Here is a 57,671-nt window from a genome sequence, read left to right on the forward strand (position 1 = left end):
TGGATACCGTGTCTCCTTTCCCGGGGAATGGCTATGGCACAGCGAAGGTGTAGCACTATTGGGATCAGTTATTTAGTGAAATGAAGTAAATAAGGTATTGCTCTTTCCTTTGCATAATTTTCAATTGTTTGTTGTTTCATGAGTTATCCCTCACTCTTGTTTTCGCTGATTTTATAATGTACCTCCTAATGTTTTTAGGCAAGAGTAATGATTATTTTGATCGTGATTGAGTAGATTTAAAGTGTATTTGGTTTGTGACTTTAATGAGTTCGTTTCTGATTTTATTCACATTGATGTGTTTCTTATTTATCTTAAATTTTTGGCAGGATTTATGAAACTCAATGTTTATTGATACTCTGCCAATTTATCTTGAAAAATCGGGCCATAGGGCGTATAACCACGCGCTTGTCAGTGTATTGAGTGAGCCCATCTTCATGCAGCAAAGAGCGCAGCAAAACGTGCAGCAGACAGACGAAGTGCAGACCGCCCCCTTTTGGCAGGCGAAGAGCCTGCAGCAGATGACCACAGCCGAGTGGGAGTCCCTGTGCGACGGCTGCGGCAAGTGCTGCCTGAACAAGCTGATCGACGAGGACACCGAGGAGCTGGTGTTCACCAACGTGGCCTGCAACCTGCTCAATACCAAGACCTGCCAGTGCTCCGACTATGGCAACCGCTTTAAGAAAGAGCCGGACTGCCTGCAGATCACCCACGACAAGATTGCCGAGTTCAACTGGCTGCCCTCTACCTGTGCCTACCGCCTGCTGGCGGAGGGGCAGAGCCTGCCAGAGTGGCATCCCCTTATCACCGGCAGCCGCAGCGCCATGCACCAGGCCGGTCAGTCGGTGCGCGGCAAGGTGATCCATGAGGTACATGCCGGCGACTGGGCCGACCATATCATTACCTGGGCGAGCTAAGCCTTAAACCACCGTTTATTGCTTACTATAGGGGCAGGGGAGTGAGACTCCGCTGCCCTTGTAGTTTTTGGCATATAAGTGATCAGTTTTTTGCGATAAAGGCAGTTTGAAACTTCATGGTGAGATGAAAGCATCGTGAAGTCGTGAGAGGTCGCCTCTGACGCAGCCAGCACCCGTTAAACCGCATCCATGACACAAGGGCTGCAGAGTTCACACTCTGCAGCCCTTGTTGCTTTCTGGCGCTTGCTAGCGATGTAGAGTGGTTTCCCCTCACCCTGACCCTCTCCCAAGGGGAGAGGGAATAGATCGAGGTTGCTATGCAAAACTCGTGGTGGTCGAGCATGGTTCTGCTCTGCTTTTCTGAGTACCTGAGTACCTGAGTACCTGAGTACCTGAGTACCTGAGTACCTGAGTACCTGAGTACCTGAGTACCTGAGTACCTGAGTACCTGAGTACCTGAGTACCTGAGTACCTGAGTACCTGAGTACCTGAGTACCTGAGTACCTGAGTACCTGAGTGCCGATGAGCGCATCCGTGCATCAAGTGCGGGAGGGCAGTGGAGAGGCGTGATGGGGGCCAATGTCTGGCGGAGGGGGCGGCTCAGAGCCCACGAGCCAGCGGGCCTGGGAGGTGGGAAGCGGCTTGCACACTGCCAAACAGCCATAAAAAAACCGGCGCCTGGGCGCCGGTTTTTGTTCTCCGAGACTCTATTACAGAGAAGCGGTGAAGGTACGGGTGATGACGTCTTGCTGTTGCTCCTTGGTCAAGGAGTTGAAGCGAACGGCATAACCGGATACGCGGATGGTCAACTGCGGATATTTCTCCGGGTTTTCCATGGCGTCCAGCAGCATTTCACGGTTCATCACGTTGACGTTCAGGTGCTGACCACCTTCCAGGTTGGCTTCGTGGTGGAAGTAACCATCCATCAGGCCGGCCAGGTTGGCTTTCTGGGCTTCCATGTCTTTGCCCAGGGCATTCGGCACGATGGAGAAGGTATAGGAGATACCATCTTTGGCGTAGGCGAACGGCAGCTTGGCGACGGACGTCAGGGAAGCAACGGCACCCTTCTGATCACGACCGTGCATCGGGTTGGCACCCGGGCCGAACGGCGCACCGGCGCGACGACCATCCGGGGTGTTACCGGTCTTCTTGCCGTACACCACGTTGGAGGTGATGGTCAGCACGGACTGGGTAGCCACGGCACCGCGGTAGGTGTTGAGCTTCTGAATCTTCTTCATGAAGCGCTCGACCAGGTCGCAGGCGATGTCATCGACGCGAGCGTCGTTGTTGCCGAACTGCGGGTACTCGCCTTCGATTTCGAAGTCGATGGAGACGCCATCGGCATCACGTACCGGCTTGACCTTGGCGTACTTGATGGCAGACAGGGAATCAGCGGCTACGGACAGACCCGCGATGCCGCAAGCCATGGTGCGATAGACGTCACGGTCGTGCAGCGCCATCAGGGAGGCTTCGTAGCTGTACTTGTCGTGCATGTAGTGGATGATATTCAGGGCGGCGACATACTGCTTGGCCAGCCAGTCCATGAAGTGATCCAGTCTGTCCATCACGTCGTTGTAATCGAGGTACTCGGAGGTGACCATTTCGGTCTTCGGACCGACCTGGATCTTGAGCTTCTCGTCCATACCGCCGTTGATTGCATACAACATGGTCTTGGCCAGGTTGGCACGGGCACCGAAGAACTGCATCTGTTTGCCGACGATCATCGGGGACACACAGCAAGCGATGGCGTAGTCATCGTTGTTGAAGTCCGGACGCATCAGGTCGTCGTTCTCGTACTGAACGGAAGAGGTCTCGATGGATACCTTGGCGCAGTACTTCTTGAAACCGACCGGCAGCTTCTCGGACCACAGGATGGTCAGGTTCGGCTCAGGGGACGGGCCCATGGTGTACAGGGTGTTCAGCATACGGAAGCTGTTCTTGGTGACCAGGGTACGGCCGTCAACGCCCATACCGGCCAGGGTCTCGGTCGCCCACATCGGGTCGCCGGAGAACAGTGAATCGTATTCCGGGGTACGCAGGAAGCGAACCATACGCAGCTTCATGACCATGTGGTCCATCAGCTCCTGGGCTTCTTGCTCGGTGATCAGGCCTTTTTGCAGGTCACGCTCGATGTAGATATCCAGGAAGCTGGAGGTACGACCGAAGGACATGGCGGCGCCGTTCTGGGACTTGACCGCCGCCAGGTAGGCGAAGTAGGTCCACTGTACGGCTTCTTTGGCGGTCTTGGCCGGTACGGAGATGTCGCAGCCATATTTGGCAGCCATCACTTTCATCTGGGCCAGGGCACGGTGCTGCTCGGAGATCTCTTCGCGCAGACGGATGGTGGCTTCCAGGTTGACACCGTTTTCCAGGTCAGCCTGCAGGGACTTGAACTGAGCCAGTTTGTCGGCCATCAGGAAGTCGATACCGTACAGGGCAACACGACGGTAGTCACCGATGATACGGCCACGGCCGTAGGCATCCGGCAGACCGGTGATGACGCCGGACTTGCGGCAGTTCAGGATGTCTTTGGTGTAGACGTCGAACACGCCCTGGTTGTGAGTCTTGCGGTACTCGGTGAAGATCTTCTCGACCATGGGGTCAAGCTGGCGACCGTACACTTCGCAAGAGGTCTTGACCATCTTGATACCGCCGTTGGCGATGATGGCGCGCTTGAGCGGTTTGTCGGTCTGCAGACCAACGATTTGCTCCAGGCTCTGGTCGATATAGCCGGCATCGTGAGCGGTAATGGTGGAGGGCAGGTCGGTATCAAAATCGACCGGCGCGTGAGTGCGGTTCTCGATCTTGATGCCTTCCATGACCTTGTCCCACAGCTTGGTGGTAGCTTCGGTCGCGCCAGCCAGGAAGGACTCGTCACCTTCATACGGGGTGTAGTTCTTCTGGATGAAGTCACGGGTGTTGACAGAGGTCTGCCATTCACCGGCTGCGAAGCCTTCCCATGCTTTTTGGAACTGTTCGTTAAGTTCTGCCATTTTCATTACCTCTCAAGGTATTTATGTGTCTGCCGCCATCCTTAATGATGGCGACGGAAGATAAACCAGTAAGTCAGCCCAACCATGACGCCACCACCAATGATATTACCTATGGTGACAGGGATGAGGTTGTGCAGGACGAAGTTGGACACGGTCAGGTCGGCAAAGGTTGCCGGATCCTGGCCGATGGCCTGCCAGAATTCCGGGCTCGCGACGCTGTGGATGGCGATACCGACCGGGATCATAAACATGTTTGCGATGCTGTGCTCAAAACCGGAGGCCACGAACATGGCGACGGGAAGCAGCATCACCATCACCTTGTCGGTGGCGCTGCGGGCGCCGAAGGCCATCCACACGGCGAGACACACCATGAGGTTGCAGAGGATGCCAAGGGCCACGGCCTCGAAGAAGGTGTGATGGATCTTGTGCTGGGCCACTTTCATGGCGTTCAGCCCCCACTGACCATCCGCTGCCGTGTATTCCGCCGACATGATGATGAGGCCGACGATGATGAGACCGCCGATGAGGTTGCCGAAGTAGACCAGTCCCCAGTTCTTGAGCAGCTGGGCCCAGCTGATGCGATTGGCCGCCTTGGCTACCAGGGTGAGGGTAGTGGAGGTGAACAGTTCGGCGCCGAGCAGCACGCAGAGGATGAGACCGAGGGAGAAGCAGATGCCGCCCACCAGCTTGGACATGCCCCAGGCCATGCCGCTTGAGCCCGTGGTGACGGTGATATAGAAGACGAAGGCGATGGAGATGAAGGCGCCAGCGGTGATGGCCAGGGGAATGACCTTGTATGCGGGCTTGGTGGCCTTGGCATAGGTAATGTCTTCGGCCAGGGCGGCGATGGCTTCGGGCTTCAGACAATCAAAGGGAGATTCTGCTTTCAATTCTCAGTACCTGCATATTTTGCCTGTGGAAATCATAACAAAGGGGCTGATCCCCAAAATTGACTCCGATCAAGAATTACAGATTGTGAATGTAATTTTACTACAGGATTTTTCACCATCCGGAAGCGTTTCTTTACACCAGGTTTCAGGTGAAACAGAAATGGGTCTGTTATTAATTTTATGATTTTTAAGAACTTATAAAGGACACCCTTAAAAAAGTACCGGCCAGGCACCTTTGCGGCCGCACTGCACCATGAGTGCCAAATTAACAACCCCCTAAGAGGTATTTTTTGTCTTTTATTTCATCTTTGTGGCACGGCCAGCCAAAGCGTAGACCATAAAACAGAAGGGGCCCTCAGGGCCCCTTCGTCATATCAGCATATCAGTTCCAGGTGTGGATTCGTTTGGCTTTTTGCAATTTCTCGTAAGCGGCCAGCAGTTTCTGGTGCAGCGGGAACTGGGAGAGGGATAGATCGGCGGCTTCCAGACCGTGGAAGCGCGCCTCGCCGCGGGCGTTGGCCCACGCCTGCGCCAGGGTCTCTTCCCCGAACATGCGGGCGAATACCGGGCGGTACTGCTCGGGGTCGCGTTCCTCGTCGAGGAAAAGCTCGACGCAGGCACGCAGGGCGCGGTAGTAAACGGCGCGATCCGCCGGGAACACCGACTGGTTGAACTCCATGGTCCAGTCGATGAGGTCGAGGGCGCTCTCCAGGTCACCAGCGGCCAGCGCCAGCATGGCTTTGAGCTCACCGACGCGCAGGGTGTGCAGGGCAGTGCCCTTGGCGGCGGCGATGCCGAGCAGCTCGCGCACCCGGGTGCGCTCGTCGTGACCCTCTTCATCCAACTGGTCGAACAGCGCCATGTACTGCTCCGCGTCCCACTCGAGCGCCGGCAGCGCCAGGATGGTCTCCCGCAGGTGGGCCCCCATGGTGTTGTTGGCCAGCAGCAGATCTTCCACCGGATAGATGTCGGACATGCCGGGCACCAGGATACGGCAGGCGTAGACACCCAGGTGCTCGTAGTCGGCGATGTAGACCGGCTGCTCCAGCTCGTGGAAGATGCCGATCAGGTGGTCGAACTCCTCTTGCGAGGTGCCACGGAAGTCCCAGTCGGCAAACTCGAAGTCGGACTCTTCCTTGAACAGATCCCAGCTGATGAGGCCGGAGGAGTCGATGAAGTGGGTCTCCAGGTTGTGGTGATCCGCCACCTGCTCGTTGTCGAACGACGGCGGCACGAAGGCGTCCAGATCCTTGAGGCTGCGCCCTTGCAGCAGTTCGGTGACGGTACGCTCGAAGGCGACCTCGAAGCGCGGGTGGGCGCCGAAGGAGGCAAAGCAGGTGCCATTGCTCGGGTTGAGCAGCACCACGCAGATGACCGGATAACGGCCGCCGAGGGAGGCATCGAAGCTGTAGATGGGGAAGCCTTCGGCCTCCAGTGCATCGATGGACGCCTTGATGCCCGGGTAACGGGCGATGACCTCGCCCGGGATCTGGGGCAGGCTGATGGCCTCGGCGATGATCTTGTTCTTCACGTGGCGCTCGAACACCTCCGACAACCCCTGGGTGCGGGCCTCGGTGCGGGTGTTGCCGGCACTCATGCCGTTGGAAACATACAGGTTGCCGACGATGTTCATCGGGATATAGACGGTCTGGTGGTCGGACTGGCGCTCGAAGGGCAGGGCGACGATGCCGCGCTCCTCGTTGCCGGATTGCAGGTCCACCAGCATGTCGGCGGTCACTTCACCGTCCGGGTTGTAGAACTTGCGGGTGAAGGAGTCGAGCAGACCGGCGGGCAGCTGATCCCCCTCGATGGGGAACCACTTCTCGTTCGGGTAGTGGACGAAGTCGCCATTGGCGACCTGCTCGCCCAGGTAGAAGTCGGCGAAGAAGTAGTTGGTGGAGAGACGCTCGAAATACTCGCCAAGGGCGGAGGCGAGCGCCGCCTTCTTGCTGGCACCCTTGCCGTTGGTGAAGCAGAGAGCGCACTCCTTGTCCCGGATGTGCACGGACCAGACGTTGGGCACGGGGTTGAGCCAGGAGGCCTCTTCGATATCAAACCCCAGGGCTTGCAGCTTGGTCTGGAAGCGTTCGATGGAATCTTCCAGCGCTGCGTCCTTGCCGGGAATAAAAGTGTGGTCGGTCATCACAATGTCCTGATTTTATGGGCTCATGTTTGGACGCAGATAATAGCATGAGTGACGGGGAAAGCGGCCAGGGCAATGGTGTGGGCTTGCCCAGGTCTGCATTGGATGGGCGGGGTGTGGTAGTGGGGCCGGACGGTGCGCTGCGGGGCGGCGATTTTTCATGGGAAAGAGGGTTGGGTCATCAGTTTTACTTAACATAATTAAGATAAAGTAAATTTTATTATGACCCTGTGCCCTTCATCATGGCGTCAACCGTTGGCGGGGGAAGGAAAAGAGGGGAACGCCCGTGCCCGTTCCGCCACCCCGTCTTGATGAGCCTTGACCAGGAGTGCTGAATGTTCCCGATGATCCCCCGTATCGACCCCGAGATAGCCAGGTTGGCGCCGGGTTTTTGTGCCCTCAGCATCGTGGTGGAAGCCGCCCCCGTGATTGACACTCTGGTGGGGGAGCGGGCCCTGGCCCGGGCATGTGCGGCCCTTGGCACCGACGAGGCCCCCTGGGCCCTTGAACATCTGGCCGCCTGGGATCAGGTGTTCAAGGGGTTTGGCGCCAAGCCTGCCCGCACGCCCTGCTCGGCCCAGGCACTGCGCAAGCGGGTGCTGCGCGATGGCGTCTTGCCCGCCATCGATCCTGTGGTCGATCTCTACAACGTCATCAGCATCGAGTATGCCATTCCCGTGGGCGGGGAGGATCTGGCGGCCTATGTGGGAGCGCCGCGTCTGGTGATTGCCGATGGCAGCGAATGCTTTGACACCCTCAAAGAAGGGCTGCCAACCCAGGAGGCACCGGCTCCCGGAGAGGTGGTGTGGCGGGACGATCTCGGCGTCACCTGTCGCCGCTGGAACTGGCGCCAGGGGATCCGCACTCGCCTGAGCCTCTCTTCCCCCCGGATGTGGTTCATTCTGGAGTGTCTGCCGCCGATGCCGCGCACGGCCTTGTGGGAGGCCGGCGACAGGCTGATTGCCGGTCTTACGCAGATGATGCCTGGGGCCCGCATCGAGCAGACGCTGGTGGAGTGATTGAAGGAGCAGACGAAAAGATAAAAGGAGGCGCCCCATGCTCGCCCGGGCGGTCATGGGGCGGATCTTGCTCGCCATCACGCGCCATGCCACGTCTGTGCCACCCGCCTTTCCCCACCGCCTGCGAACACATCAGCAAGCAGAGGAACACCGCAACACGCTGGGCTGACATCGCCCCCTGGAGCTTGCCACGTCGGGGCCGGTGTACCCGGCCCTCACAGCGCGCCTAACCGATGAACTTCAATCCCAGAATGCCGACGATGATGAGCAGCAGGCAGAGCACCCGGGCCAGGGTGGCCGGTTCGTTGAACAGCCAGATCCCCATCAGCACGGTGCCGACCGCGCCGATGCCGGTCCAGACCGCGTAGGCGGTACCAAGGGGCAACTGTTTGACCGCCATGGCGAGCAGCAGCACGCTCACCCCCATGGCGATCAGGGTCAGCAGGGTGGGGAGGGGACGGCTGAAACCGTCGGTGTATTTGAGGCCGATGGCCCAGGCGACCTCGAACAGGCCGGCCAACAGCAATAGCAACCACGACATAAAGCAGATTCCGCAGGAAGCAGGGTCGTCCCTGCGTATCAGGAGGCCTCGGGGCCGTCCCCGAGGGGCAGCGGGGCTGCCGGTCGGTCTCAATGATGCCCCAACTGGAGGCAGGATGCCAACCGGCTGCCCGCAGGTCGGCCAGGCCGACGGATATTGCAGCGAATGGCACAGAATATTGCGCAATTCGACTTGCGCCCGCCGTCACAATCCGTAATGTGGACAGACGCATTTTTTGCAACTCATATATTGTGAATCCCTTGTAAACGGCTGGCGCCAAGGCAGGGGTCACGGGTACCACACACGATTTCTATAAGCAGCTATCCAGGGTAGGACATTATGAAAAAAGTAGGTTTGGTCGGTTGGCGTGGCATGGTGGGTTCGGTCTTGATGAGCCGGATGCAGGAAGAGAAGGATTTTGCCCGCATTCAACCCACCTTCTTCACCACCTCCCAGGCCGGTGAGGCCGCCCCCAATTTTGGTGTCGATGCCGGCACCTTGCAGGACGCCTTCGATCTCGAGGCGCTGGCCGCACAGGACGTCATCATCACCGCCCAGGGCGGCGACTACACCAAGGATGTCTATCCGCGCCTGAAAGCCGCCGGCTGGCAGGGCTACTGGATTGACGCCGCCTCCTCCCTGCGCATGGAGAAGGACGCGGTTATCATCCTGGATCCGGTCAACGGCGACGTCATCGAGGATGCCCTGAACAACGGCATCAAGACCTTCGTTGGCGGCAACTGCACCGTCAGCCTGATGCTGCTGGCCCTGGGTGGCCTGTTCAAGGCCGATCTGGTGGAGTGGGTGAGCGTGGCCACCTATCAGGCGGCCTCCGGTGGTGGTGCCCGCCACATGCGCGAGCTGGTCACCCAGATGGGCATGCTGCGGGATGAAGTGGCGGTGGAGCTGGCGGATCCCGCCTCCGCCATCCTCGACATCGAGCGCAAGATCACCGAGAAGACCCGCTCCGGCACCCTGCCGGTGGACAACTTCGGTGTGCCGCTGGCCGGTGGCCTCATCCCCTGGATCGACACCAAGCTCGACAACGGCCAGAGCCGTGAAGAGTGGAAAGGCCAGGCCGAGACCAACAAGATCCTGGGTATCGAAAACGCCGCCATTCCGGTGGATGGTCTGTGCGTGCGCATCGGCGCCCTGCGCTGCCACAGCCAGGCCTTCACCATCAAGCTGAAAAAAGACGTGCCGCTGGCCGAAATCGAATCCCTGCTGGCCGCCCACAACGACTGGGTCAAGGTGATCCCCAACGATCGCGACATCACCGCCCGCGAGCTGACCCCGGCCGCCGTCACCGGCACCCTCAGCATCCCGGTGGGTCGTCTGCGCAAGCTCAACATGGGCCCGGAGTACCTGGCCGCCTTCACCGTGGGTGACCAGCTGCTGTGGGGCGCCGCCGAGCCGCTGCGCCGTATGCTCAACATCCTGCTGGCCCGCTGAGGTAGCGGCAGCAGGGAACAGGGAAGGCCTGGCCTTTCTTGTTCCCCTCTTCGTGCCTGTCCATAAAAAAGCGGCATCCCTTGGGATGCCGCTTTTTAATTTATCCAGTTTGACTCTTAGATGTTCTGTGCTTCGTTTGGCACGATGACAGAGGCATGATTTCCTTTCGGCCCCTGCTGCAGTTCAAAGTTGACTGCCTGACCTGCTTTCAAGGTCTTGTAACCTTCCATTTGAATCGTGGAGTAGTGAGCGAAGATGTCTTCACCACCGCCTTCCGGACAGATAAACCCAAATCCTTTTGCGTTGTTGAACCACTTGACTGTTCCGGTTGCCATACATCTACATCCTTTTATTGATTACCCTGAAGTCGTTGAGTAACCTGCGCCAGCCTTATATAACTAGGGCATGACCCCGTAGCAGACGGGCGCCGATTAGCAAGTAACCAATCTAGTCCAACTTTTAAGCGAGTCAAGAAGTTGTTAACAACCGATGTGATCTGGTTAACAAGTCTATTGACAATCTTGAGCGACACGGTAGTAATCTAGAGGTACCAAAGCGCAACTATGAGCAAGCAGAAAGAACTCTTTGCTAATGAAGAGATTGCAGAAGCAGAGAAAACGAAGCTGCAACCGCCACCCATGTACAAGGTCGTCCTGAACAACGACGACTACACACCGATGGAGTTCGTGGTGGAGGTGCTGCAAAGGTTCTTTGGTATGGATCTGGAGAAGGCCACTCAGGTGATGCTGAGCGTGCATTATAGTGGTAAGGGAGTCTGCGGCACATTTACCGCCGAGATTGCCGAGACCAAAGTGGTTCAGGTCAACACCTATTCACGTAACAACGAACATCCACTGCTATGTACCATGGAAAAGGCTTGAATCTGATGACTTGATGGCGATAACGACACCGCATTGTTGCTGTACTGAGGGGAGGTGCCTATGTTGAACAAAGATCTAGAAAAGACGCTGAACGAGGCTTTCAAGCTGGCCCGTGACGAGCGCCACGAATTCATGACCGTCGAGCACCTGTTGTTGGCCCTGCTGGATAACAGCTCAGCCCATGAGGCGCTGAGTTCATGTGGTGCGGATGTGGAACAGATGCGCAAAGAGATCCGCGCCTTCATCAATCAAACGACCCCGCTCATCCCCCGTGACGACGAAGACAGGGAAACCCAGCCGACGCTGGGCTTCCAGCGCGTGCTGCAACGTGCCGTCTTCCATGTCCAGTCGTCCGGCAATACCGAGGTGAGCGGTGCCAATGTCCTGGTCGCCATCTTCAGCGAACAAGAGTCCCAGGCCGCCTACTTCCTGAAAAAAGCCGAAATAAGCCGCCTGGATGTGGTGAACTTCCTGTCCCACGGGGTGCGCAAGGACAACAAGCCCGAGAGTGGTGGCAACAATGCGGAATCTGATGACGAGGTATCCTCTGCCCAGATAGAAAGCTTTGCCACCAACCTCAACCAGCTGGTGCTGGAGGGGCGTATCGATCCGCTCATCGGCCGTGATCAGGAGCTCAATCGCACCATTCAGGTATTGTGCCGCCGCCGCAAGAACAACCCCTTGCTGGTCGGGGAAGCCGGGGTGGGCAAGACCGCCATCGCCGAAGGGCTTGCCTACCGTATCGTCAAGGGGGATGTGCCCGAGGTGATTGCGGGTAGCACCATCTACTCCCTGGACATGGGCTCCCTGCTGGCGGGCACCAAGTATCGTGGTGACTTCGAGAAGCGCCTCAAGGTGCTGCTCAAGCAGATCGAACGTCAGGAGGGGGCCATCCTCTTCATCGACGAGATCCACACCATCATTGGCGCTGGTGCGGCTTCCGGTGGCCAGCTGGATGCGGCCAACCTCATCAAGCCGCTGCTCTCCAATGGTTTGCTGCGCTGCGTGGGCTCCACCACCTACCAAGAATATGCCCAGATCTTCGAGAAGGACAGGGCTCTGGCTCGTCGCTTCCAGAAGATCGACATCGTCGAACCCACAGTAGACGACACCACTCGCATTCTGATGGGACTCAAGAGCCGTTATGAGTCTCACCATGGCGTGCGTTACACCGTCAAGGCGATCCGGGCGGCGGTGGAGCTTTCCGCCAAGTACATCAATGATCGTCATCTGCCTGACAAGGCCATCGACGTCATCGACGAGGCGGGGGCAGGGCAACGCCTCTTGCCCGTCAGCAAGCGCAAGAAGGTGATCAATGTGCCGGAAATCGAGGCCATTGTTGCCAAGATTGCCCGTATTCCCGAGAAATCTGTCTCCTCCTCCGACAAGGAGGTGCTGAAGAATCTGGAGCGCAATCTCAAGATGGTGGTGTTCGGGCAGGACAAGGCCATCGAGGTGCTGACCGATGCCATTCGGTTGTCACGTTCAGGGCTTGGCAACGAACGCCGACCTGTGGGGTGCTTCCTGTTTGCCGGCCCGACCGGGGTGGGCAAGACCGAAGTGACCCAGCAACTGGGCAAGGCGCTCGGGGTCGAGGTATTGCGATTTGACATGTCGGAATACATGGAACGCCATACCGTGTCCCGGTTGATCGGGGCTCCTCCCGGTTACGTGGGATTCGAGCAGGGAGGGCTGTTGACCGACTCTGTCCTCAAGCATCCGCACTCCGTCGTGCTGCTTGACGAGATCGAGAAGGCGCACCCGGATGTCTTCAACCTGCTGCTGCAGGTGATGGACAACGGTACCCTGACGGACAACAACGGGCGCAAGGCAGATTTTCGCAATGTGATCCTGGTGATGACCACCAACGCAGGGGTTCAGGAGACCCAGCGCAAGTCCATCGGCTTCCAGCAGCAGGACATGAGCCACGATGCCATGGCGGTGATCAACAAGACGTTCAGTCCGGAGTTCCGCAACCGGCTCGATCACACCATCTGGTTCAACCATCTCGACATGGGAGTGATCCATCAGGTGGTCGACAAGTTCATCGTCGAGCTGCAGGTTCAGCTGGATGCCAAGGGCGTTTCACTGGAGGTGTCTGAAGAGGCGCGCCACTGGTTGGCAGAGAAAGGGTATGACAGGGCAATGGGAGCAAGACCCATGGGCCGGGTCATTCAGGAGCACCTCAAGAAGCCCCTGGCCAACGAGATCCTGTTTGGTTCCCTGGTCGATGGCGGTATTGTGAAGGTTGAGCTGGTGAACAACAGCCTCAGCTTTGATTTTCAGGTCAACGTTGAAGCTGTCTCTCACTGACTGTGAGCAAGGCCGGAAATGACAAAAAACCCCAACCGAGAGGCTGGGGTTTTTTGCTGAATTCCTGGCTTAGCGAGAGCGGAAAACAATACGTCCCTTGGAGAGATCGTACGGAGTCAGAGCCACCGTTACTTTGTCCCCAGTCAGGATACGGATGTAGTTTTTGCGCATCTTGCCGGAAATATGAGCGATAACCACGTGACCATTTTCCAGTTCCACACGGAACATGGTATTGGGCAAGGTTTCGAGAATGGTACCCTGCATCTCAATACTGTCTTCTTTAGCCATTGAATCCTCTTGATAAGCCACAACAAAAAACCGCTGGATCATGCCGGATTTAAGGCTATGTGTAAAGTTTACTCGGGCTTGGTGTCGATTTTTTTCCATTCGCCCTGTACCAGCAGCTCATGGGGCAGGTATTGGCGCTTGTAATTCATCTTGCGGCACTCCTCCACCAAATACCCCAGATAGAGCCACTGACGACCGGTACGTCTGGCCAGTTCCAACTGGCTCAGGATGGCGAAGGCGCCGAGCGACCGGTCGGCATAGTCGGGGTCGAAGAAGGTGTACATGGCGCTCAGAGAGTGGGGAAGCAGGTCCGTGGTGGCCACGCCGATGAGGCGTCCCTCCTTGCGCATCTCCAGATAGAGGGGGGGCATCCAGTCGCAGTGCAGGAACCCCTTGTATTGGGTCCGGCTCGGTGGATACATGCTGCCATCCCGATGACGCTCACGGATATAGCGTTCATAGAGCTGGTAATACTCGGGCTTGTCGTCATAGCTCAGCACGAGTTCGAGATCCCGGTTCAACTGGCGGATGCGTTTCTGCCCACGACTCGGGGTGAAGCGTTCACTGTGTATGCGCAAGGATTGACAGGCGCTGCAGGCGGGGCAGTGAGGACGATAGATGTCGTTGCCACTGCGCCGGAATCCTGCCGTCAGCAGCCGTTCGTACCCGGCGGCGTTGAGCAGTTCATGGTCCATCAGGACCAGCAACTGCTCCTGCTCGTGACCGAGGTAGCTGCACGGGTGCCTGGGGGTCAGCCCGACCTTGAGGATCACTTCTTCACTCATAGGCTGATTCTCCTCGGTTGCCAGCATCCCTCTTGCAACGGTTGCCGGGTCAGGGTGGCCAGGGTGGTCAGAAAGCGCTGCCTTGGCCACTCCTGAACGCCCAGCGTGGCCAGAAAGTCGTTTTGCATCTGGCAATCGATGAGGGCACCGCCGTGCCCTGCAAAGTGGCGACAGAGGGCCACCATGGCCAGTTTGGCGCCATTGTCGATGCGGCTGAACATGGATTCACCACAAAAGAGTCGGCCCAGGGAGAGGCCATAGAGGCCTGCCTGCAACTGATCATCCTGCCAGATCTCGATGGAGTGGGCATGACCGAGGCGATGAAGGCGCCGATAGGCGTCGATCATGGGGGCACTTATCCAGGTGCCGCTGGCGGTGCGACGGGGGGCGGCGCAGGCTGCAATGACGTCATCAAAGGCGCGATTGATGTAAATCTCGAAGGGGGTGCGGCGCAAACACTTCTGCAGGCTGCGGCCGATGTGGAGTTCCTCGGGCACGATGACTCCCCTGGGGTCCGGTGACCACCACAGCAGTGGCTGATGGGGTTCATTCCACGGAAAGATCCCGCTGTGGTAAGCTGCCAGCAATCGAGCGGGAGAGAGATCTCCCCCAATCGCGAGCAGCCCGTTGGGCTCTTCCAGCGCATGGCTGGGGGAGGGAAACCAGCACAGCTCATCATCCAGTTCGGTAAGATAGCGAGACATAAGGCAGAGGTTCATAGATGAAGGCCATTATCCTGATAGTATCCAGCTTGCTTGGCTTTGTCACGGCGCCGGCCTGGAGTGCGGTGTATGAACGCAACACGGCGCGTCCGGTGGAGCAGGTGGTCTTCGGCCAGGTGGATGCGGTGCGCAACATCACCCAGCGCCAGATGGTGGAATCGGAGCATTCCGGCTGGAAAACTCTGGGAGGGGCCGTGCTTGGCGGGCTGCTCGGCAACCAGTTTGGCGGTGGGCACGGGCGGGAAATTGCCACTGCGGTCGGAGCGCTGGCGGGAGCGGCGGCGGTGCAGCAGTTTCAGTCAGGGGGCAGCGTGGTGGAGAACAAGTTGGTGGAGCTGCTGATCCGCAACGAGCAGAACGGGCTCATCAACGTGATCCAGGATTACGATCCGGCCATGGTCTTTGCGCAGGGCGACAAGGTGCGCATCCTCTATTTCAGCGATGGGGTGCGGGTCGACAAGACCTATTGAACGGTGAAGAAGGGATTGACCCGGCGGCCGCCACACAAGGGGCGCCGGGCGGTACTACACGGAGTGCCTCTGCTGATGCTTGTTCAGACGTCCTGACAGACTATCTTGTCTCGCCCGGTATTCTTTGCCTGATACAACTGGCGATCTGCCTCGCTCAGCGCCTCGTCCATGGAGAGCCGCCCGACATTGATGACGCCGAAACTGGCGCGTACAAAGAGCGATATCTCCCGGGACAGCGGTTGCTGGCGCATTTGCAGACGAAGCCCTTCCAGCCGCTTGAGCAGCACGGGAACGGGGCAGTGGGGCACCATCAGGGCAAATTCTTCACCACCGAATCGGGCTATCATGGCATCCGGGAAGAACTGGGTGAGCAGCCTGGCCAGGTGACAGAGCAGCTGATCGCCGATGGCGTGCCCCCAGTGATCATTGACCTGCTTGAAGTGATCCACATCGAGCACGCACAGGGAGAGCTGCGCCTGATGGCGCTGATGCTCCTCGAACCACTTTTGACCCTCGTTGAACCAGTAGCGTCTGTTGTAAAGCCCGGTCAGGTAGTCTCGGTTGGCCGATTCCTGGATGTTGTTGAACTGCTCAAGGGCCTCCAGGTTGTGGCTGACCCGGCACTGCAGCTCCTCGGGTTCAAAGGGCTGATTGAGAAAATCATTCGCCCCTTGCTTGAGGTAGCGTGCCGAGAGGCCGTGCTTGTCCGACACCGAGATGCCGATGATGGCGAGCTGCTGCTTGCTGTAGCGCTCGCGCAGCATTCGCACCAGGCTGATGCCGTCGATCTCCGGCATGTAGTAGTCCACCAGCATCAGGCGAATGGCGGGGTGCTGCTCAAGCTGCGCCAGCGCATCGCGGGCAGAATTGGCCTCGTGCACCTGCAACAACTGCTTGCGCAACTGGGCCGCGGTACGGTGACGGGAGGTGCGTGAATCGTCGACCACCAAGACTTCGATGGCTTGGTTGAGGTAGAGGCGGTGCACCAGACCGACGGCATATTGCAGGGAGTGACGTGAATCCTTCATCACGTAGTCCAGCACCCCGGCCTCCAGCCAGGCTTCCCGCTTCTCTTCGCTGATGTCGGCCGTCAGGATCACCACCGGCAGCCCACGCTCCCTCAGCACGTTGACAGCCTCTCCGCCGGGGGCGTCCGGCAGGGTGAGATCCACCAGGGCGACCACATAATCTTCCCCATGGCAATCGCGAGCCCCTTCAAGGGTATCGAACGCGTCGATTTCCAGCCCGGTCTGCTGCGCAATGGCCTGGGTCAGCATGCGGCGTACCGTCAGGCTGTCTTCCACTATCATTATTTTTCGTTTCATCCTGCTCCTTGCAATAAAAAAGGGCATGCCAACTGGCATGCCCTTTATATCCTTCCGATTATTGTGCGTCCAGATATCGCTCAGCATCGAGGGCTGCCATGCAGCCGGTCCCTGCGGAGGTGATCGCCTGGCGGTAGACGTGGTCTGCCACGTCGCCAGCGGCGAACACGCCCGGGATGCTGGTCTGGGTTGCGAACCCTTCCAGTCCGCCACGCACCTTCAGATAGCCGTTTTCCATCGCCAACTGCCCTTCGAAGATCTGGGTGTTGGGCTGGTGACCGATGGCGATGAAGACCCCCATCAGCGGCAGCTCGGAGGTGGTGTCATCCCGGGTGCTGCGCAGGCGCACGCCGGTGACGCCCATGTCGTCACCCAGTACTTCGTCCAGGGTCTGATGGGTGTGCAGGACGATATTGCCGCTCTCGACCTTGTCGTTGAGGCGCTTGATCAGGATCTTCTCGGCGCGGAACTCGTCGCGGCGATGGATGAGGTGCACCTTCTTGGCGATGTTGGCCAGATAGAGTGCCTCTTCCACGGCGGTGTTGCCGCCGCCGACCACGGCCACTTCCTGGTTGCGGTAGAAGAAGCCGTCACAGGTGGCGCAGGCGGAGACGCCGCGGCCCTTGAAGGCCTCTTCGGAGGGCAGACCCAGGTATTTGGCGGAGGCGCCGGTGGCGAGGATCAGCGCATCGCAGGTGTATTCACCGTTGTCGCCCTTGAGGCGGAAGGGGCGCTCGGTCAGCGTCACTTCATTGATGTGATCAAAGAGGATGCGGGTATCGAACTTCTCTGCATGCTCTTTCATGCGCTCCATCAGGGCCGGGCCGGTCAGCCCTTCCGCGTCCCCTGGCCAGTTTTCCACTTCGGTGGTGGTGGTCAGCTGACCACCTTGCTGCATGCCGGTGATGAGCAGGGGATTGAGGTTGGCGCGAGCGGCATAGACGGCCGCAGTGTAACCTGCCGGGCCGGATCCCAGGATCAGCAGTTTGCTGTGAGTGACTTGGCTCATGATGTGATTTCCGAGACGTGATGAGTTTGCGCGATTGTAGGTAATTCGTGATCCGGGGTCAAAGGCCAGCGCATCGATTGGGGCAATCGCCAACAAGAGGGGTGAGCCGGGGATGGCAGGCATAAAAAAACCGCCCATCGCGGGCGGATTTTCACTCATCTACCTCCCTTTGCAGGGACGCGATCAGTTCAGCAGGGTCAGGGGGTCCGTGTAAGCCAGGTTGTGGGCCACGGCAACTTCCTTGCAGGTGATTTTGCCCGCCATCACGTTCAGGCCGTGCAACAGGTGGGGATCGGCGAGCAGTGCGTTGCGATAGCCCTGTTCGGCCAGCTTGATGATGAAGGGGAGGGTGGCGTTGTTCAGGGCCACGGTGGAGGTCCGCGCCACGGCACCCGGCATGTTGGCCACGCAGTAGTGCACCACCTCGTCGACGATGAAGGTGGGATCTTCATGGGTGGTGGCATGGGAGGTCTCGACACAGCCGCCCTGATCGATGGCCACGTCCACGATGGCTGCACCGGGTTTCATGCGAGCAATGTGGTCACGGCTGACAAGTTTTGGCGCAGTGGCGCCAGGCACCAGCACGCCGCCGATGACCAGGTCCGCCGCCAGCAGATGGCGCTCCAGGGTCTCGCGGTTGGAGTAGACCACCTTGGCAGCCCCCTGGAACTCGCTGTCGAGACGGCGCAGGGTATCGACGTTGTTGTCGAGGATGGTGACGTCGGCACGCAGGCCGACGGCCATGCGGGCTGCGTTGGAGCCCACCACACCACCACCGATGATCACCACCTTGGCCGGTTCCACACCGGGCACACCACCGAGCAGCACGCCGCTGCCGCCACGGGATTTCTCCAGTGCCTGGGCACCGGCCTGAATAGACATGCGTCCGGCCACTTCCGACATGGGGGCCAGCAGGGGCAGACCGCCACGACCGTCTGTGACGGTTTCATAGGCGATGCAGACGGCACCACTGTCGATGAGATCCTGGGTCTGGGCCAGGTCCGGCGCCAGATGCAGATAGGTAAAGAGGGTCTGGCCAGGACGCAGCATGGCCCGTTCCACTGCCTGGGGTTCCTTGACCTTGACGATCATCTCCGCCTTGGCGAAAACTTCGGCAGCGGAGGCCAGGATCTCGGCTCCGGCAGCCAGATAATCTGCGTCACTGAACCCAATGCCATTTCCTGCGCCGCTTTGGACGAAAACAGTATGGTTTCGTGCTGTCAGTTCACGTACACTGGCCGGAACCATGCCTACGCGATATTCATGGTTTTTTATTTCCTTAGGTACACCGATAATCATGCTATCCCTCGTCTATCGATTGGTGGTTTATGTTGCCTAGATGTTAAGCGATATTTGCGCCTAGTATATTCAGGTATTGACAGGATTTGTGACCATTATTATAAAGTGACTGGTGATTCTTACCAAAAAATAGCCAAAGGATGGAATTAAATGATGGAAGCTAAGAGTCGGCTAAAGGATTTGGACAGGATTGACCGCAACATTCTGAATGAACTGCAAAAGGATGGCAGGATTTCGAACGTTGAGTTGTCCAAACGAGTTGGCCTGAGTCCCACACCGTGTCTGGAACGGGTTCGTCGCCTGGAGCGACAAGGGTATATCGAAGGATATGCCGCCATTCTGAACCCTCATTATCTGGACGCGTCTCTGCTGGTGTTCGTGGAAATTACCCTCAATCGTGGCGCCCCCGATGTGTTCGAGCAGTTCAACAAGGCTGTTCAGGTGCTCGAAGAGATCCAGGAGTGCCATCTGGTGTCCGGTGATTTCGACTATCTGCTCAAGACCCGCGTCAGCGACATGTCCGCTTACCGCCGCCTGCTGGGTGAAACCCTGCTGCGTCTGCCGGGCGTCAACGACACCCGCACCTACGTGGTGATGGAAGAGGTCAAACAGAGCAGTCGTCTGGTGATCAGCACCCGATAAGCGGGGTTGTGCTGTGACTTGCAAGTTCCATGACGAGTCACGATAGTCAGAAACGAGCGGCCGGTCCGCTCGTTTCTTCTTATAGAGAGTTTCAGGCCCGCCCTCAGGCACTGGCTGACAATCGGTGGGCTTTTCAGGGATACTAGGCCCCCTATCCCCGCATTCATGTTTTCACAAAGGAGCCGGAGTTTGGCCGATAAAAAGCTGTTTACTCCTTTATCAGGTACACAACGGATCTTCGAGGCCGTCTTGATCGCCATCACCCTGATGGCTGCCTATCTTTTGCTTGCCCTGCTGACCTACCATCCCGCCGATCCCGGCTGGTCGCAAACCTCCTGGCAAGGGGAGGTGAAAAACCTCGCGGGCAGCGCCGGTGCCTGGCTCGCCGACATCACCATGTTTACCTTCGGGGCCTTCTCCTATCTGGTGCCCCCTCTGGTGGTGCTGCTTGGCTGGAGCCTGTTCTGGCGCCCGAGCAAGCTGCTGGAAGTGGATTACCTCACCCTGTCGGTACGGATCATCGGCTTCGTGCTGACGGTGCTTGGCATGTCCGCCATCGCCAGCATGAACTTCAACGACTTGCAGAACTTTTCCGCCGGCGGCCTGGTGGGGGATGTGATCGCCTCCGCCGTGGTGCCGCTGTTTGGCGGCGTGGGGGCCAACCTGATGCTGCTCTGCTTCGTGGCGACCGGCATCACCCTCTTTACCGGCTGGTCCTGGCTCACCATTGTCGAGCGCATCGGTGCCGCCTGCACCGGCTCAGTCAGCGCCATCTACCATTTCCCCACCACCCTGGGCCGCTGGCTCACCGGTGGCTGGCGCCAGCCCCGCTATGAGGGGCCGGATCCCCTGCTGGAAGGGGGCGTGGGCAGCTTCGATCAGGAAGAGGATGACGAAGACCCCCACGGCAGCTGGACACGCAACCCCAAGGCGAAGAATCGCGCTCAAAAGACAAAAGCTGACGAATGGCTGCCGGAGCTTGACGAAGACACCTTCCAGTTCGATCCGCAGTTTGACGACGAAGAGGACGAGGCTCCGGCGCCTGCCGCCAAGGGCAAGCGCGTGGCCAATGGCCGTCCGCGTCCCGCCGTGCGCCAGGAAGAAGATGACCTCGACTTGCCCTGGGCGGAGGGGGATGACGAACCCGATGCTCCCGTTGCCGCTGCGCCGGTGAAAGCCAAGCGCCGTCCCCAGCCCGGTCTGGCCCCTTTACCGAGCATCGATCTGTTGGACAGGCCGCCCGCCAAGACCCAGATAATGAGCAAGGACGAGCTGGAGCGCATGGGCCGGCTGGTGGAGGCGAAGCTCGCCGATTACAACGTGCAGGCCAAGGTGGTGGGCGTCTATCCCGGTCCCGTCATTACCCGCTTCGAACTGGACCTGGCGCCGGGCATGAAGGCGAGCAAGATCACCAATCTTTCCCGGGATCTCGCCCGTTCTCTCTCTGCCAGCAGCGTGCGGGTGGTGGAGGTGATCCCGGGCAAGACGTTCGTCGGGATCGAGCTGCCCAACCGGGTACGCCAGACCGTCTACCTGCGGGAAACCCTCGACTGCGAGGCGTTCGCGGCCAGCCGCAATCCGCTCACCATGGGGCTGGGTCAGGACATCGCGGGGGAACCCGTGGTGGTGAACCTCGCCAAGATGCCTCACCTGCTGGTGGCCGGTACCACGGGCTCGGGCAAGTCGGTGGGGGTGAACACCATGATCATCTCCATGCTCTACAAATCCTCCCCCGAGGATCTGCGCTTCATCATGATCGACCCCAAGATGCTGGAGCTCTCGGTCTATGAAGGCATTCCGCATCTGCTGACCGAGGTGGTCACCGACATGAAGGATGCCGCCAACGCCCTGCGCTGGTGCGTAGGCGAGATGGAGCGTCGTTACAAGCTGATGTCCGCGGTCGGGGTGCGCAACCTCAAGGGGTACAACGACAAGGTGTTGGCCGCCATCGAGGCGGGGGATCCCCTGGTCGACCCCCTGTGGCGTCCGGGCGACTCCATGGATCAGATGCCGCCGGAGCTGGAAAAACTGCCCCACATCGTGGTGGTGGTGGACGAGTTCGCCGACATGATGATGATCGTCGGCAAGAAGGTTGAGGAGCTTATCGCCCGTATCGCCCAGAAGGCGCGGGCGGCCGGTATTCACCTTATCCTCGCGACCCAGCGTCCGTCGGTGGATGTCATTACCGGTCTCATCAAGGCCAACATCCCGACCCGTATCTCCTTCCAGGTGTCGAGCAAGATCGATTCGCGCACCATCCTGGACCAGGGGGGCGCCGAATCCCTGCTCGGCATGGGTGACATGCTCTACATGCCTGCCGGCACCTCCAACCCCACCCGTGTCCACGGTGCCTTCGTCGATGACCACGAGGTACACAAGGTGGTGGCGGACTGGAAACTGCGTGGCGAGCCGGATTACATCGACGAGATCCTCTCCGGCGAGTCGGACGGCGAGGGCGGCGGTGGCGACTTCGGCGGGGGCGGCGATGAAGAGCTCGATCCCCTGTTCGACGAGGCGGTGGCCTTCGTGGTGGAATCCCGCCGTGGCTCCACCTCCAGCGTCCAGCGCAAGTTCAAGATCGGTTACAACCGGGCGGCCCGTCTCATCGAGCAGATGGAAAACCAGGGCATCGTCAGCGCCCCGGGCGGCAACGGCCAGCGCGACGTGCTGGCACCGCCGCCGGTTCGTGACTAAGCCTAACTCCTGTATCATTCTGGCCATGCCCTCTGCGGGCGTGGCCTTTTATCGAGAACCTCCCTATGAAGAGCCTGATGAAAAAACAACTGTTGATGGGTTCCATTCTGCTGGTCGCCAGCAGCCAGGTATGGGCCGATGCGGCCAGTGATCTCAAGGAGAAGCTCTCCTCCGTCAATCTCTTCTCCGCGACATTTGCCCAGACCGTTTATGACAGCAAGGGCAAGGAGCTGCAAAAGGCGAGCGGCTCCCTGCTGGTGCAGCGACCCAACCGCTTCAACTGGCACACTACCTCCCCGGACGAGAGCCTGATCGTGGCCGATGGCAAGGATGTGTGGGTGTACGACCCCTTCGTCGAGCAGGTCACCGCCCTCAAGATGAAGGATGCGGTGCTCAACACCCCCTTCGTGCTCATCGCGGGCAACGACAACAGCCTCTGGAAGAACTATGACGTGACCCAGGAAGGGGATGTCTATACCGTCACCAGCCGCAACAAGGACGAGCTGATCGCCTCCTTTCGCATCACCTTCGACCGTCAGAACAACATCAGTCGCTTCGACGTGAAAGAGGCCCAGGGCCAGTGGAGCGAGTTCACCCTGAGCAGCTTCAACCGCAAACCGGTGCTCAAGGGCAACGAATTTGTCTTCAAGATCCCGAAGGGGGTCGAGCTGGACGACCAGCGCTGATGAGCCAGCCGTTACCGGCGTTATCGTCTGACCGGGCGTCATGGACGACCGGTCAGATGCAAGGTCAATGCAGATGAGCAATTTATCCCTGGATTTCTCCTCGGACTTTCGTCCGCTGGCGGCCCGGATGAGGCCGCAAACCCTCGAGCAGTACATCGGCCAGCAGCATATCCTGGGGCCGGACAAGCCCCTGCGAAAAGCGATCCTGGCGGGGCACTGCCACTCCATGATCCTCTGGGGCCCCCCCGGCACCGGCAAGACCACGCTGGCAGAACTGGTTGCCCACTACTGCCAGGCGGAGGTGGAGCGGCTCTCGGCGGTCACCTCCGGCATCAAGGAGATCCGCGCCGCCCTCGACAAGGCGAAGGAGAACGGCTGGCGCGGGGTGCGCACCATCCTGTTCGTGGATGAAGTCCACCGCTTCAACAAGAGCCAGCAGGATGTCTTCCTGCCCCACATCGAAGACGGCACCATCACCTTCATCGGCGCCACCACCGAGAACCCCTCGTTCGAGCTCAACAATGCGCTGCTCTCCCGGGCCCGGGTCTATCTGCTCAAGAGGCTGGAGGAGCAGGACATCCTCGCCATGATCGATCAGGCGATGCAGGACCCGCGCGGCCTCAATGACCCTAGCCTGCGCTTTGCCCCCGGGGCCAAGGAGGCGCTGGCGAAAGCCGTGGACGGGGACGGGCGCAAGTCTCTGAACTATCTGGAGCTCCTTGCCGACATGGCCGAGGCCGACAGCTCAGGGGCGCGGGTGATCGACAGTACCCTGCTCGCCGCCGTGGTGGGGGAGCACGTGGCCCGTTTCGACAAGGGCGGCGATCACTTCTACGACCTCATCTCGGCGGTGCACAAGTCCATTCGCGGCTCGGCGCCGGATGCGGCCCTCTACTGGTATGCCCGCATGGTGAGCGCCGGCTGCGATCCCCTCTACATCGCCCGCCGCTTGCTGGCCATTGCCTCGGAAGATGTGGGCAACGCCGATCCCCGTGCCATGCAGGTGGCGCTCTCGGCCTGGGACTGCTTCCATCGCATCGGTCCGGCGGAAGGGGAGCGGGCCATCGCCCAGGCCATCGTCTACCTCGCCTGCGCCCCCAAGAGCAATGCGGTCTACACCGCCTGGAAGGCGGCGCTTCACGACGCCAAGAACCTGCCGGACTTCGAGGTGCCGCCGCACCTTCGCAATGCCCCTACCAAGCTCATGAGCGAGCTGGGCTACGGCGCCGAGTATCGCTACGCCCACGACGAGCCGGGGGCCTATGCCGCCGGCGAGCAGTACTTCCCCCCGGAGCTTGCCGGCAAGCAGTACTATCAGCCCACCGAGCGGGGGCTTGAGAAGCAGATAGCCCAGAAGCTCGACTATCTGCATGAGCTGGACAAGCAGAGCCCGCGCAAGCGATAGGAAAGACCTTCAGGTTCCTTGCCCGGAAAAGGGCACGGCCAGGGCATCAGGGGAGGGGGTTCCCGGCAAAAACGGGCGCAATAGTCCCTGTTCGGGCGGGGGGGCGGTCTGCTACACTGCCCGTCTGACCCCGGTTGTCTTGGCCTTGCACCATCTTCTTGATTTCGAAGGCCCGATTCCGAAGGCAAAGGGGTGCGCCAACCGATGTTAACTTCCGGATCTGTTTCCCAACCCGGTCACGATGACCCGGGCCCAGATCCCATTAAAAAAGTAGGTAAACCATGCTGGATCCCAAATATCTGCGCAGCGACATCACCGAAGCTGCCGCTCGTCTGGCGACACGTGGCTACGTTCTGGACGTAGCGGCGGTCAATGTTCTGGAAGAGAAACGCAAGGATCTGCAGTCCCGCACCCAGGAGCTGCAGGCCGAGCGCAACGCCCGCTCCAAGTCCATCGGTGAGGCTGCCCGTCGTGGTGAAGATGTTGCCCCCCTCAAGGCCGAGGTGACCAAGATCAACGACGAGCTCGAGACCAGCAAGGTCGAGCTGGAGGCCCTGCTGGCCCAGCTCAAGGGGATCGCCGACGCCATCCCCAACCTGCCGAGCGAGACCACCCCGGTGGGCCGTGACGAGAACGACAACGTGGAGGTCCGCCGCTGGGGTACACCGCGTGAGTTCGATTTCCCGGTACGCGACCACATCGATCTGGGTGAGGCGGCCAAGGGGGTCGACTTCAAGAACGGCGTCAAGCTTTCCGGTGCCCGTTTCGTGGTGATGAAGGGCCAGATTGCCCGTCTGCACCGCGCCCTGGCCCAGTTCATGCTGGACCTGCACACCCTGCAGCACGGCTACACCGAGTGCTACGTGCCCTATCTGGTCAACCCGGACAGCCTGTACGGCACCGGCCAACTGCCCAAGTTCTCCCAGGATCTCTTCAATACCGGCATCGAAGGGGAAGGGGAAGACGAAGGCAAGGTGCGCAAGTTCTCCCTCATCCCGACCTCCGAAGTGCCGCTCACCAACATGGCCCGTGACGAGATCTTCGACGAGCAGGAGCTGCCCATCAAGATGACCGCCCACAGCCCCTGCTTCCGCTCCGAAGCGGGCTCCTACGGTCGTGATACCCGTGGCCTCATCCGTATGCACCAGTTCGACAAGGTCGAGATGGTGCAACTGGTGCACCCGGAAAAATCCTGGGATGCCCTGGAAGAGATGGTGGGTCACGCCGAGAAGGTGCTGCAACTGCTGGAGCTGCCGTATCGCGTGATGGCGCTTTCCACCGGTGACATGGGCTTCTGCGCCGCCAAGACCTACGATCTGGAAGTGTGGCTGCCGGCCCAGAACACCTATCGCGAGATCTCCTCTGTCTCCAACTGCACCGACTTCCAGGCGCGCCGTATGCAGGCTCGCGTGCGTATCGACGGCAAGCCGCAGCTCATTCACACCCTGAATGGTTCCGGTCTGGCGGTGGGTCGTACCCTGGTGGCCGTGCTCGAGAACTACCAGCAGGCAGATGGCCGCATCGCCATCCCGGCTGCGCTGCAATCCTACATGGGCGGCCTGACCCACATCGGGTAAGCGCTCGTTGCAGACGACAACGCCATGGCATGCCATGGCGTTGTGCATTCTGGGCCCGGGAAACCCGCCGCAAGGGGAAGGGATAGCTCCCTTCGGGCCTGTAACACAATTTTATCAAGCATTGCGCAATCGTTTTTGTTAGACTGCGCCGCAATTTCGCAGGACATCTTTTTCTATGGTCTGGATTGATTACGCCATCATCGGCATCGTCGGTTTCTCCGCCCTCATCAGCCTGGTGCGCGGCTTTCTCAAGGAGGCCATGTCTCTGGTCACCTGGTTCGTCGCCTTTTTCATTGCCAGCCATTTCTATCCCGATCTCGCCGTCTATTTCACCTCTTTTTCCGATGCCATGGTTCGCAACGGTCTGGCCATCGCCGCCCTGTTCGTGGCGACCCTGATCCTGGGGAGCGTGGTGAACTACGTGGTGGGCCTGCTGGTGGAAAAGACCGGGCTTTCTGGCACCGACAGGGTGCTCGGGGTCTGTTTTGGCGCCATTCGAGGGGTGCTGATCGTCAGCGCCCTGCTGTTTTTCATGGATACCTTCACCAGCCTCTCCCAGAGCGACTGGTGGGTGGCGTCCAGGCTGGTGCCGGAGTTCAAGCCGGTGATCCAGTGGTTTTTCGGGTTCATGATGAACTCGTCCAGTTTTCTTCAACAGGTACAGTGACTTCGAGGTAGCAAAGACATGTGCGGTATTGTCGGTATAGTTGGCACCACCCCCGTCAATCAGGCCCTCTACGACGCCTTGACGGTGTTGCAGCACAGGGGACAGGATGCCGCCGGGATCGTGACCATTGACAGTGGAAACTTCCGGCAACGCAAGGCCAACGGTCTGGTGAAGGATGTGTTTGAAGTGCGCCACATGCAGCGCCTGAAAGGGAATATCGGCATCGGACACGTCCGTTATCCCACCGCAGGCAGCTCCAGTGCGGCAGAGGCGCAGCCGTTTTACGTGAACTCCCCCTACGGCATGGTGCTGGCCCACAACGGCAACCTCACCAACGCCAAGGAGCTCAAGGAGCAGCAGTTCAAGGTGGCCCGCCGCCACATCAACACCACCTCGGACTCCGAAGTGCTGTTGAACGTGCTGGCCCACGAGCTGGACTTGTGCGACAAGATGGCGCTGCGCCCGGAAGATATCTTCTCGGCGGTGCGCAAGGTGCACCAGCAGATCCGCGGCGCCTATGCCGTGGTCTCTCTGGTGATCGGCCACGGCCTCATCGGTTTTCGCGATCCGAACGGTATTCGCCCGCTGATCCTGGGTCGCCGGGTCGACGAGCAGGGGCAGGTGGAGTACATGCTCGCCTCCGAGAGCGTGGCCCTCGACGCCATCGGCTTCGAGACGGTGCGTGACGTCGCCCCGGGCGAGGCCATCTACATCACCGAGCAGGGCCAGCTCTTCTCCGAGCAGTGTGCGGAGAACCCGCAGATGAACCCCTGCATCTTCGAATACGTCTACTTCGCCCGTCCCGACTCCTTCATCGACAAGGTCTCCGTCTATGCCGCCCGCCTCAACATGGGTCGCAAGCTGGGCCAGAAGATCGCACGGGAGTGGGACGATCTCGACGTGGACGTGGTCATCCCCATCCCCGAGACCTCCTGCGACGTGGCGCTGGAAATCGCCCACACCCTGGGCCTGCCGTACCGTCAGGGCTTCGTGAAGAACCGCTACATCGGCCGTACCTTCATCATGCCGGGCCAGACCCAGCGCAAGAAGTCGGTGCGCCGCAAGCTCAACGCCATCAGCTCCGAATTCAAGGGCAAGAAGGTGTTGCTGGTGGACGACTCCATCGTGCGGGGCACCACCTCCGAGCAGATCATCCAGATGGCCCGTGAAGCGGGGGCCGCCAAGGTCTACTTCGCCTCGGCCGCACCGGAAATTCGCTTCCCCAACGTCTACGGCATCGACATGCCCACCGCCAACGAGCTCATTGCCCATGGCCGTGAAGTGGAAGAGGTGTGCAAGCTTATCGGTGCCGACGGCCTCATCTTCCAGGATCTGGAAGATCTGGAAGAGGCGGTGCGGGAGATCAACCCCGAGCTGCGCCACTTCGAGACCTCGGTCTTCAACGGCCACTACGTCACCTCCGACGTGGATCAGGGTTATCTGGACCACCTCAATGCCCTGCGCAGCGACGACAACAAGGCGGTGCGCGAGTGGCAGGAAGGGACCAGCAACCTCGAGATCTTCAACGAAGGCAGTTAAACGTTTTCAGATTGCCAGCGTGATGAAAAAAGATGGGGGCCTAGGCCCCCATCTTGTATTCGTGCACTCGGCGCAGCGCCTGGACAACCCACACAAGGGTCCTCAGGCCAGATCCTCCCCGTTGCTCGCGATCACCTTCTTGTACCACCAGAACGACTTCTTGCGCCGGCGGGTCAGGGTGCCATGGCCGGCGTCGTCCCGGTCCACGTGGACGAAGCCATAGCGCTTGCTCATCTCGCCGGTGGAGGCGGAGACGAGATCGATGCAGCCCCAGCTGGTGTACCCCATCAGAGGCACGCCGTCCTTGATGGCGTCCCCCATGGCCTCGATGTGGGCGCGCAGGTAGTCGATGCGGTAGTCGTCCTCTATCTCCCCTAGCTCGTTCACTTCGTCCACCGCTCCCAGGCCGTTTTCCACCAGGAAGAGCGGCTTCTGGTAGCGATCGTGCAAGGTGTTGAGGGTGATGCGAAGGCCCAGGGGATCGATACCCCAGCCCCACTCGCTCACCTCGATGTGGGGATTGCGCAGGGACTTGACCACGTTGGCCTCGCTGGTATTGCCCGCATTCATGTCGGCGGCGGCGCAGCGGGAGGCGTAGTAGCTGAAGGAGACGAAATCCACGGTGTGCCTGAGGATCTCGTCATCTTCCGGCCCCTTCACCAGGGTGATCCCCTTGTCACGAAATACCCTCTGCGCATAGGCCGGATAGGCGCCCCTGGCTTGCACGTCGATGAAGAGGAGGTTCTCCCGATCTTTCTGGAGGGCGGTCCAGACGTCTGCGGGCTTGCAGGAGTAGGGGTAGAAGTTGCCCCCCGCCAGCATGCAGCCCACCTGGTTGGCCGGGTTCACCTCGTGGGCGATCCGGGTCGCCAGGGCGCTGGCCACCAGCTCGTGGTGGGCGGCCTGATACTTCACCTGATCCTGGTGCTCCCCTTGCTCGAACACCAGCCCCGCCCCGGAGAAGGGGCTGTGCAGCAGGATGTTGATCTCGTTGAAGGTGAGCCAGTACTTCACCAGGCCGTCGAACTGCTCGAAGCAGGTGCGGGCGTAGCGGGTGAAAAACTCCACCATCTGGCGGTTGCGCCAGGAGCCGTACTCGGTCACCAGGTGCATGGGCACATCGAAGTGGCACAGGGTCACCAGGGGCTCGATGTTGTACTTTCTGCACTCCTCGAACACCGCCCGGTAGAAGGCGATGCCCTCGGCATTGGGCTCGCGCTCGTCACCCCTGGGGTAGAGACGGGCCCAGGCGATGGAGGTGCGAAACACGGTGAAGCCCATCTCGGCCATCAGGGCGATGTCCTCCCGATAGCGGTGATAGAAATCGATGGCTCCGTGGCTTGGGTAGAACTCGTCATCTTGCAGGGTGATGCGCTTCTCCTGGCCGAGTTTGACCGCCATGCGGCGCGGGCCATGGGGGATCATGTCTACCGTGGTCAGCCCCTTGCCCCCCTCGAGATAGCCGCCCTCCGCCTGATTGGCGGCCAGGGCACCGCCCCAGAGAAAGCCCTCGGGAAATCTTGTTAACGACATCTGTTACCTCTTGTCATGTCTGAATGGGGTGTCACAGCCCGGCCTGCGCCTGGCTGGTGGCGACGGGTTGCACGGGCTCGGCGCGGGAGGCCGGGCTCTCGACCGGGATGTCCTCGAACCCCATCACCAGGGTCAGCACGAAGGAGAGCACCACCGAGAGGGCCATCACGCCGAACACCCAGGCGATGGTCATGGGGTTGGCCGGATCGAAGAACTGCACGCTGGTAAAGAGCCCGGGGGCGGCCATGGAGTGGCTGGCGAGCCCCGCCATGCCGGCGACGGCACCGCAGACAAAGCCGCTGATGAGGCTCGCGATGAGCGGACGCTTGAGGCGCAGGGCCACACCGTAGAGCGCGGGTTCGGAGATCCCCGCCATGATGGCGGAGGCGGCCGCCGCGAGCGCCGTCTGGCGCAGTTCCGGGTTTCGGGTGCGCCAGGCCACCGCCAGGGACGAGCCGCCAAGAGAGAGATTGGCGCCAATTTCGGAGGGCATCACCATGCCTTCCTTGCCGGTCTCGGCGATGGTCTGGATGATGGTCGGGGTGAAGACGCGGTGCATGCCGGTCATCACCAGCAGGGGCCAGAGCGCCCCCATGATGGCCACCGACAGCCAGCCCAGGTAGTCGTGGACCGTGTAGACCAGGCCGGAGATGGCGGTGCCAATCCAGATGCCGACGGGGCCGATGAAGAGGATGGCCAGCGGCGCCGCGATCAGCACGATCAGCATGGGTTTGAGGAAGTTCTTGGTGACCGCCGTGGTGATGCGGTCGACCCAGCCCTCGATGTAGGAGAGGCACCAGGTCATCACCAGCGCCGGAATGACGGTGTAGGTGTATTTGACCGCGGTCACCGGGACCAGGGCGAAAGTCACCTGCTCCCCTTCGGCGGCTCTGGCCATCAGCTCGATGAAGCTGGGGTGCACCAGCACGCCTGCGATGGCGATGGCCAGGGACATGTTGGTCTTGAACTTGACGGCGGCGGAGGCGGCCACCATCAGGGGCAGGAAGAAGAAGGCCCCATCCCCGGCCACCGTGAGGATGGTGAGGGTCGAGGAGCCTTTCTCCAGCACGCCGGTCATCTCCAGCACCATGGCCAGCAGCTTGAGCATGGAGCCGCCGATGATGGCCGGGATGAGGGGGGACATGGTGCCGATCAGGGCGTCGAGGATGGCAGCGCCCATGCGGCGCAGGCTCCAGCCAGCGGAAGCCTCCGGAAGCGGAGTCTGCCCGCCGCCCTGGGGCAGCAGGGCCAGCACCTCGCGATAGGCGTGGGAGACGGTGTTGCCGATGATCACCTGACACTGGTTGTCCGCCTGCACCACCCCGAGCACGCCCGTGATGGCCTTGAGGGCAGGGCCATTGACCCGGGCGGGATCGCCGAGCACAAAGCGCAGCCGCGTCATGCAGTGGGTCACGGCGACGACGTTGTCGGCGCCGCCGAGTGCGGTGATGACGGTACCGGCCAGAGCCGCATAGTTTTTTGACATCGAGGTAGATCCTTTTCACCAAGTGGGCCTGCTCGCCCCCGCCGCCGCGAAGGGCGGGAACGCGCATGAAACTGAATGTGGAACCGGTTCCACATAGAGTGCGCGGCCTGAGCGCGGGAGACAAGCACCTTGTGCAGCGAGCGTCCGGATCCGTGAATGGGATCACTGAACCCGGGCCAGCACGCCATTCGTGCGACGACAAGCCGGGGGCGGTGCAGTACACTGCGCCCCGTGACGAGCAAGGGAGAACACAATGACGACGATGCTGGAGGTGGCAAGGCGGGCAGGGGTGTCGAAGGCGACGGTCTCCCGGGTGTTGTCGGGCAATGGTTACACCAGCCAGGAGACCCGGGACCGGGTGCAGCAGGCCATCGAGGAGTGCGGCTATCGCCCCAACCTGGTGGCGAGGCAGCTGGCGACCAGGCACACCCGGACCCTGGGACTGGTGGTCACCAACACCCTCTACCACGGCGTCTACTTCGGCGAGCTGCTCTCCCAGGTGGCGCGGATGACCGAGGATCGCGGGCGCCAGCTCATACTAGCGGACGGCAAGCACAGCGCCGACGAGGAGCGCCAGGCCATCCAGTATCTGCTCGATTCCCGTTGCGATGGCGTCATCATCTATCCGCGCTTTCTTGGGGTGGAGGAGATGGACGAGATCATCGAGCAGCATGAGCAGCCCATCATGGTGCTCAACCGGCGTCTGAGCCGCCATCCGGCCCACTGCGTCTATGCGGATCAGCAGGCGGCGGCGGAGGCGGTGATGGACAAGCTGGTGGCCATGGGGCACAGGGAGATCGCCTTCATTGCAGGCTCTGCGGATTCCCCCACCGGCGCCGAGCGCCTGGCCGGTTACCGGCAGGCGCTGATCCGGCACGGCATCCCCGTGCAGGAGACCTTGATCGCCCCCGGCAAATGGACCCCCGCCTGTGGCGCGGCCGCCGTCTCGACCTTGCTGGCGCGAGGCGCTCGCTTCAGCGCCCTGGTGGCCAGCAACGATGACATGGCGATCGGGGCCATCAAACGGCTGCACGAAGCCGGTGTGATGGTGCCTGACGAGGTTTCGGTGGTGGGGTTTGACGACATCCCCCTGGCCCCTTACGTCATTCCCGCGCTGTCGAGCGTCAAGATGCCGGTGAACGGGATGATCCAGGAGACCATCAACCGCCTGATCACCATGGTGGAGGAGGGGAGCCGGGACGCACTGCCCGCCTTCAGCGGCACCCTGATCCGCCGCGACTCCCTCAGGCGTCTGACGGGCTGAGCCATGATGGCGGTGGGCAGGCCGGGCGGGATCCGTTAGCATAGGCCCCCCGGCGCCAGGCGCCGCGTGTCGTATCAACAGATGAGAGTTCAGATGGATGACCTGTTAGCCCCCGTTCGCCAGTTCCTGCATTGCGAGACCCCGGATGAGTGGGTGGAAATGGCGCGGGATCCCGCCCAGTTGCAGACCCTGCTTATCGATCACGCCAACTGCGAGAACAAGGCGGCACTCACCGCCCACAGCCTGGTGCGCCGCTACTGCCTGCCCAAGGAGAAGCGTCACCTGTTGCCCAAGCTGACCTTCTACCGGGAGCTCGATGCCTTGCCGGAGAAGGCGGAGATCCTCGGCAAGCGCACCATGGGCGAATCAGACAGGAGCGTGTTTGCCGAGCTGGAGCGCAATCCCCTGCTGTTCCCCATGGTGCGCCTCATCCAGGAGGAGCTGCACCACTTCGAGCAGGTGCTGGAGATCATGGCCGCACGGGGCATCCCCTATGGTCCCGTCACCGCCTCCCGCTATGCCCGCAGCCTGCTGACCCATGTGCGCACCTACGAGCCGGCGGCCGTGGTGGACAAGATGATCATCGGTGCCTATATCGAAGCGCGATCCTGCGAGCGTTTTGCCAGGCTGGCCCCTCATCTGGACGAGGAGCTTGGCCGCTTCTATGTCTCCCTGCTGCGCTCGGAGGCGCGTCACTATCAGGACTACCTGGCCCTGGCACAGACGTTCGCAGACGAAGACATCAGCGAGCGGGTGGCCTTCTTCGGTCGCCTGGAGGCCGAGCTCATCTGTTCGCCGGATCCGCAATTCCGGTTCCATAGCGGACTGCCTGTCAGATCTGACAGTTGTTGAGGTGACGGGGGCTGCCTACCATTCCCCTGTTCCTACTACGAGCGACGCAATCACTTTTTGAGCGCAATCCCCCGGCGACTGATGAGACATCAGGCCGGGTTTTTTTATGTCTGGCGCAAGGGGAAACGCGCCGCGGGATCAGCGGCGGTATTCGTTGTTGTAGTTCTGAATGAGGCGGCGGGTGACGTCGTGCTGGGGATCGGCGAAGACCCGCAAGGTCTTGCCGCGCTCCACCACACGGCCTTCGTGCATCACCAGCACCTCGTCGCTGATGTGGCTGACGATCCCCAGATCGTTGGCCACCAGCACATAGCTCAGCCCCATGGTCTCCTGCATCTCCAGCAGCAGGTTGATGATCTGGGAGCGTACCGAAATATCCAGGGTCGAGAGTGCCTCGTCAGCCACCACTATCTTGGGATTGAGGATGAGCGCCCGTGCCAGCCCCACTCGCTGCTGCTGGCCGGCGGAGAGCATCTGCGGATAGAAGAGGGCGTGGTCGGGCAGCATGCCCACCATGCGCAGGGTCTGGATCACCTTCTCCCGGCGCTCCTCCTCGCTCAGGGCCGTGTTGAGGCGAAGGGGGGTCTCCAGGATCTGGCCGACCCGGATTTTCCGGTTAAGGGAGGTGTTGGGGTCCTGGAAGATCATCCGCAGCAGCTTGCAGCGTGTCTGGTAATCGCCGTGGACCATGGGTTGCCCCTCGATGGTGATCTCCCCGCCGCTTGGTTCAATCATGCCGGCCAGAATGCGGGCAAGGGTGCTCTTGCCCGAGCCCGCCTCCCCGACGATGGCCAGGGTCTGGCCCACCTCGAGATCGAACGAGAGGGGCTTTATCGCCTCCACCGCGCGGCGCCTGAACAGGCCGGTGCGGTTCTGGTAGGTCTTGCACAGGCCCCTGACCTGCAACAGGGAAGGTTCGGTCACGACGTGGTCTCCTTGGGTGTGCTCGCCGGATAGAGGGGCTGACGGGGCGGGCAGGTGCCCCGGATCAGGGTCTGGTGCCGGTTCATTTCTTCGGTTCTTCCATGTTGAGCGGGAAGTGGCAACTGAACTGATGCCCCTTGACCTTGCTCATCAGCGGCGTCTGCACGCACTGCTTCTGGGCGTAGGGGCAGCGTGGGCCGAGGCGGCAGCCGATGGGCAGATGTTGCAGCGGCGGTATCACCCCGGGCAGGGTCTCGAGCCGGGACTTGTGGCGCACCAGCTTGTCAAAGTCGGGGATGGACTTGAGCAGGGCATCCGTATAGGGGTGGTGAGGGGATTCCAGGATCTGGTCCCGGGTCCCCACTTCCACCATCTGGCCGCAATACATGATGTTGAGGGTGTCGGTCAGGTTCGCGATGGCGGCGATGTCGTTGCTGATGATGAGGATGGTGGTATTGCCCAGCTTGTTCATCTTGTCCAGCAACCGCAGGATCTGGGAGTGGGTGGTGGACTCCATGGCGCTGGTGGGCTCGTCCGCCACCAGCAGGCGCGGCTGGTTGGCGATGGCCATTGCGATCATCACCTTCTGGCACATGCCGTCCGACAGTTCGTGGGGATAGGCCCGCATTACCTTGCGGTGATCCTTGACCCCAACCCGGTGCAGCAGGGCGATGGCCCGCTTCTTGCGCCACTGGAAACGCTGCCAGAACTTGCCGGTGAAGGCGCTGGTGGGGATGGCCTCTTCGAGCTGGGTGCCTATCTCCTCGGAGGGGTCGAGGCAGCTGATAGGGTCCTGGAAGATCATCGCTATCTCCCGCCCCATGATGCGGCGCCGCTCCTTGGGCGCCATGGTCAGCAGGTCCATGTCGTTGAAGCGCATCCGGTCGGCGCGCACCGTCCAGTTGTCCTTCTGGATGCCGACGATCACCTTGGCCACCAGGCTCTTGCCCGAGCCGGATTCCCCCACCAGCCCGCGGATCTCCCCCTCGTTCAGGGTTAGGCTGACTCTGTCCACCGCCTTGACCTTGCCCTGGGGGGTGTCGATTTCGATGGTGAGGTTGCGTATGTCGAGCAGGGGCATCAGCAACGTCCCCCGTTCAGGGCGCAGCCGGGTCGCTCAGGGCGTCCGGGGGCGGGGATAGATAACAAGGCTGGCAACATCAGTCGTTCCCCTCTTTGAGTGCTTCGCGAATGCCTTCGCCCACCAGGTTGGTCACCAGCACGCTGAACAGGATGGCCATCCCGGGCAGGGTCACCGTCCAGGGGGCCAGATAGATAAGATCGCTCGAATCGGCCAGCATGGCCCCCCACTCCGGCTGGGGAGACTGGGCCCCGAGACCGAGGAAGCCTACCGCCGAGATGTCCAGGATGGCGGCGGAGAGGGTGCGGGTGGTCTGGGTCACCAGGGTCTCGACGATGTTCGGCAAGATGGCCAGACGCATGATCCGCTGGGGCGGAGAGCCGTCGAGGCGGCTGGCGATGATGTACTCCTTCTGCATCTCGGCGTGGACCGCGTTGTAGGTGGCCCGGATGAAAGGCGGTATCAACGCGAGCGTGATGGCGATCAGGGTGTTGAACAGACCCGGCCCCAGGATGGCCACGACGATGATGGCCAGCAGCAGGGACGGGATGGAGAGCAGGGTATCGAGCAGGTGATGGAGCACGCTCGACTTCACCCCCTTGCTCATGCCGCCGAGGATGCCGATGGCCGAGCCGATGACCAGCGCGATGAGCACCACCAGCAGGGCGTTGCCGAAGGTGAGCCTGGCCCCGGCCACCAGACGGGAGAGGATGTCGCGCCCCAGATCGTCGGTCCCCAGGAAGTAATCGATGTTGCCGCTGTTGGCCCAGGAGGGGGCGAGCAGCAGGTGGTTGCTGTGCTGATCGTCGATGCCGTAGGGGATCACCAGGGGACCGATGAGGGTCACCAGCAGCAGCAGACCGAAGCACCAGAGCCCCGCCATGGCCAGCGGGTTGCGCCGGTAGGAAGCCCAGGTCTGCTCCAGGGGGGAGAGGATCTTGAGCTCCGGATAGATGTTCGATTTATCGTGCATGATGCAGGCTCCCGTGCTGGTCGCAAGGGGATGGGCACGCCTGTGCGCCGGTGGCCCATGGGCCGCCGTGGCTCATCCACAGACCGCAATCAATCTTGTCTTGCATAGAGTTCTTTACGCCGTGCCGGATACATGATGGTGGTCAGCAGATCGGTGCTGACGCTGATGAAGATGACGAAGCTCGCCACCACCAGGAAGGCGCCGCGGATGGCGGCATAGTCCTGCAGCGCGATACTGCTCACCAGCCAGCGGCCGATGCCGGGCCAGTCGAACACCACCTCGGTGATCATGGCGGAGGTGAGCACACTGCCAAGTTGCAGCCCCAGCAGCGGCAACACCGGGGGCAGGGCGTTCTTGAGCCCGTGACGCCAGACGATCTGGCGGCGGGAAAGTCCGCGGCTGGCGGCAGCCTTGATGTAGTTCTGTTTCATCACGTCGATGAGGGAGCTGCGCACGTGGCGGATCACCTCGGTGGTGGGCACCACGGCCAGCACCAGGGAAGGCAGTACCAGATGGCGCAGGGCATCGTGCAGGGCCGCCTCCCGCCAGGGCTCCTGGCTCATCAACACATCGACGATGGCGATCCCGGTGATGGAGGGCACGTCGTAGAGCAGGCTGATCTGGCCGGAGGAGGGGAGCCAGCCAAGATCCAGGGAGAAGAACATCACCATCAGCAGCCCCAGCCAGAAGACCGGGATGGCATAGCCGACGAGGCCGGCGGCCATGATGGAGAGGTCCGGGCTGCGCCCCTGATAGAGGGCCGCGAGGGTGCCCAGAGGGATGCCCACCAGCAGCGAGATGGCGAAGGCGGCGAGGCAGAGGGTCAGGGTCGCCGGGAAGTAGTGACGGATCTCGTCGAGGACCGGTTGGCCGGAGACGCTGGAGAGCCCGAAATCCCCGGCGGCGATGCGCTGGAGGAAGTCAGGATAGCCGTGCCAGAAATCCAGCACCTGGGTGATGAGGCGAAACTCCAGGAGGTAGGCCCCCAGAGTCAGCACCAGGAGGGTGATCACCAGCAGGGTGATGCGGCGCAGGATATAGAAAAACATGGTTATGCCTCCTGGGGACGGTGCGCCGATGGCCCGACGATGGAGTGGTTATCTGTCATGGTCACTCCCGATGGGCCTGGTTGAAGGTGGTGCCACCAAAGGGCATCAGGGTCAGCCCCTGAATGTCGCTGCGACTCACCTGGGTTCTCAGGGCATGGGCCAGGGGAATGAGCGGCAACTGCTCGTTGAGCAGGGACTGGGCATAGTAATAGTTGCGCAGGCGGAAGGCGAGCTGCGGGGTGGTCACCGCATCGTCCAGCAGTTGATCGAAGGCGGGGCTGCACCAGCGGCTGTAGTTGTTGCCCCGCTCGACGGCGGCGCAGCTCAGCAACTGGCGGAAGAAGTTGTCCGGATCCGCGTTGTCGGCGATCCAGCCCGAGAGCAGGCTGTCATATTGTCCATGGGCGAGCCGGGTCTCGATGACCGGCCAGGCCTGCTGCACTATCTTGAGGCTCACCCCTATCTTGGCGAAATCGCTGCGCATCAGTTGCGCCGTCTTGAGGCCGTCCGGGTTGTAGGGACGGGCGCCGGGTTGCACCAGCACCTGCATCTCGAAGCCGTTGGGGTAGCCCGCGTCCTTGAGCAACTGGCGAGCGAGCTTGAGATCCGGCTTGCGCTGGGGCAGGGAGGGGTTGTAACCCCAGGAGAGGGGCGGCAGCAGGCTGGCAGCGCTCTGGCCGGTCTCGAAATAGACCGCCTGCAGCAGATTCTGCACATTGATGGCGCTGGCGAGGGCCTGGCGCACCTGCACCTTGTTGAACGGGGCCTTGCGGGTATTGAGGGCGAGGAAGGCGACGTTCATCCCCGACTGCACCGACAGATCCAGGTGGGAGTCTTTGTCGATCACCGACAGCTGGCTGGCAGAGGGAGTGCTCATCACGTCGCACTCGCCGGTCAGCAGCTTGGCAAGGCGCTTGGAGGATTTGGGCGTGATGTCGTAGATGAGCTGCTCCATTCTGGCCTCGCCGCCCCAGTAGCCGGGGTGACGCAGGTAGCGCACGAACTCGTTGTGGCGATACTCCTTGAAGCTGAAGGGGCCGGTGCCGATGGGGCGGCTGTCCAGCAGCGCCGGGGTGCCGGCCTTTAGCATCTGCTCCCCGTACTCGGCGGAGAGCACGATGGCGTAGTCGCTGGCCAGGGTGGCGAGGAAGGAGGCATCGGGGCGGTTCAGCTCGAACACCACCTCATAGGGCCCCTTCTTGTAGACCCGCTTGATGAGGTTGCCGAGCCCCAGGCTGTAAAAATAGGGGTACTCGCCGCCGGAGACGGCGTGGAAGGGGTGGTGTTCGTCCAGCAGACGCTGCCAGGTGAACAGGACGTCGTCGGCATTGAAGTGACGGGTCGGGCTGAACCAGGGGGTACGGTGGAAGGTCACTCCCTTGCGCAGGGTTAGGGTATAGGAGAGGCCGTCCTCGCTGCTTTGCCAGCGGGTGGCGAGCCCCCCTTCGATGCCGAGGGTGTTGGCATTGACCTCGAGCAGGCGATCGTAGATGGGACGGGCACTGGCATCCAGGGTCGCATCCGAATTGGCAAGCTGCGGGTTGAAGGTTCGGGGTGCCCCTTCGGCACAATAGATGAGCCCGGTTTTGGAGGCTTCATCGCGTTTCTGACAGCCGCTGACCAGGACCAGGAGACCAAGCAGCAGGGGGGTGAGCATTCTCATGTTGGAACCATGTTTTCAGACAAAGTTGCCCGCCAGGGGGCGGGCGCGTTGCGGGGGGCGGCCGGGCAGGCGCTCCCGTCGGGGGTGACGTGCGCCGCGTTATCCGCGCGCACAGACCCGGTGCCAGGCATCAGCCCGCCTCCTGGTTGCCACTGTTGTCATCCCCGTCCAGCAATTGATATTTGCGCAGCATCCCCCGGAACTGGTGATAGCTCAGGGCCAGCAACTGGGCTGCTTTGCGCTGATTATACTGGGATTGCTGCATCGCTTGCTTGAGTAAATTAATCTCGTACTCCGCCACCGCCCCTTTGAGATCCAGCGGCAGGGTCGGGGCCGTCTCTGCCGAGGTCGGCGCGTCGGTGGAAGGGGCGGCGTCACCTCGGGCACGGGGGCGCCAGGGGGAGTCAAAGGGATTGAGCACCAGCTCCGCCAGCGGCAGCTGGGGGTTGCCCTGGCGATAGAGGCTGCGCTCCACCACGTTCTTGAGCTCCCGCACGTTGCCCGGCCAGGGGTAATCTTGCAGCAGCTGGGTCGCCTTGCGCGAGAAGCCGGCAAAGAGCGGATACCCCAGCTCCCGGGTCATGCCGTGGGCGAAGTGCTCCGCCAGCATCAGGATGTCCTCGCGCCGCTCCCGCAGGGGGGGCAGGGTGATGACGTCGAAGGCGAGCCGGTCCAGCAGGTCGTGACGAAACCGTCCTTTCTGTGCCAGTGCTGGCAGATCCTCGTTGGTGGCGCACACCAGCCGCACATCCACCTTGAGGGGCTTGGCGCCGCCCACCCGCTCGAACTCCCCGTACTCGATGACCCGCAGCAGTTTTTCCTGCACCCGGGCGCTGGTGGTGGCCAGTTCGTCGAGGAACAGGGTGCCGCCGTCGGCCCGCTCGAAGCGCCCCTGATGACGCTTGGCGGCGCCAGTGAAAGAGCCCGCCTCGTGGCCGAACAGCTCGGTCTCTAGCAGGCTCTCGCTCAAGGTGGCGCAGTTGATGGTGACAAAGCTTTGATCCCAGCGATCCGAGAGATAATGTAGGCGGTGGGCGATGAGCTCCTTGCCGGTCCCCCGCTCGCCGATGATGAGTACGGGCTTGCGCAGCGGCGCGAGGCGCGATGCCTGCTCGATGATTTCTAGAAATGCGTTGGATTCACCCAACAGACTTTCCGTGGCCGTGGTCATCCCTGCCCCTGTGAGTTGAAAAATCTGGTTAATCTTACCAAAAGTTGGTTATTTTAATCATCACTTGTTTCCCAGGGACTTGAACTGCATTCTGAGTGCCCATATAAATCAACAAGTTAAATATTGTTCCAGATTGGCACACAAGTTGCCATTGTCAATGGAGACACAACCCGATGCCTATCACAGGAGTACAATCATGAGCATTTTTTCTCGCCTGGCCGACATCATCAATTCCAATCTGACGGCCCTGCTCGACAAGGCGGAAGATCCCCAGAAGATGGTGCGTCTGATCATCCAGGAGATGGAAGATGAACTGGTGAAGGAGCGCTCCAACCTGGCCCGCTTCCTCGCGAATCAAAAAGAGATCGGCCGTCAGGTGAGCCGCCATCAGGAGCGGGTCGCCGAGTGGCAGGGCAAGGCCGAGCTGGCCCTGACCAAGGGGCGCGAAGATCTGGCCCGGGCCGCCCTCATCGAGAAGAGCAAACAGGCGGAGCTTGCCGACGCCCTGTCTCGGGAACAGCAGGCGGTGGACAGCGGCATCGAGAAGCTGGGGGAGGAGATCCGCCAGCTGGAAGCCAAGCTGGAAGACGCCCGTGCCCGCCAGAAGGCGATGGCCATTCGCAGCGAAGCCGCCAGCAGCCGCCTCAACGTGCAAAGCCAGGTGGCTCGTGGCGACAGTCAGGCCGTGGTGAGCAAGTTCGAGCGCATGGAGCGCCGCATCGACGAGATGGAAGCCCGCGCCGATCTGGGGCAGTCCGACAAGGCGCTCGCCCAGCAGTTTGCCGAGCTGGAAGCGGACGACCAGATCAGCCGCGAGCTGGAAGCCATGCGCCAGAAGCTGGGCCAGCACAATCCGGCACCGAAACAGGGAGAGTAACAGATGGAAGATCTGCTGGGTGTATTGATGGTTCCCATGGTGGTCTTCATGGTGGTGGTGGCCCCCATCTGGCTGGTGCTGCACTACCGCGCCAAGGGACGCATTGGCGCCGGTCTTGCCGATGGTGAGCGTGAACAGCTGCAGGGCTTGCTGGTGCGTGCCGAGAAGATGCAGGAACGGGTCGGCGCCCTGGAGTCGATTCTGGATGCCGAGGTTCCTGGTTGGAGAAACAAGGTATGACGGTTTTCAATGAGAGATGTCATGACCGTGGCAAAAAGCCGGAGCGGGCCGAAACCGTATTGGCGTCGATTCTGGATGCGGAAGTCCCCGGTTGGAGGAACAAGGTATGAACAGTGTCAGTCGTGAAGGGCGCAACCTGTACCGGGATCCCCAGCGAGGCAAGATTGCCGGGGTCTGTGCCGGTCTGGCAGAGTACTTCGGGGTGGAGACCTGGATCGTGCGGCTGCTGGCCATCAGTGGTCTCATCTTCGCCGGTTTCATCACCTTCACCGCCTATATTGCCGCCTGGTTCCTGCTCGACAAGAAGCCGGTCACCCTCTACTCCCAGGAAGATGCCGAGTTCGCCGAGGTGCGGATGAAGGCGCGCAGCTGGCAGGCTGGCGTCACACCTCATCAGGCCCTTGCCCGCATCGGCCAGGAGCTGGATGCACTGGAGCCCAGGGTGCAGCGCATCGAGAAGCTGGTGACCTCCAAGGAGTTCACCCTGCAACGGGAGTTCAGCAAGCTCTAATCGTGCCGGGCCGCGAGGATACTGCCTCGCGGCCGTCTCTCTGATGTGATCACAAGGAGAAGAAGACCCGCCTTGATACGCAACAAACTCGAACACTCCTGGTCGGTGCTCCAGCACAAGGCCGTTGACGCGGTGAACCGGGCCCGGGATCGCCACATCAGGCTGGCGGTCACCGGCCTCTCTCGCAGTGGCAAGACCGCGTTTATCACGGCGCTGGTCAATCAACTGGAGCACGCGGCCATCGACGGTCGTCTGCCACTCTGGGACGCCCAGCGCCAGGGACGCATCCTTGGTGCTCGCCGGGTGCCCCAGCAAAACGTCCACATTCCCACCTTTCCCTACGAACGGGGCCTCGATGCCCTGTTTGGCGATCCGCCCGCCTGGCCCGCGCCGACCCGGGGGGTGGCCGAGGTACGCCTCGAGATCCGTTATCGCACCCGCCATCCGCTGCGTCGGCACCTGGGGGAGATCTCCACCCTCTATGTGGATCTGGTGGATTATCCCGGGGAGTGGCTGCTGGATTTGCCGCTGCTGGATCTGAACTACGAGCAGTGGAGCGAGCAGGTGCGGGAGCAACTGTGCCGCCCCGAGCTGCAAGCCCTGGCGGCAGGCTGGTTGACGCCGCACTGGCAGGCGGATCAAGCCTTCGAGGAGCGGGCCGCCAGCGAACTGGCCGCCCGCTACACCGATTATCTGCACGCCTGCAAGCAGGCGCTCGGGCTTCACCTCATCCAGCCCGGGCGTTTCGTGTTGCCCGGCGAGTATGCCGGTGCGCCGCTGCTGCAATTCGTGCCCTGGGTATGGGAGATGCCCACACACTCCCCCGAAGACGGCACCCTCTACGCCACCTTCAAGCAGCGCTTCGAGCAGTACAAGCAGCATCTGGTACAGGGCTTCTATGAGCAGCACTTTGCAGGCTTTGATCGCCAGATCGTGCTGGTGGACTGCCTGGCGCCCCTCAATGCCGGTGCCGCGAGCTTTGGTGACATGCAGCAGGCCATCGCCCGCATCATGGAGAGCTTCGCCTACGGCAAGAGCAACTGGTGGCGCCGTCTGTTCGCCCCGCGCATCGACAAGCTGCTGTTTGTGGCGAGCAAGGCCGATCACGTCACGCCGGAGCAGCACGGGCCTCTGGTGTCGCTCCTGCAGCACCTGGTGAGCCGTGGCCGGGGTCAGGCCCGCTTCGAGGGGATAGAGACCGAATGCCTGGCGCTGGCCGCCATCAAGGCCACCGAGGTGGGCAAGGGGGTGGCAGACGGACGGGAATTTCCCGCCATTCGTGGCACTACCCTCTCGGGCGAGCCCTTGCTGCTCTTCCCGGGGGAGGTGCCTGCCCAGATCCCGCCTGCGCAGTGGTGGAAAACTCAAGGGTTTGATTTTCAGGCCTTTCGCCCGTTGCCCATGAGCGCCCATCAGGCGCTCCCCCATATCCGGCTCGATGCGGCGCTGGAATTCCTGCTCGGGGATCACCTCGAATAACGGGTGGGTGGCCCGCTGTGCTCGAGGGGCGCCCACAGGAGAGAATGCGATGAACGATCAGACAAGATGGCGCACCGATGACGCCGCTCCCCTGCAAGGCAAGGTGACGCTGGAGCCCGCGCCCTCGGTGGCAAACGAAGCGCAGCCACCGGCCCCGGCCCGGCGGCTGGAAGAGGAGAGCTTCGAGCCTCTGGACGCGCTGGACGAGCTCACCGAGGTGGAACCCGCGCTTCACGTCAGGCCTCGGCGCCGCCATCGTCTGCTGGCCTGGGGGCTGGGCGGGGTGGGGCTGCTGTCGCTTGGCCAGTTTGGCGCTTTTCTGGTGGATCAGTTTGCCGCTTCCCCCTTCTGGGGCGGCGCCTGGCTGCTTGCCTCCGGCCTGGTGGCGGTAGGCACCGCCGGGGTAGCGGGGCGCGAATGGCTGCGGCTGCGCACCTTGAAGCGGCGCCAGGATGTGCGCTCAAGAGCCGAGGATCTGCTGGCCCACCAGGGGGTCGGTCAGGGGCAGGCCTTCTGCGAGGCCCTGGCCGAGAAGAGCGGTGACAAGGGGCGGGAAGGGTATCGCACCTGGTTATCCCAGCTTGACGAGAGCCACAGCGATCGGGAAGTGCTGACCCTCTACAGCCAGCTGGTGCTCACCGAGCGGGACAAGTTGGCCCAGGCCCGCGTCGCCAAATGGTCGGGGGAGGCCGCCGTGCTGGTGGCCCTGAGCCCGCTCGCCACGGTCGACATGATGCTGATGCTCTGGCGCAACCTGCGGATGATCGAGGACATCGCCGATGTCTACGCCATCGAGCTCGGCTACTGGAGCCGCATCCGCCTCATTCGTAAGGTGTTTCGCAACATGCTCTATGCGGGGGCCACCGAGCTGGTGACCGAGGTAGGGATGGATCTGCTGGGGGCCGAGCTGACCGCCAAGCTCTCCGCCCGCGCCGCCCAAGGTGTCGGGGCCGGGTTGCTCACCGCGCGCCTCGGGATGCGTACCATGGAAGCCTGTCGTCCGCTCCCCTGGTGTGCCGACGAGAAGCCGAAACTGGGGGAGTTGCGCAAGCGGCTGATCGGCCAGTTGGCGGGTTATCTCAACAAGTCGTGAGGTGGCTGGCACCCGACATGGATGTCACAAATTATTTACAATTGTCAAAAGCAGCCGACCCCGGGGTCGGCTGCTTTTTTGAGGGGCAAACCGTTACAGTGATCCCATGACTCAACGGCCAGTGACCGCCCGGATGGCGGCTGGCACCCGAAGGATGGGAGCACTCATGGCAAGTCTCTACACGGCCCGCCAACCGGATGGGCAGGGCCGGATCCACTACACGGACGAGGAGCATGGCACCTGGCGGATCCTGATTGCACGCCAGCTTGCGGCGCTCGATGGCAAGGCCTGCGACGAATACCAGGCCGGGTTGGCACGCCTCGACCTGCCTCTGAACCGTATCCCCCAGCTGGGCGAGATCAACGCCGCCCTGATGCCCGCCACCGGCTGGTCGGTGGCGGCGGTGCCGGCCCTCATCTCCTTTGATCACTTCTTCGCGCTGCTCGCTGATCGCCGTTTTCCCGTCGCCACCTTCATTCGCCGCCGGGACGAGCTCGACTACCTGCAAGAGCCCGACATCTTCCACGAGATCTTCGGCCACTGCGCCATGCTGACCAACCCGGCCTTTGCCCACTTCACCCACCTGTATGGTCGGCTCGGACTCCATGCCAGCAAGGAGGAGCGGGTCTATCTGGCGAGGCTCTACTGGTTCACGGTGGAGTTCGGTCTCCTGCAGGGGGAGGAGGGGCTGCGTATCTACGGCGGCGGCATTCTCTCCTCCATCGGCGAGACCGCCTATGCCCTCTCGGGCAAGCCCGAGCTGCAACCCTTCGATCTGCTGGAGATCCTGCGTACCCCCTATCGCATCGACATCATGCAGCCGACCTATTTCGTGCTGCCTCGTCTCGATACCCTCTATGGTCTGGAGGGGCAGGGGATCATGGCGGCCGTGGCCGAGGCCCGTCGTCTTGGCTTGCGTCCACCCCGCTTTGCCCCCGTTGCCGGCAAGCAGGCGAGCTAACCCGAATTCATTCCCACGATGTTTCATGAAAGGAGTCCCGAATGACTGAACTGGCGAGTCAACGATGCGAGGCGTGCCGCGCCGATGCCCCCAGGGTGAGCGATCAGGAGCTGGGGGAGCTGATGCACCTCATCCCCGACTGGCAGCCCCTGGTGGTCAACGGCGAGCTGCAACTGCGCCGTGAATTTGTGTTTCGCAACTTCAAGGAGGGGCTGGCGTTCACCAACCGCCTCGGAGAACTGGCGGAGGCGGAGTTCCATCATCCGGCGATCTTGCTTGAATGGGGCAAGGTGACCGTGAGCTGGTGGACCCACAAGATAGGCGGCTTGCATCGCAACGACTTCATCATGGCAGCCCGCACCGACGGGCTGATGAAGTAACCGCCATCTGGCGCCAACGCAGACAGGGCTTGCCCGGTGAAAGCGGGGCAGGCCCGCATTTTTATGGGGGAGCGCTCGCACTGGCGGGATCGAGTCTGTATTATCCCGTTATTCAGAATGTTAGCTAGGAAGTGTGTGCCGAATGCGTCTTGAAGTCAGCTGTGAAGACCGTCTGGGCCTGACCCGGGAATTGCTCGACCGACTGGTGGAGCACAACATCGATCTGCGCGGCATCGAAATCGATACCTCAGGCATCATCTATCTCAATTTCCCCGAGCTGGAGTTCCGTGACTTTCAGCATCTGATGCCGGAAATTCGCCGCATTCCCGGCGTCTATGACGTCAAGACCATCCCCTACATGCCCTCCGAGCGGGAACACCACGAGATAGAGGCCCTGCTCAAGGCGCTGCCGGACCTGGTCTTCTCCCTCGACAGCAAGGGGCGGGTGACCCAGGCCAACCAGGCCGCCCTCACCACCCTGGCGTTGCCACCGGACGAGGTGCGCGGCGTGGCGATCGCCTCCCTGGTCAAGGGCTTCTCGTTTGGCCGCTGGCTGGAGTCGGGGGAGATCAAGCCCCAGACCTGCAAGCTGAGCCTCGGTGGCGAAGAGTACCTGGGCGATCTGATGCCGCTGTTCGTGGCCGAAGAGAAGGGCAAGCAGGCTCTGGCCGGCGCCGTAGTGGTGCTCAAATCCGCCCGCCGGGTCGGCATGCACTTCAGTGCCCTGCACGCGGTGGAAGTGGGGGGCTTTGAGCACCTCCAGGCCGAGAGCCAGAAGATGAAAGAGGTGCTGGCCCAGGCAGCCAAGCTCGCGATGCAGGACGCTCCCTTGCTCATCGTGGGGGAGACCGGCACCGGCAAGGAGTTGCTGGCCCGGGCCTGCCACGGCGCCAGCCTGCGCTCCAGCCACCCCTTCATGGCGCTCAACTGCGCGGCCATGCCGGACAACGTGGCCGAGAGCGAGCTGTTCGGCTATGCCCCCGGCGCCTTTGGCAACAACACCGAGGGCAAGCGCGGGGTGCTGGAGCTGGCCAGCGGCGGCACCCTGATGCTGGACGAGATCGGCGACATGTCCCCCCATCTGCAGACCAAGTTCCTGCGGGTGCTGCAAGATGGCGTGTTTCGCCGGGTCGGTGACGAGCAGGAGGTGAGGGTCAACGTGCGCTTCATCTGCACCACCCAGAAGCAGTTGCTGGATCTGGTTCATGAAGGGAAGTTTCGCGAAGATCTCTACTACCGCCTCAATGTGCTTAGCCTCAATCTGCCGCCGCTGCGCGAGCGCAAGGCGGACATCATGGCCCTGGCCCAGCAGTTCGTGTCGCGCTTTGCCAGCGAACTGCAGCGCCCGCGTCCGCGCTTTACCCGCAACATGGCCGAGTACCTCACCGCCTACCGCTGGCCCGGCAACGTGCGCCAGTTGCGCAACTGCCTCTATCGGGCCATGACCCTGCTGGAAGGGGACGAGATTGGACCCGAGCACGTGGACTTGCCGGTGGCGGCCGATGCCATGCCGCTCATCGACGAGTGGTTCGAAGGGGGGCTCGACGAGGCGGTGAAGCGTTTCGAGAGCCGCCTGCTGGAGCGGCTCTACCCGGCGTTCCCCTCCACCCGCCAACTGGCCAAGCGGCTCGGTGTCTCCCATACCGCCATCGCCAACAAGCTGCGCGAATATGGGATTGGCAAGAAGTAGTGTCGATGGACGGTGTCTGCCTGGGGCATTGAGCGCCTTGCTGGCACGGCTGCGACGCCCGGTGACGCAGCCGTGCCACTTGCCTCTGGGGGCTGGCCACCCGGCTGGTAAGCTCGGTGCGGTGCCATGCAGGCACTCTCATCATGGGCGTCGGGTTACCCCGGCGCCGACCTTGACACTCTCGCGGGCACCATGCAGATGTTTTGTTACCTCCGGTTACTGATGTGGCTGGCGCCACTGTGCTGCATGCTGATGCTGGCAAACCTGACCGTGGCGGCGACCTCCGCCGAGGCGCGCAGTGACATGGTGCGCCAGACCGTGCTCGATATCCTCAGTTACACCCGCTGGCCCAGCGAGCCCGCCAGACTTCGGCTCTGCATCACGGCGCCGACGGAATATGCGTCATCCCTTCTGACCATCGAACGGCAGGCCAATGGCCGACCGGTGGAGGTGCATCGCTACGACATGGGCGATGAGGCGCTGATCCAGCGCTGCGATGTCATCTATCTGGGGGTGCTGGCACCGGCACAGCGCCTCTCCCTGTTCGAGCGCCTGCGCGGTCACGCCATCCTCAGCATCAGTGAGCAGAGCCGCGAATGCATCGCCGATGCGGTCTTCTGTCTGCAGGCCGGGGAGGAGAGGGTGCGTTTTCGGGTCAATCTGGATGCGCTGGCCCGCAGCGGTGTGCGAGTGCACCCGGCCGTGCTCAAGCTAGCGCGAGCCGATGAGGAGGTGCGATGACGGTCCATCACGCCACTCCCCGGCTTACCCTGCGACAGAGTCTGGGGCGCACCCACATGATGATCTCCCTGACTGCCGTCTGCATGGCCGGGTTGTTTCTGACCGTCACGGCGCTGCTGGCGCTGCGCCTTTATGCGGATCACAACCTCAAGCTGGTGGCGCGGGCCATCAGCTACACCACTGAGGCGGCCGTGGTCTTCCATGACAAGGAGGCGGCACTGGATGCCCTGGAGACCATCACCTCCCGGGAAGACATAGCCAGCGCCAGCATAGTGCTGCCGGACGGCCAGGTGCTGGCGAGCTGGCGCCGGGACATCACTACCCCCTGGACCACCCTGGAGCAGCACCTGGCCCGCCTGATCCTGCCGGGGCCCGTGGCGCTCCCCATGGTGCGCGAGCACAAGGAGATAGCCAGGGTGCATCTGGTCGGTCACGGCCAGTACCTGTTGCGATTCCTATTGCAGACCTTGCTGGCTACCCTGGTGTGCCTGCTCATCAGTATTCTCGGGGCACTCCATGTGGCGCGCCGGATGCAACGCTCCATCACGGCACCCCTCAAGGCCCTGACCGAGGTGGCTTACAACGTCAGCCGCCAGCGGGCCCTCAAGGAGCGGGTGCCGGCGGCCAATATCGCCGAGCTGCACGAGCTGGGCGAGGATTTCAATTCGCTGCTCGATGAGCTGGAAGCCTGGCAGGCCCACCAGAAGCGGGAGAACGCCAGCCTGCTGCATCAGGCAACCCATGATCCCCTGACCGGTCTGCCCAACCGCGCTCTGTTCGAGGCTCGCATGGAGCAGGCCATCCTGGCAGGCAACAAGGGGCATGAAGGTTTTGCCCTGCTCTATCTGGATTGCGATCGTTTCAAGCAGATCAATGACAACCTGGGCCACAGCATCGGCGACGAAGTGCTGATCGCCGTGGCGCGGCGGGTGCAGCATCAGCTCAGGCCCCTGTATCTGGTCTGCCGGCTGGGGGGAGATGAGTTCGTCATCCTCCTGACCCCGATCCATGGGGAGGACGAGGTGCGCGAGGTGATAGGGCGAGTGCAGCAGGCCATGAACACCCCCGTGGTATTGAGTGACGGTCGCCATCTCGGGGTGGGGATCAGCATCGGCTCTGCCCGCTATCCCGAGCAGGGGAAGACGGCGGATGCCCTGCTGCAATGGGCAGACGACGCCATGTATCAAGCCAAACGACAACGCAGGGAGGAGAGAGAAACACGAAAAACGAGCACGTGAAGTTGAACCGGAAATAGTGAAAGGATGATAAGAATGCGCATGTTGAACCCGATCAAAGCGGGCCTGGTGGCACTGTTGCTGAGTGTGCTGGCGGCGTGCCAGAGCCCTCCCCAGGGGCTCACGGCGGAGCAGATCGCCGCCTTGAAGGAGCAGGGATTTCACCTGACCGACGAGGGATGGACCCTGGATATCTCCAACAAGGTGCTGTTCGCCAACAATGTGGGGGCCCTCAACCCCGAGACCCGCCAGGTGGTGGAGAAACTCGGCAAGGCCCTGATTGAGGTAGGACTGAACCGGGCCCGGGTGGACGGTCATACCGACTCCAACGGTGATGAGGCCTACAACCAGCAACTCTCCCTCAAGCGGGCACGGTCGGTGGCCGATGTCCTGGTGTCGGTGGGTATGCCACAGGGGAACCTGGATATCCGCGGCCGCGGAGAAGAGGCGCCCATCGCCGACAACGCGACCGCTGCCGGGCGAGCGGAAAATCGCCGGGTTGCCATCATCATCGGCAATGGCTGACCCCCGTCAGCCGGTATCGGCGCGGCGCTCCCGTCAGGAGCCTTGAATCAACCGCCCGATCCTGTGTGTGCCACCACTCTCCAGTGGGAGAGTGGCTCTCTTCCCTTGTTGTTTCACGCTTTCCTTGCCTGACGCGCTGTTGCCCTGATGGGGACAGAGTGACGGCTCAATCCTTCCCGACTTGATCCAGCACAAATACCTGCAACTGATATTCGTTATCATTTGCGTTATTTACGCAGGGTAACCCAGTGACGACTCTCCAGCTTTCTTCGACCATGACGGGGCTTTGTACCCCGGATCCCCTCAAATTCGCCTTCACCGCCAAGACGTCGGCCCATGCCAGCCGGGGAGGGACCGCCCCCCTGATGCTGGACGATGCCGGCTGGCAAGCCTGGTGGCAGCAGGAGAGCGAGGCCAAGGCCCGAGCGCTCTATATCCATATCCCGTTTTGCCGCAAGCGCTGCAGTTTTTGCAACTTCTTCGAAAACGGCGCCAATCCGGCGCGCATGAGCCGCTACATGGAGGCACTCTGCGGGTCGCTGCGCCAGGCAGCCGAGACGCCGCTTGTCCAGAGCCGGCCTTTCTCGGCGGTCTATGTGGGGGGCGGTACGCCAACCGACATGGCGGCGGGCGATCTCGCCCGCCTGGCCAGCGTCATCCGCCGTTTTCCCCTGACCGTGGATGCGGAACTGACCCTGGAGGGGCGACTCAACGGCTTTGATGACGAGAAGTGGCAGACGGCCCTGGCGGGCGGTTTCAACCGCTTCTCGTTCGGCGTGCAGAGTTTTGATACCCGCGTGCGCCAGCAGGCGGCCCGCTTCGATGACAGGGAGACCTTGCTGTCCCGGCTGGCGGCGCTGACCCGCCACAACGAGGCGGTGATCGTGGCGGATCTCATCTTCGGTCTGCCGGGGCAGGATGAGGCCGTGTGGCGCCAGGATATCGCGGATGTGATGGCGAGCGGGGTGCACGGGGTTGATCTCTATCAACTCATCTCCATGGCGGGCACCAACCTGGCGCGCGCCGACGAGAAAGGCACCCTGGGCTGGGCCGCCGATGGCCAGCAGCGGGCAGTCATGTATGCCGACGGGGCCCGGACGCTGGAGGCGGGGGGCTGGGAGCGGCTCTCCTGCAGCCACTGGCGGCGCACCGATGCCGAGCAGAGCCGCTATAACCAGATGGCCAAGTGGGGCGCCGAGATCCTGCCCTTCGGCGCAGGGGCGGGGGGCAACATTCACGGCCACGGCCTCATGTACGGCCGGGATCTGGCGCCCTGGCACGAGGCGCAGGCGGGGGGCGTGCGTGCTCCCGGCATGGTGATGAGGCCCAATCCCGATGCCCGTCTCGACGGGCTGCTGCGAGGGGGGCTCGATACCGGATGGCTGGCGTTGTCGCAATTGCCACAGGGGCTGGTCTCCCACCTGATGCCGCTCTTTGAGGCCTGGCAGCGACACGGGCTGGCACGGCTCTCGGCCGATCGTCTCGCCCTCACCCTGGCGGGGCGTTTCTGGAACGTCAATCTGCAGGCCGGGTTGTTCGAGTATCTGAGGTGCAATCCACCGGGGGGGATCAAGGAGGGCGCGAAGCCATCCGGCCACCCGGGCAAGATGGCCGGTCATGCCCTGGTATAACGGGCTATCGGAGCACAGAAAGGAGGCGGGGGCCTGGTGCAGGCCCCCGCTTTTTGTCAGCGGTTGTCGACCTCGTCCACCCGTACCCGCAGCACTCCCTCTGCGAGGGTGGTGATCAGGGTCTGGCCTGCATTGACCTGGGATGCGCGGCGGATCACCTCCCCGGAGGGGGTGCGCACGATGGCGTAACCGCGCCCCAGGGTGGCCAGCGGGCTGATGCCGTCGAGGCGGGCTCCCAGCATGGCGAGGCGGTGGCGGGCGAGATCCTGGCGTTTTGCGATGAGGGCATGGAGGCGCTCCTCGGCCAGCTGGTGACGACGTTTGCCGATGGCCAGCCGCTTTTCGGGGCTTCTGGCCTGCAGGCGCATGGCGAGGCCCGCGAGGCGCCGCTCCCCCTGGTGCAGGCGATCACGCAGGTGCTGCTGCAAGCGGCGGTCGAGCTCGTCGAGGCGCTGGGACTGCTGCTCCAGCCGTCGCTTGGGATCCTGATGATCGAGCCGCTTCTGCAGCAGGACGAAGCCATGGCGGGCGGCGACCTGGTGACGGCTCATGGCCTGGGTGAGCCGCTGGCGCAGGTGCACGAGGCGCTGGGCGCGGGTGCTCCTGTCCGGCGCGACCAGCTCGGCGGCGGCAGAGGGGGTGGGGGCACGAAGGTCGGCGGCAAAGTCGCTGATGGTGACGTCCACCTCATGTCCTACGGCGCTCACCACGGGGATGGCGGAGCCTGCGATGGCCCGTGCCACCGCCTCTTCGTTGAAGCACCAGAGATCTTCAAGGGAACCGCCGCCGCGTCCGACGATGAGCACATCCACCTCGGCGCGGCGGTTGGCAAGCATGATGGCCGAGACGATCTGGGCGGTGGCGGCGCTCCCCTGCACCTGGGTCGGGTAGATGAAAACGGGCAAGTCCGGGGCGCGGCGTTCAAGCACCGTCAGCATGTCGTGCAGGGCGGCGCCTGTGGCGGAGGTGACCAGCCCGACGGCGCGGGGTTCCCGGGGCAAGGGGCGCTTGCGCCCTTCGTCAAAGAGCCCTTCGGCCCCGAGGCGGCGCTTGAGCTCCTCGAAGCGCAGGGCCAGCATGCCATCCCCGGCGGGCTGCATGGACTCGATGATGAGCTGGTAGTCGCCCCGGGGTTCATAGAGGGAGACTCGCGCCTGCACCAGCACCTGCATGCCATCCTGGGGACGGAACGGCACCCGGCGGTTGTTGCCCTTGAACATGGCGCAGCGCACCTGGGCCGACATGTCCTTGAGGGAGAAGTACCAGTGGCCGGAACTTGGCATCGCCAGGTTGGAGAGCTCGCCGGTGAGCCACACCAGCCCCAGATCCTGCTCCAGGATCATGCGCACGGCGCTGTTGAGGCGGGTGACGGTGAAGATCTGCTGTTGTCTGCTCTGACTGGCGGGTTCGAGGTGATTCAAGGCTGGCCCTGCTGTGGTGTCCGCCGGGGCGGGAGAAACGATGGGGGTCATCTTACCCCAGTTGCGCCCATCTGCCGAGCCATGGGCCCGGCAGATGACGCGGAGCCTAGGCTTGTGCCTTGGCCGACTTGACGGCTCTGGCGGGGCTGGTCACCAGCCAGACCGCGAGGCAGACCACGGCGCCGCCGAACACGAAGCCGCCGGTGAGGGTTTCCCCCAGCACCAGATAGCCCCACAGGATGCCGAAGGGCGGAATGAGGAAGGTGACAGTGAGGCTTCGCAGGGGGCTGATGTCGGCGATCAGCCTGAAATAGAGAAGATAGGCGAAGGCGGTACAGAGGAAGCCGACCGCCAGCACGCTGGCCCAGACCCCAGGCTGGGCCCAGTCGACGGCGGGGCCGGTCGCCAGGGTGTAGCCGAAGAAGGGAAGCAGGAAGAGGACGGCCCCTATCTGGCTGCCAAAGGCCACCAGTTTGGCGTCCAGGCCTCCCCGCTCGGTGACCCAGCGTCTCGTCAGGAAGCCGGCGCAGCCATAGCAGGCGGTGGCGATGAGGCAGGCCAGCACCCCGATGGCCAGTTGGCCGCTCAGGTCGACCTCCCCGGTGGTGGTGATGAGCCCGATGCCCACCAGCCCCAGCATGACCCCGGCCCACTTTCGCAAGGTCAGCGTCTCGTGAAAGAAGGAGAAGCCGATGAGGGCGCCCATCAGGGGCGTGGTGGCGTTGAGGATGGCGGAATACCCTGCGGGCAGCCAGAGGGCCGCCACGGCATACATCAGGAAGGGGACGCCGGAGTTGATGATGCCAAGCACCATGATGGATTTGAGCTTGCCCTGAAACTGCATGGGGGTGCGCAGCAGCAGGAGCATGGCGGCGAGCCCGACGAGGGCGAAGAAGACCCGCAGGAAGGTGGTGTTGACCGAGCCGAACGCCGGCGCCGCGATGCGCATGAACAAAAAGCTGGCACCCCAGATGGCTGCCAGCGCGAGCAATCTCCCGTAATCCGATGGTCTCATCGTTTCTCCCTGAATGAACCGCCCTGTTGCCCGAGATGGCAAGGGGGATTGCATCATGGGGGCAAGTGTCCCCGGTGGCAACGGCGCCGTGCAGGAGGCAGGGGCTGACCCTGTGCCCGAGGTGGTCGCGGAGGGCGGCCATCTTGCTCTCCCCGATGGGGGTGCCCCTCACTTCTGCGCCAGGAAATGAAAGCGCTATCAATCACATACAGCCCATGACGAGGTCGACAGTGGTCACATTTTGCGCGTGCTGGCCATTAATTGGCCATGGGGGACTCTAGACTGGTCGGGCTCATCTGAAGGCGGGACGTTGCGGATGGGGGAATGCCGGGACACACCGGCATCACACACAAACAATGAAAATAAAGGACTATCAATGGCTAGATGGATACTCGCGGCCGGATTGTTGGGAACCCTGATCACGGCGCCGAGCACGGCGGCGGAGTGGTTCTTCCGGGGCACCGCGAATGGATGGGCGGCGACCGCCATGACGTCGACGGACGGCGTCAATTTTGATACCTGTCAGCGCTTCGTGAGCGGGGATGCCAGCGGCGGCCCGCGCTTCAAGATAGACAGGTACGGCAACTGGCAGCAGAGCTACCCGGCGGCCGACTACGGGGTCAATGCCAACACGGCGTACCAGATCCGCATCAACGCGAGCACCCAGGCGGTGAGCGTGACGGCGGTGGCCAGTTGCGAGGCTTCGGGGTTTGCCAGCACCTTGCCGCAGCTCAACGTGCGCGGCACCTTCAACGGCTGGGCCAGCCTCCCCATGACCCTGGTAGGGGATCACCTGTGGCAGGTGGAAGCCTACCTGGATGGCAAGGCGAGCCAGCGCCTCAAGTTTGATCAGGCTGGCGACTGGGCCGTCAACTTTGGCGACAGCAACGGCGACGGCGTGCTGGAGAAAAGTGGCGGCGACATCTTCTGGAGCGCCGTGGGCACGGTGCGCATCCAGGTCAACGATCAGACCCTGGCCTACAGCATCACCCCCCTCGGGGATGACAACCAGCCGCCGCTCGCGGTCATCACCCCGGGGGGGACGGTGAACGTGACCCAGGGGGCGTCGCTCACCTTGAGCGGCAGCGACTCCACGGATCCCGACGGCCAGATCGCGAGCTATCTGTGGAGCAGCGGCGAGACCACGGAGAGCATCGTCGTCAACACCACCCAGACCGGCACCTTCACCTATGGCCTCACTGTCACCGACGATCAGGGCGCCAAGGGCAGCAGCAGCGTGAGTGTGGTGGTCGGGGCAGGACAGAGCAGCGACAGCTGGTACTTCCGGGGCACGGCCAACAACTGGGGGCTCACCCCCATGACCAGCGAGGATGGCACCACCTTCTGCACCGAGCAGGCCTTTGGCAGCAACAACCCCCGCTTCAAGATTGACCACAAGGGGGACTGGAGCGAGGCGTATCCGGCCCAGGATTACCTGGTCAGCGCCAACACCAGTTATCGCATCTGCTTTGACAGCCTGCGCAAGGCCATCGAGGTGGAGACGCTGGCCGGGGCCGATCTGCAGGCCCCCACGGTGACGGCCACCCCGTCTCCGGGGAGTTATGTGGACAGTCAGTCCATCACCCTGGGAGTGAGCGACGATCAGGACAGCGCCCCCGCCGTGCATTTCACGACGGACGGCAGCCAGCCCACCACGGCATCGGCCCGCTATGCAGGCCAGCCCCTGGTGGCGAGTGACAAGGGGAGCGGCACCGATCTGGTGATCCGCACCTTTGCCATCGACGCCAGCGGCAATCAGCGCGAGCAGCGCTTCGAGTACCGTATCGGCGAGCAGGGGGTGGCGAGCGGCGATTTTCGCGCCGAGAGCATCTACTTCCTGCTGACTGCCCGCTTCTATGATGGCGATGCCAGCAACAACTACTACAACCGGGATCGCTACAAAGCGGGGGATCCCCAGTGGCGTGGCGACTTCAAGGGGTTGATCGCCAAGCTCGACTACATCAAGGATCTCGGCTTCACCGCCATCTGGGTGACGCCGCCGGTGGAGAACCGCTCCGGCCTCGACTACCACGGCTACCATGCCTACGACTTCTACCGGGTCGATCCCCGTCTGGAGTCGCCGGGGGCGGGTTACCGGGAGTTCATCCAGGCGGCTCACGCCAAGGGGCTCAAGGTGATCCAGGATGTGGTGCTCAACCACTCGAGCCAGTACGGCCTGCGCGGCAAGACCTGGATCGATCGCCTGCCCGTCAAATACTACGTACCGGCGGGGTCGAGCCAGGGGCTCATCAACAATGGTCCCTATCAGGGCAATCTCGGGGATTACGCCAGCGCCAATCGCTGTGACGACGACAACCCGGCGGCGCCCGACTGGTACAAGGCCCGCTGCCAGTCCGATCCGGCGGGCACCCAGCCCCTGGTAGACCCCAAGACCGGCGCCACCGTGCCGAGCGCAGGCTACAACCCAAACCGCTTCTTCGGCATCGACGCCCAGACCCTGGATCCCGCCTGGTATCACCTGGACGGTTTCATGTCAGGCGGTGACTGGGAGAGCCCGCTCGCCCTGCAGCGCAAGCACATGGCGGGGGACTGCATCGATCTCGCCACCGGCAACCAGAACGTCAAGGACTACCTCAACGGCGCCATTCGTCAGTACCTCGACATGGGGGTCGATGCCATCCGTATCGATACCTTGAAGCACATCGAGCGGGACGAACTGCTGACCTATGTCCATGACTGGCAGGCCCACAAGCCGGGGCTGTTCGTCTTTGGCGAAAACCTGGTCAAGGGCACCGGCTGGGGCTCTGAGCTCGCCAACGACAATGCCTCGGCGGTGATCCGCCCCTGGTGGTATACCCGCACCACGCCGAACCCGGCCAATCCCCGTGCAGGGGGTGATTCAGGCCTCTCGGTGCTGGACTTCTCCCTCTTCTCCACCTTCCGTGACAACGTCACCCGGGGGAACTTTGGCGGGGTAGGGGGGATCTTCGCCATGGACTGGGTCTATGGGGATGCCACCAAGCTCATCACCTTCTTCCAGAACCACGACGTGGGGCCGGACAATGACTTCAAGTACCGCTACGGCGGGGAAGAGGGGAATGCGGCCATGACCTACAACCTGCTCTGGACGGCGCGGGGGATCCCGACCCTCTACTACGGGGAGGAGGTGATGTTCCAGGCGGGCAAGCCCCAGGACATCGACGGGGCCACCATGACGGTGGATCAGACCGGTCGTGCCTACTACGGGGAGGTGCTGGACAACCCCGCCACCCCGAGCCACCCGCTCTATCAGCACATCAAGCGCCTGAACCAGATCCGCAAGGCGGTGCCCGCCCTGCAAAAGGCGCCCATGAGCCAGGTGAACGAGTGGGGGAGCGGCATCAGCTTCGTGCGTGATCTGAGCGCCCAAGGGAGCTACGCTGCCGTGGGCGTTGCGGCCAACTCGGCCCAGCAGATAAACCTGAGTGGCCTGAAGAACGGCACCTACACGGACGCGGTAACCGGTGCGAGCCAGAGCGTCAGCAACGGCAGCCTGAGCTTTGCGGTGCCCGCCTATTCGGCGCGGGTCTGGGTACTGAACGGCCCGGGCAAGGTGGGCGCGGACGGCAAATACCTCAAGTAAGGAAGCCCTGTCACAGGGAGCAGCGAGTCGGCCTTCGGG

The 57,671-nt window shown here is 62.0% G+C and carries 49 protein-coding genes; 28 read left to right on the forward strand and 21 right to left on the reverse strand.

The genetic code is table 11. The features are described from left to right. The first annotated feature begins 434 nt into the window (after positions 1 to 434). On the forward strand, positions 435 to 914 hold the full coding sequence (locus PG879_RS15055; RefSeq protein ID WP_270830373.1) for a YcgN family cysteine cluster protein: 480 nt from the start codon (positions 435 to 437) through the stop codon (positions 912 to 914). Positions 915 to 1,624: 710 nt separating this feature from the next. Here PG879_RS15055 and pflB read toward each other — a convergent pair. The 3 genes from pflB to ycaO all read right to left on the reverse strand — a co-directional run bounded on the left by pflB (position 1,625) and on the right by ycaO (position 6,940). After that, entirely contained in the window at positions 1,625 to 3,907 is a 2,283-nt protein-coding gene (gene pflB, locus PG879_RS15060) for a formate C-acetyltransferase (protein ID WP_010674504.1), read from the reverse strand. 41 nt (positions 3,908 to 3,948) lie between these two features. Continuing rightward, positions 3,949 to 4,797 (reverse strand): formate transporter FocA, encoded by an 849-nt coding sequence (gene focA, locus PG879_RS15065; RefSeq protein WP_041211359.1) that lies wholly within the window; start codon positions 4,795 to 4,797, stop codon positions 3,949 to 3,951. A gap of 382 nt (positions 4,798 to 5,179) precedes the next feature. Further along, positions 5,180 to 6,940 (reverse strand): 30S ribosomal protein S12 methylthiotransferase accessory factor YcaO, encoded by a 1,761-nt coding sequence (ycaO, locus tag PG879_RS15070; RefSeq protein WP_270830374.1) that lies wholly within the window; start codon positions 6,938 to 6,940, stop codon positions 5,180 to 5,182. A gap of 335 nt (positions 6,941 to 7,275) precedes the next feature. On the opposite strand from ycaO, the gene PG879_RS15075 reads away from it, so the two are divergent. Continuing rightward, positions 7,276 to 7,959, forward strand: a complete 684-nt coding sequence (locus PG879_RS15075; protein WP_270830375.1) for a B3/B4 domain-containing protein — start codon at positions 7,276 to 7,278, stop codon at positions 7,957 to 7,959. A gap of 226 nt (positions 7,960 to 8,185) precedes the next feature. Here PG879_RS15075 and sugE read toward each other — a convergent pair whose 3' ends face one another. Beyond that, positions 8,186 to 8,500, reverse strand: a complete 315-nt coding sequence (gene sugE / locus PG879_RS15080) for a quaternary ammonium compound efflux SMR transporter SugE (RefSeq protein WP_039039004.1) — start codon at positions 8,498 to 8,500, stop codon at positions 8,186 to 8,188. 339 nt (positions 8,501 to 8,839) lie between these two features. Between sugE and asd the strand changes: the two genes are divergently transcribed. Next, positions 8,840 to 9,952 carry an aspartate-semialdehyde dehydrogenase gene (gene asd / locus PG879_RS15085; RefSeq protein ID WP_103243235.1) on the forward strand — a complete coding sequence of 371 codons (1,113 nt, stop codon included), beginning with the start codon at positions 8,840 to 8,842 and terminating at the stop codon, positions 9,950 to 9,952. Between the two features lie 116 nt (positions 9,953 to 10,068). Here asd and cspD read toward each other — a convergent pair whose 3' ends face one another. Next, a complete protein-coding gene (gene cspD / locus PG879_RS15090) occupies positions 10,069 to 10,287 on the reverse strand; it encodes a cold shock-like protein CspD (protein ID WP_010674510.1) in 219 nt (72 codons plus the stop codon). 228 nt (positions 10,288 to 10,515) lie between these two features. Here cspD and clpS point away from each other — a divergent pair, with 228 nt between their 5' ends. Then, positions 10,516 to 10,833, forward strand: coding sequence for an ATP-dependent Clp protease adapter ClpS (clpS, locus tag PG879_RS15095; protein WP_005325410.1), 318 nt, complete (start codon positions 10,516 to 10,518; stop codon positions 10,831 to 10,833). A gap of 60 nt (positions 10,834 to 10,893) precedes the next feature. Beyond that, on the forward strand, positions 10,894 to 13,146 hold the full coding sequence (gene clpA / locus PG879_RS15100) for an ATP-dependent Clp protease ATP-binding subunit ClpA (RefSeq protein WP_010674511.1): 2,253 nt from the start codon (positions 10,894 to 10,896) through the stop codon (positions 13,144 to 13,146). Between the two features lie 69 nt (positions 13,147 to 13,215). Here clpA and infA read toward each other — a convergent pair whose 3' ends face one another. The 3 genes from infA to aat all read right to left on the reverse strand — a co-directional run bounded on the left by infA (position 13,216) and on the right by aat (position 14,923). After that, positions 13,216 to 13,434 (reverse strand): translation initiation factor IF-1, encoded by a 219-nt coding sequence (infA, locus tag PG879_RS15105; RefSeq protein ID WP_005300033.1) that lies wholly within the window; start codon positions 13,432 to 13,434, stop codon positions 13,216 to 13,218. Positions 13,435 to 13,502: 68 nt separating this feature from the next. Next, a complete protein-coding gene (locus tag PG879_RS15110; protein ID WP_270830376.1) occupies positions 13,503 to 14,219 on the reverse strand; it encodes an arginyltransferase in 717 nt (238 codons plus the stop codon). Beyond that, positions 14,216 to 14,923, reverse strand: coding sequence for a leucyl/phenylalanyl-tRNA--protein transferase (gene aat / locus PG879_RS15115; RefSeq protein ID WP_039039162.1), 708 nt, complete (start codon positions 14,921 to 14,923; stop codon positions 14,216 to 14,218). The genes PG879_RS15110 and aat overlap by 4 nt, the downstream gene beginning before the upstream one ends. A 17-nt stretch (positions 14,924 to 14,940) precedes the next feature. On the opposite strand from aat, the gene PG879_RS15120 reads away from it, so the two are divergent. After that, positions 14,941 to 15,411, forward strand: a complete 471-nt coding sequence (locus PG879_RS15120) for a glycine zipper 2TM domain-containing protein (protein WP_041211363.1) — start codon at positions 14,941 to 14,943, stop codon at positions 15,409 to 15,411. 83 nt (positions 15,412 to 15,494) lie between these two features. Here PG879_RS15120 and PG879_RS15125 read toward each other — a convergent pair whose 3' ends face one another. The 3 genes from PG879_RS15125 to ald all read right to left on the reverse strand — a co-directional run bounded on the left by PG879_RS15125 (position 15,495) and on the right by ald (position 19,044). After that, positions 15,495 to 16,736, reverse strand: a complete 1,242-nt coding sequence (locus PG879_RS15125; protein WP_029314438.1) for a diguanylate cyclase — start codon at positions 16,734 to 16,736, stop codon at positions 15,495 to 15,497. Between the two features lie 58 nt (positions 16,737 to 16,794). Next, on the reverse strand, positions 16,795 to 17,745 hold the full coding sequence (gene trxB / locus PG879_RS15130; protein ID WP_010674516.1) for a thioredoxin-disulfide reductase: 951 nt from the start codon (positions 17,743 to 17,745) through the stop codon (positions 16,795 to 16,797). A gap of 183 nt (positions 17,746 to 17,928) precedes the next feature. Further along, positions 17,929 to 19,044: an alanine dehydrogenase gene (gene ald, locus PG879_RS15135; protein WP_010674517.1), complete on the reverse strand. Its 1,116-nt coding sequence runs from the start codon at positions 19,042 to 19,044 to the stop codon at positions 17,929 to 17,931. A 150-nt stretch (positions 19,045 to 19,194) separates the two neighbouring features. On the opposite strand from ald, the gene lrp reads away from it, so the two are divergent. The 7 genes from lrp to purF all read left to right on the forward strand — a co-directional run bounded on the left by lrp (position 19,195) and on the right by purF (position 28,254). Next, positions 19,195 to 19,686, forward strand: coding sequence for a leucine-responsive transcriptional regulator Lrp (lrp, locus tag PG879_RS15140; RefSeq protein WP_005300047.1), 492 nt, complete (start codon positions 19,195 to 19,197; stop codon positions 19,684 to 19,686). Positions 19,687 to 19,875: 189 nt separating this feature from the next. Continuing rightward, on the forward strand, positions 19,876 to 22,380 hold the full coding sequence (locus PG879_RS15145; protein ID WP_270830377.1) for a DNA translocase FtsK: 2,505 nt from the start codon (positions 19,876 to 19,878) through the stop codon (positions 22,378 to 22,380). 77 nt (positions 22,381 to 22,457) lie between these two features. Then, positions 22,458 to 23,066, forward strand: a complete 609-nt coding sequence (gene lolA, locus PG879_RS15150; protein ID WP_041211573.1) for an outer membrane lipoprotein chaperone LolA — start codon at positions 22,458 to 22,460, stop codon at positions 23,064 to 23,066. A gap of 67 nt (positions 23,067 to 23,133) precedes the next feature. After that, the gene (locus PG879_RS15155) at positions 23,134 to 24,471 is read left to right on the forward strand and encodes a replication-associated recombination protein A (RefSeq protein ID WP_041211365.1); all 1,338 of its coding nucleotides are present in this window, start codon (positions 23,134 to 23,136) and stop codon (positions 24,469 to 24,471) included. Positions 24,472 to 24,752: 281 nt separating this feature from the next. Beyond that, the gene (gene serS, locus PG879_RS15160) at positions 24,753 to 26,048 is read left to right on the forward strand and encodes a serine--tRNA ligase (RefSeq protein WP_039039009.1); all 1,296 of its coding nucleotides are present in this window, start codon (positions 24,753 to 24,755) and stop codon (positions 26,046 to 26,048) included. A gap of 175 nt (positions 26,049 to 26,223) precedes the next feature. After that, positions 26,224 to 26,715 carry a CvpA family protein gene (locus tag PG879_RS15165; protein WP_010674522.1) on the forward strand — a complete coding sequence of 164 codons (492 nt, stop codon included), beginning with the start codon at positions 26,224 to 26,226 and terminating at the stop codon, positions 26,713 to 26,715. An 18-nt stretch (positions 26,716 to 26,733) separates the two neighbouring features. Beyond that, positions 26,734 to 28,254 carry an amidophosphoribosyltransferase gene (purF, locus tag PG879_RS15170; protein WP_010674523.1) on the forward strand — a complete coding sequence of 507 codons (1,521 nt, stop codon included), beginning with the start codon at positions 26,734 to 26,736 and terminating at the stop codon, positions 28,252 to 28,254. Positions 28,255 to 28,356: 102 nt separating this feature from the next. Here the strand turns inward: purF and PG879_RS15175 are convergent, their stop codons facing one another. Together PG879_RS15175 and ascF are read right to left on the reverse strand one after the other, a co-directional pair. Next, positions 28,357 to 29,787: a 6-phospho-beta-glucosidase gene (locus PG879_RS15175; protein WP_041211367.1), complete on the reverse strand. Its 1,431-nt coding sequence runs from the start codon at positions 29,785 to 29,787 to the stop codon at positions 28,357 to 28,359. Positions 29,788 to 29,818: 31 nt separating this feature from the next. Beyond that, on the reverse strand, positions 29,819 to 31,273 hold the full coding sequence (gene ascF / locus PG879_RS15180) for a PTS cellobiose/arbutin/salicin transporter subunit IIBC (protein WP_010674525.1): 1,455 nt from the start codon (positions 31,271 to 31,273) through the stop codon (positions 29,819 to 29,821). Between the two features lie 253 nt (positions 31,274 to 31,526). Here ascF and PG879_RS15185 point away from each other — a divergent pair, with 253 nt between their 5' ends. Together PG879_RS15185 and miaE are read left to right on the forward strand one after the other, a co-directional pair. Beyond that, positions 31,527 to 32,537, forward strand: a complete 1,011-nt coding sequence (locus PG879_RS15185) for a LacI family DNA-binding transcriptional regulator (RefSeq protein WP_029314441.1) — start codon at positions 31,527 to 31,529, stop codon at positions 32,535 to 32,537. A gap of 93 nt (positions 32,538 to 32,630) precedes the next feature. Next, positions 32,631 to 33,389 carry a tRNA isopentenyl-2-thiomethyl-A-37 hydroxylase MiaE gene (miaE, locus tag PG879_RS15190; RefSeq protein WP_010674527.1) on the forward strand — a complete coding sequence of 253 codons (759 nt, stop codon included), beginning with the start codon at positions 32,631 to 32,633 and terminating at the stop codon, positions 33,387 to 33,389. 138 nt (positions 33,390 to 33,527) lie between these two features. Here the strand turns inward: miaE and PG879_RS15195 are convergent, their stop codons facing one another. From PG879_RS15195 to pspF, 6 genes are all read right to left on the reverse strand, one after another. Then, on the reverse strand, positions 33,528 to 34,313 hold the full coding sequence (locus PG879_RS15195) for a peptide ABC transporter ATP-binding protein (RefSeq protein WP_010674528.1): 786 nt from the start codon (positions 34,311 to 34,313) through the stop codon (positions 33,528 to 33,530). A gap of 82 nt (positions 34,314 to 34,395) precedes the next feature. After that, positions 34,396 to 35,394, reverse strand: a complete 999-nt coding sequence (locus PG879_RS15200; protein WP_010674529.1) for a peptide ABC transporter ATP-binding protein — start codon at positions 35,392 to 35,394, stop codon at positions 34,396 to 34,398. Between the two features lie 79 nt (positions 35,395 to 35,473). After that, positions 35,474 to 36,367: an ABC transporter permease subunit gene (locus PG879_RS15205; protein ID WP_010674530.1), complete on the reverse strand. Its 894-nt coding sequence runs from the start codon at positions 36,365 to 36,367 to the stop codon at positions 35,474 to 35,476. Positions 36,368 to 36,456: 89 nt separating this feature from the next. Then, positions 36,457 to 37,416 (reverse strand): ABC transporter permease, encoded by a 960-nt coding sequence (locus PG879_RS15210; protein WP_010674531.1) that lies wholly within the window; start codon positions 37,414 to 37,416, stop codon positions 36,457 to 36,459. 61 nt (positions 37,417 to 37,477) lie between these two features. Further along, positions 37,478 to 39,073, reverse strand: a complete 1,596-nt coding sequence (sapA, locus tag PG879_RS15215) for an ABC transporter substrate-binding protein SapA (RefSeq protein ID WP_010674532.1) — start codon at positions 39,071 to 39,073, stop codon at positions 37,478 to 37,480. Positions 39,074 to 39,209: 136 nt separating this feature from the next. Then, complete coding sequence (pspF, locus tag PG879_RS15220; RefSeq protein WP_010674533.1) at positions 39,210 to 40,250, reverse strand: phage shock protein operon transcriptional activator; 1,041 nt, start codon at positions 40,248 to 40,250, stop codon at positions 39,210 to 39,212. Positions 40,251 to 40,446: 196 nt separating this feature from the next. Here pspF and pspA point away from each other — a divergent pair, with 196 nt between their 5' ends. The 12 genes from pspA (at position 40,447) to hutW (ending at position 51,613) form a co-directional block, all read left to right on the forward strand. Further along, entirely contained in the window at positions 40,447 to 41,127 is a 681-nt protein-coding gene (gene pspA / locus PG879_RS15225) for a phage shock protein PspA (RefSeq protein ID WP_010674534.1), read from the forward strand. 3 nt (positions 41,128 to 41,130) lie between these two features. Beyond that, complete coding sequence (pspB, locus tag PG879_RS15230) at positions 41,131 to 41,367, forward strand: envelope stress response membrane protein PspB (RefSeq protein WP_005300084.1); 237 nt, start codon at positions 41,131 to 41,133, stop codon at positions 41,365 to 41,367. A 106-nt stretch (positions 41,368 to 41,473) separates the two neighbouring features. Next, the gene (pspC, locus tag PG879_RS15235; RefSeq protein ID WP_010674535.1) at positions 41,474 to 41,878 is read left to right on the forward strand and encodes an envelope stress response membrane protein PspC; all 405 of its coding nucleotides are present in this window, start codon (positions 41,474 to 41,476) and stop codon (positions 41,876 to 41,878) included. A 72-nt stretch (positions 41,879 to 41,950) separates the two neighbouring features. After that, the gene (locus tag PG879_RS15240; RefSeq protein WP_010674536.1) at positions 41,951 to 43,357 is read left to right on the forward strand and encodes a YcjX family protein; all 1,407 of its coding nucleotides are present in this window, start codon (positions 41,951 to 41,953) and stop codon (positions 43,355 to 43,357) included. Between the two features lie 49 nt (positions 43,358 to 43,406). Next, positions 43,407 to 44,450, forward strand: coding sequence for a YcjF family protein (locus PG879_RS15245; protein WP_010674537.1), 1,044 nt, complete (start codon positions 43,407 to 43,409; stop codon positions 44,448 to 44,450). A gap of 166 nt (positions 44,451 to 44,616) precedes the next feature. After that, entirely contained in the window at positions 44,617 to 45,411 is a 795-nt protein-coding gene (gene phhA / locus PG879_RS15250; RefSeq protein ID WP_010674538.1) for a phenylalanine 4-monooxygenase, read from the forward strand. Positions 45,412 to 45,452: 41 nt separating this feature from the next. Continuing rightward, on the forward strand, positions 45,453 to 45,791 hold the full coding sequence (locus tag PG879_RS15255; protein ID WP_010674539.1) for a 4a-hydroxytetrahydrobiopterin dehydratase: 339 nt from the start codon (positions 45,453 to 45,455) through the stop codon (positions 45,789 to 45,791). A gap of 142 nt (positions 45,792 to 45,933) precedes the next feature. Then, a complete protein-coding gene (tyrR, locus tag PG879_RS15260; protein WP_010674540.1) occupies positions 45,934 to 47,481 on the forward strand; it encodes a transcriptional regulator TyrR in 1,548 nt (515 codons plus the stop codon). 192 nt (positions 47,482 to 47,673) lie between these two features. Continuing rightward, positions 47,674 to 48,222 (forward strand): YfiR family protein, encoded by a 549-nt coding sequence (locus PG879_RS15265; RefSeq protein WP_029314443.1) that lies wholly within the window; start codon positions 47,674 to 47,676, stop codon positions 48,220 to 48,222. Next, complete coding sequence (locus PG879_RS15270; RefSeq protein ID WP_210555832.1) at positions 48,219 to 49,460, forward strand: diguanylate cyclase domain-containing protein; 1,242 nt, start codon at positions 48,219 to 48,221, stop codon at positions 49,458 to 49,460. The genes PG879_RS15265 and PG879_RS15270 overlap by 4 nt, the downstream gene beginning before the upstream one ends. Before the next feature lie 33 nt (positions 49,461 to 49,493). Continuing rightward, the gene (locus tag PG879_RS15275; RefSeq protein WP_010674543.1) at positions 49,494 to 49,982 is read left to right on the forward strand and encodes an OmpA family protein; all 489 of its coding nucleotides are present in this window, start codon (positions 49,494 to 49,496) and stop codon (positions 49,980 to 49,982) included. Positions 49,983 to 50,257: 275 nt separating this feature from the next. After that, on the forward strand, positions 50,258 to 51,613 hold the full coding sequence (gene hutW / locus PG879_RS15280; RefSeq protein ID WP_270830379.1) for a heme anaerobic degradation radical SAM methyltransferase ChuW/HutW: 1,356 nt from the start codon (positions 50,258 to 50,260) through the stop codon (positions 51,611 to 51,613). Positions 51,614 to 51,669: 56 nt separating this feature from the next. Here the strand turns inward: hutW and xseA are convergent, their stop codons facing one another. Further along, positions 51,670 to 53,034: an exodeoxyribonuclease VII large subunit gene (gene xseA / locus PG879_RS15285; RefSeq protein WP_069651154.1), complete on the reverse strand. Its 1,365-nt coding sequence runs from the start codon at positions 53,032 to 53,034 to the stop codon at positions 51,670 to 51,672. Between the two features lie 106 nt (positions 53,035 to 53,140). Next, the gene (locus tag PG879_RS15290) at positions 53,141 to 54,049 is read right to left on the reverse strand and encodes a DMT family transporter (protein ID WP_029314444.1); all 909 of its coding nucleotides are present in this window, start codon (positions 54,047 to 54,049) and stop codon (positions 53,141 to 53,143) included. A 376-nt stretch (positions 54,050 to 54,425) separates the two neighbouring features. On the opposite strand from PG879_RS15290, the gene PG879_RS15295 reads away from it, so the two are divergent. After that, complete coding sequence (locus tag PG879_RS15295; RefSeq protein ID WP_270830378.1) at positions 54,426 to 57,632, forward strand: alpha-amylase family glycosyl hydrolase; 3,207 nt, start codon at positions 54,426 to 54,428, stop codon at positions 57,630 to 57,632. Positions 57,633 to 57,671 lie beyond the last annotated feature (39 nt).

Origin of the sequence: Aeromonas sp. QDB63 (assembly GCF_027707425.1) — a bacterium.
In the GTDB taxonomy this organism is placed as follows: Bacteria; Pseudomonadota; Gammaproteobacteria; order Enterobacterales; family Aeromonadaceae; genus Aeromonas; species Aeromonas caviae.

Bases quoted from the DNA above. Each gene is read 5' to 3' on its own strand.
- phhA (WP_010674538.1), top strand. From the start codon at position 44,617: ATGGCAAGTCTCTACACGGCCCGCCAACCGGATGGGCAGGGCCGGATC.
- trxB (WP_010674516.1), bottom strand. From the start codon at position 17,745: ATGAGCCAAGTCACTCACAGCAAACTGCTGATCCTGGGATCCGGCCCG.
- ascF (WP_010674525.1), bottom strand. From the start codon at position 31,273: ATGTCAAAAAACTATGCGGCTCTGGCCGGTACCGTCATCACCGCACTC.
- PG879_RS15110 (WP_270830376.1), bottom strand. From the start codon at position 14,219: ATGAGTGAAGAAGTGATCCTCAAGGTCGGGCTGACCCCCAGGCACCCG.
- miaE (WP_010674527.1), top strand. From the start codon at position 32,631: ATGGATGACCTGTTAGCCCCCGTTCGCCAGTTCCTGCATTGCGAGACC.
- serS (WP_039039009.1), top strand. From the start codon at position 24,753: ATGCTGGATCCCAAATATCTGCGCAGCGACATCACCGAAGCTGCCGCT.
- PG879_RS15125 (WP_029314438.1), bottom strand. From the start codon at position 16,736: ATGAAACGAAAAATAATGATAGTGGAAGACAGCCTGACGGTACGCCGC.
- pflB (WP_010674504.1), bottom strand. From the start codon at position 3,907: ATGGCAGAACTTAACGAACAGTTCCAAAAAGCATGGGAAGGCTTCGCA.
- clpS (WP_005325410.1), top strand. From the start codon at position 10,516: ATGAGCAAGCAGAAAGAACTCTTTGCTAATGAAGAGATTGCAGAAGCA.
- PG879_RS15155 (WP_041211365.1), top strand. From the start codon at position 23,134: ATGCAGATGAGCAATTTATCCCTGGATTTCTCCTCGGACTTTCGTCCG.
- PG879_RS15075 (WP_270830375.1), top strand. From the start codon at position 7,276: ATGTTCCCGATGATCCCCCGTATCGACCCCGAGATAGCCAGGTTGGCG.
- lolA (WP_041211573.1), top strand. From the start codon at position 22,458: ATGAAAAAACAACTGTTGATGGGTTCCATTCTGCTGGTCGCCAGCAGC.
- pspF (WP_010674533.1), bottom strand. From the start codon at position 40,250: ATGACCACGGCCACGGAAAGTCTGTTGGGTGAATCCAACGCATTTCTA.
- PG879_RS15185 (WP_029314441.1), top strand. From the start codon at position 31,527: ATGACGACGATGCTGGAGGTGGCAAGGCGGGCAGGGGTGTCGAAGGCG.
- pspC (WP_010674535.1), top strand. From the start codon at position 41,474: ATGAACAGTGTCAGTCGTGAAGGGCGCAACCTGTACCGGGATCCCCAG.
- sugE (WP_039039004.1), bottom strand. From the start codon at position 8,500: ATGTCGTGGTTGCTATTGCTGTTGGCCGGCCTGTTCGAGGTCGCCTGG.
- cspD (WP_010674510.1), bottom strand. From the start codon at position 10,287: ATGGCAACCGGAACAGTCAAGTGGTTCAACAACGCAAAAGGATTTGGG.
- tyrR (WP_010674540.1), top strand. From the start codon at position 45,934: ATGCGTCTTGAAGTCAGCTGTGAAGACCGTCTGGGCCTGACCCGGGAA.
- lrp (WP_005300047.1), top strand. From the start codon at position 19,195: ATGATGGAAGCTAAGAGTCGGCTAAAGGATTTGGACAGGATTGACCGC.
- hutW (WP_270830379.1), top strand. From the start codon at position 50,258: ATGACGGGGCTTTGTACCCCGGATCCCCTCAAATTCGCCTTCACCGCC.
- PG879_RS15165 (WP_010674522.1), top strand. From the start codon at position 26,224: ATGGTCTGGATTGATTACGCCATCATCGGCATCGTCGGTTTCTCCGCC.
- ald (WP_010674517.1), bottom strand. From the start codon at position 19,044: ATGATTATCGGTGTACCTAAGGAAATAAAAAACCATGAATATCGCGTA.
- pspA (WP_010674534.1), top strand. From the start codon at position 40,447: ATGAGCATTTTTTCTCGCCTGGCCGACATCATCAATTCCAATCTGACG.
- PG879_RS15175 (WP_041211367.1), bottom strand. From the start codon at position 29,787: ATGTCGTTAACAAGATTTCCCGAGGGCTTTCTCTGGGGCGGTGCCCTG.
- PG879_RS15210 (WP_010674531.1), bottom strand. From the start codon at position 37,416: ATGTTTTTCTATATCCTGCGCCGCATCACCCTGCTGGTGATCACCCTC.
- asd (WP_103243235.1), top strand. From the start codon at position 8,840: ATGAAAAAAGTAGGTTTGGTCGGTTGGCGTGGCATGGTGGGTTCGGTC.
- purF (WP_010674523.1), top strand. From the start codon at position 26,734: ATGTGCGGTATTGTCGGTATAGTTGGCACCACCCCCGTCAATCAGGCC.
- infA (WP_005300033.1), bottom strand. From the start codon at position 13,434: ATGGCTAAAGAAGACAGTATTGAGATGCAGGGTACCATTCTCGAAACC.
- PG879_RS15205 (WP_010674530.1), bottom strand. From the start codon at position 36,367: ATGCACGATAAATCGAACATCTATCCGGAGCTCAAGATCCTCTCCCCC.
- PG879_RS15275 (WP_010674543.1), top strand. From the start codon at position 49,494: ATGCGCATGTTGAACCCGATCAAAGCGGGCCTGGTGGCACTGTTGCTG.
- PG879_RS15290 (WP_029314444.1), bottom strand. From the start codon at position 54,049: ATGAGACCATCGGATTACGGGAGATTGCTCGCGCTGGCAGCCATCTGG.
- PG879_RS15200 (WP_010674529.1), bottom strand. From the start codon at position 35,394: ATGCCCCTGCTCGACATACGCAACCTCACCATCGAAATCGACACCCCC.
- PG879_RS15120 (WP_041211363.1), top strand. From the start codon at position 14,941: ATGAAGGCCATTATCCTGATAGTATCCAGCTTGCTTGGCTTTGTCACG.
- aat (WP_039039162.1), bottom strand. From the start codon at position 14,923: ATGTCTCGCTATCTTACCGAACTGGATGATGAGCTGTGCTGGTTTCCC.
- ycaO (WP_270830374.1), bottom strand. From the start codon at position 6,940: ATGACCGACCACACTTTTATTCCCGGCAAGGACGCAGCGCTGGAAGAT.
- pspB (WP_005300084.1), top strand. From the start codon at position 41,131: ATGGAAGATCTGCTGGGTGTATTGATGGTTCCCATGGTGGTCTTCATG.
- PG879_RS15265 (WP_029314443.1), top strand. From the start codon at position 47,674: ATGCAGATGTTTTGTTACCTCCGGTTACTGATGTGGCTGGCGCCACTG.
- PG879_RS15295 (WP_270830378.1), top strand. From the start codon at position 54,426: ATGGCTAGATGGATACTCGCGGCCGGATTGTTGGGAACCCTGATCACG.
- sapA (WP_010674532.1), bottom strand. From the start codon at position 39,073: ATGCTCACCCCCCTGCTGCTTGGTCTCCTGGTCCTGGTCAGCGGCTGT.
- PG879_RS15270 (WP_210555832.1), top strand. From the start codon at position 48,219: ATGACGGTCCATCACGCCACTCCCCGGCTTACCCTGCGACAGAGTCTG.
- PG879_RS15055 (WP_270830373.1), top strand. From the start codon at position 435: ATGCAGCAAAGAGCGCAGCAAAACGTGCAGCAGACAGACGAAGTGCAG.
- PG879_RS15255 (WP_010674539.1), top strand. From the start codon at position 45,453: ATGACTGAACTGGCGAGTCAACGATGCGAGGCGTGCCGCGCCGATGCC.
- clpA (WP_010674511.1), top strand. From the start codon at position 10,894: ATGTTGAACAAAGATCTAGAAAAGACGCTGAACGAGGCTTTCAAGCTG.
- PG879_RS15245 (WP_010674537.1), top strand. From the start codon at position 43,407: ATGAACGATCAGACAAGATGGCGCACCGATGACGCCGCTCCCCTGCAA.